This is a genomic window from Terribacillus saccharophilus (genome assembly GCF_002272075.1).
Classification (GTDB): Bacteria; Bacillota; Bacilli; order Bacillales; family Amphibacillaceae; genus Terribacillus; species Terribacillus saccharophilus_A.
In genome coordinates, this window is record NZ_NPBJ01000004.1 from 1 (window position 1) to 57,671 (window position 57,671).

The window sequence follows — 57,671 nt, forward strand, 5'->3', positions numbered from 1 at the left end:
TATTATAATCATTACAATTGAATAACTTTTATTAAATAACAAGTGTCTTAATTGAAGAATTAAAATTGGAATGTTAGTATTATTTTGAATAATCTAAGGAGGTACACCAATTTGGCTGAGAATAAAGATAAAAATGCTGAGAGAAAAACTTTAACCACTAGACAGGGGCATCCTGTAACGGATAATCAGAATATCCGTACGATTGGTGACCGTGGTCCGGCAACACTTGAGAATTATCATTTCATCGAAAAAATTTCCCATTTTGACAGGGAAGAGGTACCAGAGCGTGTGGTACACGCAAGAGGTGCTGGTGCATTTGGCTATTTTGAAACATACGGAAAAGTAGGGGACGAGCCTGTAGAGAAGTATACGCGGGCAAAAGTCTTTTCAGGCGCTGGTAAGAAAACACCTTTAATGGTTCGTTTCTCTACTGTAGCAGGCTCAAAAGATTCACCTGAAACAGAGCGGGATCCTCGTGGTTTTGCTGTAAAAATGTACACAGAAGATGGTAACTGGGACTTGGTTGGTAACAACCTTAAGATTTTCTTTATCCGTGATGCGATGAAATTCCCAGACATGATTCACGCATTTAAAGCTGATCCAGCATCAAATGTTCCGAACCCGCAGCGTATGTTTGATTTTGTTTCACGTTCTCCAGAAGCAACGCATATGATTACATTCTTGTTCTCTCCATATGGTATACCTGCAACATACCGACATATGCAAGGTTCAGGCGTTAATACCTATAAATGGGTTGACGAAAAGGGTGAGGCTGTCCTAGTGAAGTATCACTGGGAACCGAAGCAAGGCATCCGTAACTTGACCCAGGAGGAAGCCAATTATATCCAAGGGAAAAACACTGGTCATGCTACACAGGATCTATATGAGGCAATAGAGCAAGGAGATTATCCCGAATGGGAACTATTTGTTCAGATCATGGAGGATGACTACCATGAGGAACTGGACTTTGATCCTCTTGATGACACAAAACTATGGCCGGAAGATAAATTCCCATGGCTTCCAGTAGGAAAGATGGTCTTAGACCGTAATCCAGTTGATTATCATGCAGAGATTGAGCAAGCTGCATTCGGTACTGGCGTACTTGTCGATGGAATGGACTTTTCTGATGACAAAATGCTGCAAGGCCGTACTTTCTCGTATTCCGATACACAGCGCTACCGAGTAGGGGCGAACTATTTGAAGCTGCCGGTCAACGCACCTAAAACAACTATCCACACCAATCAGCATCGTGGACAAATGGATTTCCGTGATCCAAAAGAGTCCGGTGATAATCCACATATCAATTATGAACCATCTATGCTAGGCGGATTACAGGAAGCAGATAAAGGAGAGCGTCCGCAGCATCGCCCTACGTTTAATGCAGCAGCAATGAGCGCGCCAATCGATCGTCCGAATAACTATGGACAAGCAGGCGAAACCTATCGCAATTTTGAAGATTGGGAGCGAGATGAGTTAATCAATAACTTGTCCAATGCGTTAGCGGTGTGTGATGAATCAATTCAAAGCGCTATGATTGAACACTTCACACAAGCAGATGAAGAGTATGGCCGCCGCGTAAAGGAAGGCATTGAAGCGAAGTTGAAAGAAATCAAAGAAAATAACGAGGAAGATAAACTTCCAGGGCGTGAAGCAGGAAAAACTAAATTCGGACAAGGTTCACTAGCGGCCAATGAAGCAACCGATGAAGCAGTGGAAAATAGTCGCGAATCAGATGAGTATTAAGAAATAGAGTTTGTACAAAGGGTTGTCAATTAATTGTGACAGCCTTTTTGTATGTAAGAAATAACTTCATCTATTCGATGTCCCTAATCCCAGCTAAGCGTGCATGTAATGATTAAACTGATAAGCATCAGAAACAAGAAAAGGTCAACCCAAATTAGGTTGACCTTTTCTTGTTGTTAGTTAAGGAACTAAAATAGTTTGATATTTAAAATATCTTAACTTTAAACGAACGTCTTATTTTCAAGCTAATCTCATCTTAAAGTCTTGATAGCCAAACTCGCGTACAACTTGGCAATCGCCATCTTTATCGCGGACCGCAATGGCTGGTAACGGCATACCGTTGAATGTGTTCGTTTTCACCATTGAGTAAATAGCCATGTCTCCAAAAACCAATCTGTCGCCGCTTTTTAATGGCTGATCGAAAGAATAATCTCCTATTACATCGCCAGTAAGGCAGGTTTGTCCGCCAAGTCGATAAGTGAATGGCTTCTCGGCAGTTTCGCCTGAACCAAATAGGGGAGGGCGATATGGCATTTCCAATACATCAGGCATATGACAAGTTGCTGAGGTATCAAGAATGGCAATTTCAATTTCATTTTTATGAATATCGAGTACAGATGTAATCAAATAGCCTGCATCAAGCGCAATAGCTTCTCCGGGCTCAAGATATACTTCTAAACCATATCTATCCTGCATTCTTTTAATGCAAGCTTCTAGTGTAGGGATATTATAATCCTCTCTAGTGATATGGTGGCCGCCGCCGAAATTGATCCATTCCATTTGTGGCAGCCATTGACCAAATTTTTCTTCCACCGCATTTAGAGTTGTCTCTAAATCGTCCGAATTCTGCTGACAAAGGGTATGGAAGTGCAGTCCTGAGACACCATCAAGCAAATCTGAAGAAAAATCTTCCTGTTTCGCACCGAATCTGGAACCTGGCGCACATGGATCATAGATGTCATGTCCATCTTGCGTAGAGCATTCAGGATTAATTCGCAAGCCAACTTTCCTGCCGGCTTGAAGAGCTTTATCTTTGAATTTCTCCAACTGAGAGAAGGAATTGAAAATAATATGATCACAAATGGATATGATCTCGTCGATTTCATCTTCACGATAGGCAGGGGCAAAGACATGATTTTCTTTGCCCATTTCCTCATAACCTAGACGAGCTTCGAACAAGCCGCTCGCAGTTGTGCCGCTTAAATATTTTCCAATCAAAGGGTACATTGTTGTCATGGAAAAAGCTTTTTGCGCCAACACAATTTTTGCTCCTGTACGCTGCATGACGCCATTAAGGATTTCAAGATTTTTTTCAATAAGATCTTCATCAACTACGTAACAAGGGGTTGGTAATTCTTCAAACCGCATGTTAACGTACTGACTCCTGTTCTTTAACCACTGAATCATCAACTAGCACAGGATTGAAATCTTCTACCCATGGAAGTCCCCATTTGTTCAACTCTTCCATGAATGGATCTGGATCAAACTCTTCAATATTAAATACGCCCGGTTTGTTCCACTTTCCAGTCAGGATCATAGATGCGCCAATCATGGCAGGGACGCCAGTTGTGTAAGAGACGGCTTGAGAACCAACCTCTTTATAGCATGCCTGGTGGTCACAGACATTGTATACGTAGTATGTTTTATCTTGACCGTCTTTTTTACCTCTGAAGATACAGCCAATGTTTGTTTTTCCAACTGTACGTGGTCCAAGTGTTGCTGGATCTGGTAGTACAGCCTTTAGGAATTGAAGTGGAATAATTTCTTTTCCTTCGAACTCAATTGGTTCAATAGAAGTCATTCCTACATTTTCAAGAGCCTTAAGGTGTGTAAGATAGCTTTCGCCGAATGTCATGAAGAAACGTATACGCTTAATTCCTGGGATGTTTTCTGCAAGAGATTCAAGCTCTTCGTGGTAAAGCAAATACATGTCTTTCTCGCCAACTTCAGCGAAGTCATAAACACGCTTGATTTCCATCGGTTTCGTTTCAATCCATTCACCATTTTCCCAATACCTTCCGTTAGCAGAAACCTCGCGAATATTGATTTCAGGATTGAAGTTCGTTGCGAAAGGATAGCCGTGGTCTCCGCCATTACAATCAAGAATGTCGATATATTCGATCTCATCAAAGTAATGCTTTAGTGCATATGCAGAAAACACTCCTGTTACGCCTGGATCAAAACCGCTACCTAATAGAGCTGTAATTCCTGCTTTTTCAAAACGCTCGCGGTATTCCCACTGCCATTTATATTCAAATTTCGCTGTATCTTCTGGCTCATAGTTTGCCGTGTCCATATAGTGTGTTTTTGTTGCAAGACAAGCATCCATAATCGTTAAATCCTGATAAGGCAAAGCCAAGTTCATCACGATATCCGGTTTTACCTCTTCTATTAAAGCGATAAGCTCATCAACATTATCCGCATCCACCTGTGCAGTGGTGATTTTTGTTTTACCGCCATCTAATTTAGCTTTTAAATCATCACATTTAGATTTTGTACGGCTAGCGATACAAATCTCTTCAAATACCTCGCTGTTTTGAACGGCTTTGTGAACAGCTACTGATGCCACGCCGCCAGCGCCAATAATAAGTGCTTTACCCATTCTTTTGTCTCCTAACTAAGATAGATTTTTTCTAGTAAAGAAGAATACCGAAACAACCAAGCTTAGAGTAAATGCCACTTGCATGCTTACAGGAAAGGATACCTTGATCTATTTCCCTAAAAACAAAAAAGCAAGTGCCAAATACGCCTAATCGCGCATCACACTTGCTTTAGATATAATTATCAATATTAAAATAGCATAGGTACTCCAGAACAAAAGCAGTTTATTAAACTAAAACTTTTGCAAGAAAGCTCTTTAATATTCAAGAATATATCAAAAAGGATCAGAGTCTAATAGCAAATAATTACTTTTACCACTCTTATTGACCGTTTCACAAGTTGATGTGCAAATGCACTGGTTGTAAAGTAACCAACTTATAAAATTTGAGCTTCTAACTCAATCAATAGGGCAACTAAAGTTGCCAATCGGCATTTGACCCGGCTGTCCGTATGGCCCTTAAACTTCTCATTAAGAGAGAAGTGGTCAAAAATTATCTGCTTGGAAAGATCCAGATATATTGAATAGCAGCTTTCCAAATAATGCACCTATTATATTAACATACACAAATTATATAGCAATAGACAAAATTAATTATTTATAAATAAGGCTAACTCGGATGTACCATACATGAGATACTTCAAACTCATTAAGAAAATATAATTTAATATAAACCACCAAAGAATACCGCAAGATTCCTAGTATTGATACCCCTGCATAGACAAAGTGAAAGACAAAATAAGTTAAAGAAGCAGGGGAATATATAGCAAATAAACACTTTCCTAGTGTCGCATTGCAATTTTATTTTCTACAAAATGTGACAAAATTAGACCTTTTCTAGTGAAAAACTTCACTTTCTAGTACTTCTTACCGATATAAAGAAGAATCATGTGTAAAGGAGCTTGTAATATATGAATTCTACAATTCAGGCAGTAGTAAATATTGCCCCCATTATAAAAGATACACTAGGCCCGACAGCCGCGATAGGTGTAATGGATACAGAGAAGTTTGTATATTTTGCCCCATCAACGCTTTTGAAGCTGGACGTTGAAGCAGGAAAATCAAGACTTGATGAACACGAGGTTTATTTGCGAGCAATCAAAGGGGAACACATTATTTCTAAAACCGAAGATCCTGAAATATTCGGCGTACCGGTCGTAACTTCCATAACTCCTATTCGGGATATGGAAACAAACGAAATTGTTGGTCTTTTGTCTTTATCTCGGACTTTGGAGCATCAAGATAAGCTGGATAAGGAGCTTAGCAGACTGAATGAGGTCATCGATGCATTGCAAGGTAAGGTACAACATGTAGCTGCACAAGCAGAGGAACTTTCTGCTACTAGTAGTGACATTAACCAGCAAGCGAACAATGCAAACCAAAACTCCCGCCAAATAGGTGAAGTGGTTCAATTAATTGAACAAATTTCCACACAGACAAATCTTCTTGGATTAAATGCAGCCATCGAAGCAGCTCGTTCTGGGGAAGCAGGAAAAGGCTTCGGCGTAGTGGCAGATGAAATCCGTAAACTTTCCGACAATACGAAGGAAGCAGTGCAGACAATTGGTAGTTCCTTGACCGAGATACGATCCAGCATTGAAAACCTGACACTCAGCATTAATGAAGTCTCCACTTCATCAGAGGAGCAGTCTGTCGTCATGGTCGAATTCATGAGTGACATAGAAGCTTTGGACGAAAAGAGCAAACAAATCATCGAAACAATGAAGAAAGTAACTAACCAGGAATAGGAGATTAGAATATGAATCTAACATTACAAGCGTTGGTCCATCTAGCACCTGAAATCAAAAAAAACCTTGGTGAGAATTGCGCTGTTGTCGTTACCGACACAGAGAATTTTATCTTTTCTTCCCAGTCGAAAGACTTTGATTATAGCGTTAATGTCGGCGATTTTGCTTTTTCCGAGGATAACGATATACTGCGTCAAGCACTACATGGAGAAAAGGTACAAATACATATTCCAAAAGAGCGATATGGTGTCGGTATGCAATACTCCGCTAATCCTATTCGTGATGAAAACGGAGAGATTGTCGGTGTATTTCAAATCACCAAAACCTTAAAAGATGAAGAAATATTAGATGAAGAGCTGGATGAATTACGTGCTATTGTCAGCAGTCTGCAAGGAAAAGTACAGCAAGTTGCTGCGCAGGCTGAGGAGCTTTCCGCTACGAGTACGGATATCAATGGTCAAGCAGCCCATGCAAATGAGAATTCTCAGGAGATTAGTAAGGTTGTACAACTGATCGAAGATATTTCTACACAGACCAACTTGTTAGGCTTGAATGCAGCTATTGAAGCAGCCCGTTCTGGTGATGCTGGGAGAGGATTCGGAGTCGTGGCAGATGAAATACGTAAGCTTTCCATCGGAACGAAGGAAGCAGTCGGTACGATCGGTCAATCGCTTCAGGAAATACGGACAAACATGGAGAATTTGACTGTGAGTATCGGTGAAGTTTCCACTGCCTCCGAAGAACAATCCCGTGTAATGGTGGAGTTCATGGAAGACATACAAAATCTCGATGAACAAAGCAATGATATTGGACAATACATAAAAGACATTACAAACTAATAGAGACTAGGACATAACTAGTTAATTGAAAAAGGGGATAATACGATGAAATCTTTAGTATATTACGGATCGAAAAATGTAAAAGTTGAGAATATCACTGAACCGGAAGTATCCAAGGATACGGTTAAAATTAAAGTTAAATTCGCAGGTATATGCGGTACTGATTTACACGAATACCTACATAAGACCTTTGTAACAGAAGACAAGATGATTTTGGGTCATGAGTTTACAGGTGAAATTGTTGAAGTGGGCGACAATGTAACTAGATTTAAAACAGGCGATAGAGTAGCTGTTGAACCGATTTGGGGATGTGGAGAGTGTGATACTTGTAAAACGGGTAATTATAATATATGTCCTGACATGAAGTCATACGGAATTCATGAGAATGGCGGTTTTGCAGAATACGTTGTAGTAAAAGAAGCAAATGTATTTGCACTTCCGGATACACTCAGCTATGAGTTTGCAGCATTAATAGAACCTCTAGCTGTTGTATTACAAGCAATCAGAAAAAGCAAATTTAAAATTGGCGACAGCGTAGCGCTTTTTGGTGCAGGACCCATCGGACTGCTCTTATCAGAAAGTTTGAGAGCAGCAGGAGCTAGCAAGATCTTTGTGGCTGAAGTTAGTGAGGAACGCAGAAAATTAGCTTTAGAAATGGGTGCGGATATCGTTATAAACCCGATAGAGGAAGATGCAGTGCAAGTCATTAAGAATAATACGAATGGCGGAGTGGATGTTTCCTTTGATGTTGCTGGAGTGGAAGCTACATTCAACCAGTCTCTTGATTGCATCAAACCTAATGGAGAATTCATGATTGTCAGTGTTTTTGCGAATCCAGTTAACTACCACCCGACAATGCAAGTAGTCAGTGAGAAGAAAATAAATTCCTCTCTTGGTTACAATAATATCTTTGCTCAATCAATTGATTTGTTAGCGAAGGGATCATTGAATGTTGAGCCAGTTATTACAAGTGTTATAGCGTTAGATAACATTGTAGAAGATGGTTTTGAAAAACTAATAAGTGATAAAAATGAATGTAAGATCTTAGTTAAACCTAGTTAAGATAGGAAAGCGGAAGATCGGTTTGTATGCTCCCCATTCAAGTAGACAGTTGAAAATTAAACTGTTTACTGAAAGGGGAGTTTTTTTACCTAAAGAATCCAGAAAATATATTATTTTTTTTGAATGAGTTGTTCTTTCATCGATGTTTCTTTCACTTTCAAGCTATATTAAAGTTTAGATAGGCAATAAATAACTGTAGAGAGGTTAGTGAATCAAGGATATAGCTCCAAAAGAGCATTTTGTGTCATTGGCAGAAAGGTAAATGAATGGCAGTTGAAGTAATAGCTCTAATTCGGTTACAAGAGACTTTTTATTGAAGGAAGAACCTACAATGGTACAATGTGCACATAGAAAGTTAAGGAGTGATTTTTCTTTATAGGTTTATCATTAAGTTTATTTGATATATCATATGAAATATCCCACATTGTTCACTCATTTTCTGTATTAGATGGCCTATTGGTGAATTGTTTGCTATCAAACAATATAGAACAACGTGAGAAGATAGGTAGCAAGGAGCTTTTGTTATGGAAAGAAACAACCGATCGACTAATGATTTACAAAAAGGTTTAAAAAACCGTCATGTACAGATGATTGCACTGGGCGGAGCAATTGGAACGGGCCTATTTTATGGTTCTGCTTCTTCCATCGGATTAGCAGGACCGGCTATCCCACTTGCTTATCTGGTAGGCGGCTTGATGATTTTCTTTATCATGCGAGCACTGGGTGAACTTTCAGTTGATACGCCAAACTCAGGTTCAATCAGTTATTATGCGTATAAGAATTTAGGAGACTTTTTCGGATTTTTCTCTGGATGGAACTATTGGTTCAATTATGTAGCAGTAACGATGGCTGAGTTGACGGTCGTCGGCATATACGTTCAATATTGGTTTCCGGAAGTACCGACTTGGCTGACAGCATTTGGATTTCTTATCCTGATTACTTGCATTAACTTATTGAGCGTCAAGTTATTTGGCGAATTCGAGTTTTATTTTGCTCTAATCAAAGTGGTAGCTATTATAGGTATGATAATTCTGGGCTTATTAATCATCTTCACTGGTATTGGAAATAATGGTGTACCGACCGGTTTCTCCAACTTATTTAATGAAGGAGGATACCTGCCAAACGGGATGATAGGCATTCTTCTTTCGCTTGTACCTGTTATGTTTAGCTTCGGGGGTGTCGAACTAGTAGGTATAACAGCGGGTGAAGTTGAAACACCAAAAAAGACGATTCCCAAAGCAATCAATCAGGTTGTTTATCGCATCTTAATCTTCTATGTTGGTTCAATGATTGTAATTACGTCTATCTTCCCATGGAATCAAATAGACGGGGAAAGCAGTCCATTTGTCCAAATACTCGGCGGAGTCGGTATACCGGCAGCAGCTGGAATATTGAATCTTGTTGTCTTGACTGCAGCTGTGTCGGCGCACAATAGTAGTTTGTACAGTAATGGACGTATGCTGCATTCGTTAGCGAAACAAGGTAACGCACCAAAGTTTCTACAGCGTACTGAGAAAAAGACAGGTGCACCAGTACCAGCTATTTTACTTTCTTCTGGAGTGGCAGGAATTGCTGTTATTATCAACTTCTTAATGCCAGAAAAGGTATTTAGCTACGTCATGGCAACTGCAACAGTTGCAGGCATAATCAACTGGAGTATGATCATTATCATTCATTTAGCATTTCGAAAGCGCATAGGAAAGGAAGCAGCAAGCAAGTTATCCTTTAAGCTGCCATTGTATCCTATCTCCAATTATGTTGTGCTGCTATTCCTAGCAGCGGTGATTGTTATTATAGGCTTCATGCCAGATTATCGTTTGGCTCTTTATATATTGCCTATATGGGTACTGATACTTTTAATAGGGTATAAACTGAAGAAAAAATGAGTGATGCGTGTCCTTTGAAGGGACACGCATTTCTATTTTGCTCTTGCATATGATAGGCGCGATATACTAGGCCATATAAGGGCTATCCTTGCATTACTTCTATTCTATTTCCGAGTGAGGCTGATCCCGCTGCTAGTGTGTTAATAACAATTCTGATCTTAATTCGTGGCTGGTGCTTCACTAAAGATTTATATAGGAAAACTCCATCTAATGTTTCTCCACAATGTGTCTTAAAGATAGTAGAGCAGCCAACAGAGGCCGTAAAAGTACATAATCTTTATCAATGGGCTATTATGAGGTCCAAATGCTCTATCTTGTCACATTGTAATGAATGAAAATACATCACGTTACAATACAATTGGAATATACTTCGCAACATCATAACTCGGAAACAATGTGGAGTAAAGATGGAAAAGAGTGAAAGGACCGACATCAGTCGGTTTTTTTATTGGAACAAGTTTCTTCTTTTTTCATATAATGCTCAAATATATATTTGATTGTTCAAATTGTTTGTTTTACAATACATTCAAACATACTTTTTAATAAGAGAGGTTTTTATATGACTTCAGATAAAGCACTCTGCCAAGTTACTTGTATTCATGAAGATAAGGTCTATCGTGTGAAAGAGCAGATGACAGATCAAAATACGGTTGATGTCGCAAAAATACTGAAAGCGGTTGCGGATGAAACAAGACTGCAGATTGTATGTGCTTTAACAATTGAGGAAGAACTATGTGTTTGTGATATGGCAAATATCATTGACTGTAGTGTAGCTACTACCTCTCATCATCTTCGTACTTTAAAGAAAGCAGGAATTGCAAGTACAAGAAAGGAAGGAAAAACGGTTTACTACAAATTAGAGGACAATGTCATTGTCGAGCTAGCGACCAAAATGGTCCTTAATAGAGATAAAGTATTGTCTTAAAAAGGAGAATGCCTTATGCAAGAGCCTAAACAAAAGTCCTGCTGCCAAAACAGCAATAATGAAGTGCAAAGCTGCTGCAGCAATACGGAACAGACAACTGTATCACTAAACTCCAACACCTCAATGGCTGCATCTGCTCCAACTGCCACCCAAGTAGAGGAAAAAGCATCGTGTTGCAGCACTGAACCGGATGAACCTGACCCCTCAGCCTTATGCTGTTCTTCCAACTCTGCAGAAGAACCAGCATCTAATTGTTATAGCACTTCCACTGTAAAGAAAAGATCATCGTGCTGCTGCAGTGATTCAAATGAATCGGGAACCACAGACTCGTGCTGTTTTACCGTTACTTCTAAAGAACCAGTTGGTTCTTCATGCTGTAGCTCTTCAGCTAATGAGAGCTACAGTCAAGATACTTCCAATAGTGTTGGATCAGAAACAGCAGTCTTGTTTCCTCCTTCCAATCTGGTACAATACGCGGTTTCTGGAATGGATTGCGGCGCATGTGCAAAGACGATAGAGAAGTCAGTTTCTAAAATGCAAGGGGTACAGTCGGTAGAAGTACAATTCAGTACTGGCAAGATGAAGGTAGCCTCCAATGATGAAGACATATTGCGCGAAATACCTCGTACTGTTTCAAAACTTGGTTATGGAGCAGAGCAAATTCATTCCCGTAAGGATAAAGATGAAGTATTTCTGGTAGAGGGAATGGACTGTGGTGCATGTGCCAAAACCATTGAAAATCACTTGCGAACCATTCCTGAGGTAGAGCGTGTAGAAGTCAACTTCTCTACAGGTAAAATGAACATTACGCATTCTTCTAATCAGGAAACGATTATTCGCGAAGTCAAAAAAGCAGGCTATACAACGGCTTTAGCATCTAAAAGGAATCGTCAGGATGAAGAACCAGCCAAGAAATCCATTGATTTTGGTACACTTTCTGTTGTGCTTTCTGGACTTTTGCTTGCTGCTGGATACGGTATCTCATTCTTGAATGCTCCGTCGATTATCTCCACTTTCCTTTTTGCAGCAGGAATGCTTATCAGTGGATATAAACCTGTGAAGAGTGCTTATTATGCAGTGAAGAGCCGCTCGTTGGATATGAATGTGCTCATGTCTGTTGCTGCGATTGGCGCAGCCATTATTGGGGAATGGCTGGAAGGAGCACTTGTAGTTTGGCTCTTCTCGCTCGGGGCGGTACTTCAAATAAAATCAGTGAACCGCACGCGTAATTCCATTAAAGAATTGATGGATTTAGCGCCTCCGGAAGCATGGGTCAAGCGAGGGAACGACGTGATGCAAGTCCCCGTAGAAGATGTCACTCTAGCTGATATTATCGTAGTCAGGCCTGGTGATAGAATTCCGCTTGATGGAGAAATTGTCAAAGGGGAATCCAGTGTCAACCAAGCCAGCATAACTGGTGAATCGATTCCCGTTGATAAAATAGTGTCCGATTCGGTGTTTGCTGGTACGGTGAATGAACACGGTACATTAGAGATTCAAGTAACCAAATTAGTAGAAGATACAAAAATTGCACAAATTATTGAATTAGTGGAGGAAGCACAAGGTAAGCAAGCTCCAACACAAGCTTTTATCGATAAGTTTGCAGGTATCTATACACCAATTGTATTTGTTGTAGCATTGCTCATCATGGCAGCTCCGCCACTATTGAATCTTGGTACATGGGGCGAATGGTTTTATCGGGGCCTTGAACTCTTAGTTATTGCTTGTCCATGTGCACTGGTTATCTCAACTCCAATAGCAATTGTTTCAGCAATAGGGAATGCTGCTAAAAATGGTGTTTTGATCAAAGGAGGAACCTTCTTAGAGAAGGCAGGGAAAATTAAAGCAATTGCGTTCGACAAAACCGGTACAATAACAGAAGGTAAACCAAAAGTCACCGATATCGAAGTGTTTGTCGGCAATAAAATGTCGTTGCTGCATATAGCAAGAACATTGGAAGCTTATTCTAACCATCCAATTGCAAAATCTATTGTGAACTATGCCGAGGAAGAACAAATCAGTGTGTTGACAGGAGAGAACTTCCAAAGTATTGCTGGTAAAGGTGTCCGTGCCACAATAGACGGTATCAACTACTATGCCGGAAACCGAAAACTATTCGAGGAATTGAACGTAACAGATATTCCTGGAGTAATTGAACAGTTGCAAGAGCAGGCGAAAACAATCGTCATCATCGGAAACGAAACGGAAATTGTGGGTGTCATCTGCGTGGAAGATATCATCCGAACTACTACTGTAAAGGCCATCAAACAATTGGAAGCAGTAGGGATGAAAGAAATCGTCATGCTTACGGGTGATAATGAGAAAACTGCCGCTCTCATGGCAGAAAAATCCAAAGTCACACGCTATTTTGCCAACCTGCTTCCAGAGGACAAGGTAACGTCCATCAAGCAGTTACAGCAGGAGGGGCATCAAACAGCGATGGTCGGTGATGGTATCAATGATGCACCGGCACTTGCCACTGCAGACCTAGGTATTGCGATGGGTGGAGCTGGAACAGATACAGCTATTGAAACAGCCGATGTAGTCTTGATGGCTGATAATCTGGAAAAACTCCCGTTCACAATGAAGCTTAGTAAGGAAGCTTTGAACATCATCAAACAAAATATCTGGTTCTCCATCCTGATTAAGGTGGTAGCATTAGTGCTAATCCTTCCAGGCTGGTTGACATTATGGATAGCTGTACTTAGTGATACAGGCGCAGCACTGCTTGTAATCTTGAACAGTTTACGTCTTTTCAGACTAAAATAACAAATGCATGGCCCTGTTTGGTTATATTACACAAACAGGGCCTATTTTTGATGACTCGTAAAAGCTTGAAACCATTAGTGCTAAGGGCTTCGAGCTTTTTTGCGTTTTTAAGATAAATGGAGGTACAAGGGTGCGCACATTGACGTCTATTGCAACTGTATTGTCGGAAAATGCTAATTACTTCACTAGATATTATAATTAAAATAAAATAACTATCGCTTTAACTAATCATACTTAAGTGTCCACTACTTAATGTATAGATAGAAAGAGGTACAATTCATGACTGCACAAATTTATATAAAGATTCCAGACGGACTCTGGAAAGGTTTTTTTCAACTTGGAATTCCTGCTCAAGAAGTGGTTAGAAAAGCAAAGATGCCTCTCACCGTCATAACTGAATCAGAGGTTACTACAGAGCAATATATCAGAATATGGCAAGCTTTTTCTGACATTATTGATAACACAGGCGCTGGAATGCTTATGCTTCCAACAGCAATTGAAACTGCTCAATATCCACCACCTGTACTGGCAGCATACCATGCCCGTGACTATAGGGATGCTTTAAACAGAATGGCTCGTTACAAAAAAATGTGTCCTCCAGAAAATATTCAAATTGTAGAAAAAGGTACCCAATGCACGATTGAAGTCACTTGGAAGAATGCTGATCTGCCTGTACCGCCAGTGCTAATTGGAACGTTACTTGTGTTTTTACTAGAACTTGGACGCCGCGGCACTGGTTTGCCTATAAAAGCAACTTCAGTAGAACTTACACATTCAATGAATCAACTACAAGAACTTGAAGATTACTTTGGTTGTCCTATTAAAGTCAACGCTGAACGTAACCGATTGACATTGAACAGAGAGGATCTTGATCGTCCATTTATTTCTTACAATGATGAATTGCTGGAGATTTTAACTCCAGTATTGGATCAAACATTAGAAAGATACAGGAACAGTCCCTCTATAAAAGAGATAGTAAAGTGGATTTTAAAACGCAGTTTAACTAAGGAAAATCTAGACTTACAAGATATTGCAAGTGAACTTGGTATGAGCGGACGTACCTTGCAACGCCGGCTGACTGATGAACAAACTAGCTTTAAAACGCTTTTAATGGAAGTACGTCATGAACAGGCAAGAGAATACTTAGCGAACTCAACTTTAGATCTTAAAGAAGTAGCTTTCCTTCTAGGTTATAAAGATCAAAGCTCATTCTATCGTGCCTTTCGTTTCTGGGAAGGGAATACCCCATTGAATTGGCGGGCTGAAAATAACATTAATAAATAATATCAAAGGAGAAAACAAGATGGAAATGGCATTAAATAATAAAACTGCTTTAGTTACTGGTTCTACAAAGGGAATAGGGAAAGCAATTGCTTTAGAACTAGCTAAAGAAGGGGTTAACGTCCTTATAAATGGGCGGAATAATGAAGATGTAGAAGAAATTGTTAAGGAAATCAAGACAGCTTATCCAGCTACTACGCCGCTAAATGCTGCAGCTGACATTGTTGATATTCAACAAAGGAAAGCATTATTAGAGAAATTCCCGGATGTAGATATCTTAATTAACAACATGGGCATCTATGAAATAATGCAATATGAAGAAATCACCGATGACATATGGGAGAAATACTTCCGTACCAACGTCTTGGCGGCAAATGGCTTATCCAAATATTATTTACCGAGAATGTTAGAAAATAATGATGGCCGTATTATCTTTATTGCGAGTGAAGAAGCAGTAATGCCTTCTGGGCTAATGCCTCAATATGGTATGACAAAATCCATGCTCTTGTCTTTATCAAAGAGTTTATCCATTTTAACAAAAGGATCTGAAGTTACGGTTAATACAATTATGCCAGGACCCACTCTGTCTGAAAATGTTCAACAAATTATTGAGGGATTATACAATGATGAAGACATGACATTTGCAGAAAAAGAAGAACATTTTATGATCCATAATCAACCTCAATCTGACATACAGCGATTTATTAGACCGATTGAGATAGGAAGACTCGCTGTATTCTTATGTAGTCCATATGCTTCAGCGTTTAAAGGGTCCCCAATCCGAATGGATGGAGGGATGATTCCAACGATTTATTAAAGACTTTTCTCGCGCCTTTTTAATAATGTCAAACACTTCTTAAACGTTTTTATTGAAGTTTTGGACTGTTCAAGCTTATAAAGAGAAGCCACACATGAAGTAAAGTGTGACTTCTTTTATTATTTCTCTAATACCCTTAAATCCTTGAAATAAAATTCTTTGTCATAGTCATTAATTTCTCTGAGTACTCGACAAGGATTTCCTACAGCTACAACATTGGAAGGGATGTCCTTCGTAACTATACTACCAGCTCCAATGACTGTATTGTCTCCTACAGAAACACCTGGAAGAAGTATGGAACCAGCACCTATCCAACAGTTTCTTCCTATGGTTACAGGTACATTGAATTGATATGCTTTTTCACGTAGTTCGGGCAAGATAGGGTGCCCAGCTGTTGCTATCGTTACATTAGGACCTATCATTGTATAATCTCCAATGTAAATATGAGTGTCATCTACTAAAGTTAAATTAAAGTTTGCATAAACATTCTTTCCAAAGTGAACATGATTGCCGCCCCAATTTGCGTGAAGTGGAGGCTCGATATAGCAATCTTCCCCAATGTCAGCGAACATCTCTTTGAGTAAAGCTTCTCTTTTTTTCAATTCGCTTGGACGCGTTTGATTAAAGTCGTACAGTCGTTCTAGGCATAAGGTTTGGTGTTCTGCTAACTCTTTATCTCCTGGTAGATACATGCTGCTATTGTGCAGGCTATCTTTAATACTCTTAACCATATGTAAAAAACCTCATTCCTTAAATAGATAGATTATAATATCAGATAACATAATTAAATACGTTCTGCCATTTCAGGAAATTCAAGATGGTAGTCATTGACTCAGTCGTTTAGGCTCAACGCCAGTTTTGTTTGAGCGAATTAAAATCAATCGACAGAACATTATTCCGGCTACACAAGCTAACAGAAAATAAGGGAATATTAAAAAGGAAATAGTCGCTAGCGACTGTCCTAATAAGGGTGCAACAAGAGTAGCTCCTGTGTAAGCAAAGGCCATTTGAATCCCCATCGCTGCTTGAGAATTATGTTTACCAAAATAAACAGGAGTTTGGTGCAACATGGAAGGATAGATTGGTGCAAGGCCCATCCCTATAATTATAAATGATAATAGTGTAAAAATGATTGGTAATGGAAGTAACATAATCAATAAACCAGAAACAGTCAAAGTACAACCTATCTGAATCAAAGATTCATTGTTAATGCGGATGGAAAGAAATCCACTTAACATACGGCCAGCTGTCATACCAATAAAGTATAAGGAGATCCAGCCCGCAGCATTTTCGGGTGGAATATCTTCTATTCTAACTAAATAACTAGAACCCCAAAGCATCATGGAAGCTTCTGTTGATGCTATCAAGAAGAATGATACCATTCCAAAGGCAGAGCCTTTTCTCCTAAACGAGTTCAGCAATCCCATTTTGCTTTCTGAATTGATTTCTTTCGTATATTGAATTGTATTACTATCCGTATCTTCGTATTTTTTCCACTTTGAAAGTGAAAATAGTAGCAGCAGGACTAATGCAAACTGCAATATTGAAATGGTGAAATAACCACTTCTCCAAGAATTCCCCCAAAAAACCAATATGGATAAGATAACAGGACCGAGCAGGGCTCCAACTCCCCAGAAAGCATGTAACCAGTTCATATGTTTTGCTTCGTAGTGAGTAGCAACAAACCTGTTTAAAGCTGCATCCACTGCTCCGGCGCCTAGACCTAGTGGTATGGCACATAATAATAGCCATATAAAAGAAGGTGAAAATGAGAAACCAAGCAGTGCAATAGCAGTCATAGCTATACTTATTATAACGATTTTACCAGTACCCAGAACTCTAATTAATCTATATGAAAACAGACTGGATATTATTGTTCCTATAGATATGATAATAGAAGCAATACCTGCATTCCCAATCGGAACGCCAAGGTCAGTGTTCATAAGCGGCCACGCAGACCCCAGTATAGAATCAGGTAATCCTAAGCTGATAAATGATAAGTAAATTAAAAAAATGAAGAACATTATATCCTCCTATTCATATAAAGGGAGCTTACATTCAAATAAAGTTAGCAATTTGCAAGGCATATAAATCACGCTTCATAATTCATCGAAGCAATGCTGTGTTACATGACTTACAAAGCTAATCGCATAAACTTACTTAATTATATTTTTATTCAGCGATCTCCTGCTTCATTCATTTTAAACATTCATGAAATTAGAAACGAAAAGTTTTTAAGGATGAAATAATCTAGAATTAGAAGCCGCTACAGCCAACAATTTTGAAAGAGCGCAAAAGAGGGCTGTTCACGTGTAATTGTCTTTCTAATAAGGAGCTATAATGAAAGCATTATCGAGGATTTCTAAAACTATTGATAAAAGGTAAGGAGATGTGTATAATCCTACTTACTGTGAAAAAAATATTCTTTTCTTCTTATTTAGAGAGATGGAGGGACTGGCCCGAAGAAATCTCGGCAGCGGAGCTTATGTGATTAAGTTGCTGTGCCAAATCCAGCAAGCTGCGGCTTGATAGATAAGAAGAGTGTTTTATAGATATAAAGCCTCTTCTTATGGATTTAAGATGGGGCTTTATTTTTTGCCGTAAAACAAAATCAGAGGTGGAACAATGAAGAATGCAAATCCATGGGCTCTCATCCCATTTATTGTTTTTCTAGTTTTATTTATTGGATCAGGAATTATCACAGGAGATTTTTATAACTTTCCGGTCATAGTAGCAATCACAATAGCAGCGGGTGTAGCTTTGGCTATGAATCGAAGAGAATCTCTTACTAAAAAGGTTGATATTTTCTGCAAAGGTGCAGGTAATGCCAATGTCATGCTGATGGTGATTATTTTTATTTTAGCAGGAGCGTTTTCTGAAGTTGCCAAAGGCATGGGAGCAGTAGAGTCTGCTGTAAACCTCACTACATCAGTCGTTCCGCAAAACCTACTAGTTGTTGGCCTATTTGTCATTGCATGCTTTATTTCCTTGTCGATGGGGACATCGGTTGGATCAATTGTAGCACTAGCTCCAATTGGAGTTGGGATAAGTGATCAAACCAGTCTTTCGATGGCTTTGGTAATGGGAGCGATTGTTGGTGGTTCGATGTTCGGTGATAATCTATCCTTCATATCAGACACAACGATAACTGCCGTTCGTACGCAAGGCGCACAGATGAAAGATAAATTTAAAGTTAATTTTTGGATTGTGTTACCGGCAGCTATTGTTACGAGCATCATTTTAGGATTCCTTGCAATGGGTGAATCAGCTCAAGTAGATCATATAAGCTATAATTGGATAAAGATAGTTCCTTACGTTCTAGTTATAGTTTTTGCTTTAATCGGTATGAACGTCTTCCTCGTACTGGTTTTAGGAATTGTTCTCGCGGGAGCCGTTGGCTTGATAGATGGCAGCTACCATTTCATGAGCCTGATGCAACAGATTGGTGATGGAATGGCAGGTATGTATGAAATTGCCTTCCTTGCAATATTAATAGCTGGAATGGTAGAGATAATTAAGTTTAACGGAGGAATCGACTATATTTTGCACCTGGCAACGCGAAGAATTAAAACGAAAAAGGGTGCCGAATTTAGTATCGCCGGACTTGTGAGTCTAACTGATGTATCAACTGCTAATAACACGATTTCTATATTAATTACTGGTCCATTAGCTAAGAATATTGCAGATCAGTATGGGATAGAGCCGAGAAAATCAGCTAGTATATTAGATCTTTTCTCTTGCTCAATCCAAGGTCTTTTGCCATACGGAGCTCAATTATTGACTGCTGCAACCGTAGCAGGAATATCGCCAATCAGTATTATCCCATACAGCTTTTATCCAATCATGGTAGGAATTTGTGGTATTATCGCCATCTTAATTGGATATCCGAAGAAGAAAAATACTTCGGGAGAATGACTTTTCAGTTCTCCATCAGAGCATAATGTGTATTAATTAAACTTTCTTCTACTATGGAAATAGAAGCAATTTCGGAACAAGCGAAATTGGGATATCACATACTAGCTTGGTGGTTAAAAACTGGTTCTACCTAATATAAAAATATGCTAGGCAGACTTTACTGAGGGAAATAACAACAACAAAACTTCAATAGTATTCAGTAAGTATGAAAACAGCTGCCCTGGGACACCCGGGCAGCTGTTATTTTCATATTTATAAAGTTAACCTCTGCGGAATTTGGAGAAAATAATCAGATAAATATTCAAAACCCTTACCAATCCCCCCAGCCGCATGACTGTCTGAACCAGGTACGAGTGGAATTCCCATCTTTGCTGCGTACGCTATAAGTTCAGCTGGTGGATAGATTTCTTTACATAATGGTTTATAAAGACCAGCAGTATTCACATCGAGTTCGTAACCTTTTTCCTTCATTACTTCCAGAATGTTCTGCTGTTCCTTTGAAAATTCAGCTGGCTTCGGATAAGCAAGCTGAAATTTTTGAATTAACGTAATGTGACCAATTCTTTTTGGTTTAAAGAAGCCAAGATCAGCTTCAAGTGAAGCCCGCAGATTTTCATAATAAGTTTTATATAGTGGTGACAATCCGCCAAATACATCAGCAGCACGCCCGAATTCCTCTTCACTGTAATCAATACAGAAGAAAGACTTATCCGGTGCTTGCAGCATATGAACGGAAAGAATACCATCATCCATTTCTGGACCGTACGTATCAAGGAAGGTTTGTGTTTCTTGTTCGTAGCCTCTGATATAATCTACTTCAAAGCCTATATTAATCTGCAAATCATCTTTATATTGTTTTTGCAGCGCTTTTCCTTCCGTTACATAAGCTTCAACATTGTTCCGATCCATTGTGCTGTCACGATGTGGGGCAGGATCTGTAAAGCTTTCTGGGAGTGGAGCATGTTCTGTAAACGATAAATGAGTGAATCCCTTTTTTATTGCTTGCAGGACATAGGCTTCCATTTTATCGTCTGCGCCATGCTGGCAATACTGGGTATGTACGTGAAAATCTCCTTGCATATGCTTGCTCCTTTCGTTATGTGTTGACGTTAGTATCTCATTATGTTACATTCAAATCAACAGAAATCCTTTATCATAGTAAAGTGGTAGAATGATAAAGAAAGAATCGGAGGCTTATAGATGTTCTTACCAGCAGGAAGCCGTGATTTGACAGGTCGACAGCTTGTCAATCGTGTCAGTATATACGAAAAGTTCCAGTCTGTCGTGAATTTACGAAATTATCAAGCTATTGAAACACCTGTTATTGAGTATAGCACAACATTTACCAATCCTTATGCCGGTATGACGCTTAAAAAGATGCTCAAATGGTTTGATGAAGAAGGAGAAATCGAAGTATTGCGTCCGGATTGGACAATTGCTGTTGCCCGTGCTCTTGCAAATCAGCAATCGGATCAGCAGAAATGGGCTTATGCCGGATCTGTATTCAAAAAAGATCATACAGGTGTCGAAAGCCATCAGGCTGGCATCGAAATAATTCGGACTCCAGGTCTGTACGGAGAATATGAAAGTTTGTTCACAGCAGTCCGCTTCCTGCGGGAACTTGGATTGCAGCAGTATAGCATTGAGTTAGGGCATACGGAAATCTTCGAGACATTCATTTCTTCTCTAGAACTTGATGAAGCTGCTGCTTCTCAAATTAGACAAGCAATGCATGATAAGCGAAAAGATGAAGTATATCGTCTTGTGAAGGAAGCGGGAAATGAAGAAACAGCTGAAGCAGTAGCTGAATTAGCAGACGCATTCGGCGGAACAGCCACTTTAGATAAATTCGCAGCGGCGTGGGAAAATAACTCCAAATTATTACCTGTTATCCAAGAGCTTCAGCAGCTTGCAGCCGCACTTGAGGAGCTTGGGCAGGATGTCATCGTCGACCTGGGACGTGTAAAGCAGCTGCCATATTACAATGGCGCCATGTTCAGAGGTTTCCTGGCAGAAAGTGGAGCTGAATGCTTCTCAGGAGGCAGGTATGACGAGCTGTATGAACAGTTTGGCGGAAAGATGAGCGCTGTCGGCTTAGCATTTGATATGGATGTACTTGCGGCTGCGCTGCCGGCACCAGAAAAACAGGAACGTATTTGCTTGCTGACAGATGAGCAAGGTCTGATTGCAGCTGAAGCATTGCGCTATAAATACGCAGATGCGGTAGTAGACGTAAGGACAGAAGCAACAGCCGAAAATTATGATCGAGTTTATCACGTCATTCAGAGCCGAGAAGGATACGAGGTGGTCGAGATATGAAACCAGTTATTGCATTAACCAAGGGTCGTGTAGAAAAGCAATTTCTCGCATATTTGAAAGAACGAGGCATCGACAGTACACCATTAGTAGAAAAAGGACGTAAACTTAGTGTTGAAACAGATCAAGCAACCTACTTCTTCGCTAAGGGCGTTGATGTGACAACGTATGTACAGCATGGTATTGCGGACCTAGGAATCGTAGGGGAAGACATCATTTCTGAATTCCAGCCGGATGTATTCAATCTCTTTCCATTACCATTCGGAGCTTGTAAGATGGCGGTTGCTGCTGAGAAGAACAAAGTTTGGCCAGATCGGAAGAAGCGAATCGCCAGCAAGTACACAAATATCACAAAGCAATATTACTTAGAAAAAGGCGAGTCCGTCGATATCATCAAGTTGGAAGGCTCCGTGGAATTGGCGCCGCTGCTTGGATTGGCTGATGCAATCGTTGATATCGTTGAGACTGGCACAACCTTAAAAGAGAACGGTTTGGAAGTGATCGAAGATATCCAGCACTTCACGGCCAGAGTCATCGCTAACCGTTCATCTTTAAAAATGAAACGTAATATCCTCCAGCCCTACCTTTCTACCTTGCAGAAAGAGGTGGCGCAATCGTGAAAAAACTAACAAGCACGCAATTCCTGGAACAGTTTTGCACCAGGAAGGCAGATAGCGGTTTTGATCCTGAGGTGCTTCAGTCTGTATCGGCTATTTTAAAGGACGTCCAGCTGGAAGGTGATCAGGCTGTCCAGAAATACACTGAACGATTCGATGGTACAACAACAGATAACCTTATAGTGTCCGAAGTCGAGATACAGGAAGCAAAAAACAAAGTGGCACCCGAAACACTGACTGCTTTAAAGGAAGCTGCTGCAAATATTTGTGCCTTTCATGAAAAGCAAGTTACTCCATCTCGCATCATGGCTGCCGAAGAGAGAAAACAGCTCGGTCAGCTCGTCCTGCCGATGGAGCGAATTGGAATTTATGTACCTGGAGGTAAAGCGGTATATCCGTCGACAATTTTGATGAACGCTATTCCAGCACGTTTGGCAGGTGTGAAGGAAATCATTATGGTAACACCGGTGAAGGATAATGAAGCGATCGCTCCGGTATTAGTGGCTGCAGCTGAAATTGCCGGTGTGGATAAAATATATAAAATTGGCGGTGCCCAGGCGATTGGAGCTTTGGCATATGGAACAGAGACAATCACTCCAGTCGACAAAATTGTCGGTCCAGGTAATGCATTTGTAGCCGCTGCGAAGATGCTTGTCTTCGGGCAGGTAGGAATAGACATGATCGCCGGTCCATCGGAAGTGGCAATCATAGCGGATAACGCAGCAGATCCTGCATTTATCGCAGCAGATTTGCTGGCTCAGGCAGAACATGATGAAAATGCAAGAGTGATCCTTTTGACAGACAGTGAGGTTTTGATTCAATTAGTAGAAAAAGAGCTGGAAAGCCAGCTGGAAAAGCTGCCACGTAAAGCAATAGCAAGTGTTGCAATCAATGGAGACAGTGCGCTTGTTCTGACAGATTCTGTGGCCGAGAGCTTCGAGTTATCGAATGCCTTTGCTCCAGAACACTTGGAAATCCAGACAGCTGACCCGTTATCAACTTTAGGAAAGATAAAACATGCTGGATCCGTCTTCCTTGGTTCCTATGCTCCTACAGCACTCGGTGACTATTACGGGGGAACAAATCACGTATTGCCGACAAACGGCACAGCAAGATTCTCATCAGGACTCAGTGTGGATGATTTTATTAAGAAAACGACATACACGTATTACGATAAAGAAGCATTGCAGCAAGGCAGGATGGCCATCACACAGCTTACTGAGGAAGAACAGCTAACAGGTCATGGTGATTCAATCAATATCCGGTTCAAATGAGACAGGGGGATGCATTATTCATGCGTACAGCAGAAAAAGCTCGTAAAACATTCGAAACAGACATCAATATGCAGGTGAATCTGGATGATAACAGCAATATCTCAATCAATACAGGAGTAGGCTTCTTCGATCACATGCTGACTCTATTTGCAAGCCATGCCAGAATTGGTCTAGTGGTTGAAGCCAATGGAGATTTACATATCGATAGTCACCACACAGTGGAAGATACCGGTATCGTGCTTGGTCAGCTGGTGAAAGAAGCGCTTGGTTCGAAGGAAGGTATCAATCGCTATGGCAATGCCTTTGTACCGATGGATGAAACATTAGGCTTTGTAGCACTGGATATCAGCGGGCGTCCATTCCTTGTGTTTGATGCAGAATTTGAAAATCCTAAACTGGGGAACTTTGATACAGAGCTTGTACGCGAATTTTTCCAAGCGTTTTCTGTGCATGCAGGTATCACACTGCACGCTAAGGTTCATTATGGATTCAATACGCATCACAAAGCAGAATCTTTGTTCAAAGCGCTTGGCCAATCGCTCGCTGTTGCCATTAAAGTGAACCCAGATATCAAAGGCGTCAACAGTACGAAAGGGATGATCGAATGATCGCAATCGTCGATTATGGCGTCGGAAATGTCGCCAGTGTGGCCAATGCCTGCAAACAGCTTGGCTACGAAACGATACTGACGGATAAGAAAGAAGAATTCGAGCAAGCAACGCATATCATCTTGCCAGGTGTCGGATCATTTCGCGCTGCCATGGAGGAGATTGAGCAGCGGAACCTACGTGGACTGTTGTTAGAACTAGCTGCCCAAAAGCCATTTATCGGTATTTGTGTCGGCATGCAGCTTTTATTTGAAAAAGGGTTCGAACATGGCGAAACAGAGGGATTGGGACTCATTCCAGGAACGGTTGATAAGATAGAAACGACGCACTTGCTGCCCCATATTGGCTGGAATAGCTTAGAGGTAAGTAGCAGCTTCCCGACATATACAGAACATGACGGCAAGCATGTCTACTTTGTGCATAGCTACCAGGCGAACACACCCGAAGAATATATTATTGCCAGCACGGAATATGGCACCCAAATCCCTGCTATCGTACAAAAAGGGACAATTTGCGGTATACAATTCCATCCGGAGAAAAGTGAAAAAGTCGGTCAGCTCCTGCTGCAAAGCGTGTTTGAAAGCAGTCAGCAAGCCTTTAGCAAGGAGGAAAGCATATGATCGCAAAACGTATTATTCCATGTTTGGATGTGAAAGACGGAACAGTCGTAAAGGGAACGAATTTCGTCTCCTTGCGTGAACTAGGTGATCCTGTTGCCATGGCCGCGGCTTATTCGAAAAGCGGAGCCGATGAAATAGTGTTCCTCGACATCTCTGCAACACATGAAGGACGGGCGACGATGATGGACATCGTACGTCAGACTGCATTGCATGTGTTCGTGCCTTTCACAGTCGGAGGCGGTGTTCGCTCGCTTGATGATATGACGACCATGCTTCAGGCTGGAGCGGATAAAGTAGCTATTAACTCAGCTGCTGTTGCAGAGCCGGAACTTATTACTAAAGGAGCAGAAAAGTTCGGTTCACAATGTATCGTTGTTGCTATCGACGCTAAACGTTTTGATGATGGCTGGCATGTCGTAACACACGGCGGGCGTAAAGACACCGGTATAGATGCTATAGAATGGGCGAAGGAAGCAGAGGCAAGAGGAGCAGGGGAGATATTGCTGACAAGCATGGATGCTGATGGCGTGAAAACTGGTTATGACCTGTCGCTGACGAAAGCGATCGTGGAGGAAGTCCGCATCCCGGTCATTGCCTCAGGAGGCTGTGGCAGTCCGGAACATATAACAGAAGTATTCCAGAAAACAAATGTGTCTGCAGCACTTGCAGCGTCCATTTTCCATGATAAGACCTTCAGCATCGAAGAAGTAAAGCAAAGCTGCCACCAGGAAGGAGTGCGAATACGTGAAGCCTGATTTTACAAAAGGACTAGTCCCTGCAATTGTGCAGGACAGCCAGACCAAGCAAGTACTCATGCTTGCCTATATGAATGAAGTAGCATATGAGAAAACAGTGGAAACAAAAGAAACATGGTTTTATTCTCGCTCGCGAGAGGAGCTTTGGAATAAAGGTGCAACCTCTGGCAACACGCAGCAAGTTATTGATATGAAGCTGGATTGTGATAACGACACAATTCTGATCAGTGTCATGCCACAAGGACCAGCCTGTCATACAGGAGAAGTGAGCTGTTTCTTTAACGAAACGCCGATAACTGGTGATTCAGAGGAAGAAGTGAATATATTCAAGACAGTTATGGATGAAGCCGAAGACCGGAAAAAGCATCCTGTTGAGAATTCCTACACGAATTACCTATATAAAAAAGGTGTCGATAAAATCGGCAAGAAAGTGATTGAAGAAGCTGGTGAAGTCGTTATCGCAGCAAAGAATGATGATCCAGAGGAATTGGTTAATGAAGTGAGTGACCTGCTTTACCATAGCTTCGTTCTGCTCGCTAATCAAGGTGTCAGTCTGCAGGAAGTTGAAGCAGAGCTAGCACGCCGGTTCCAGAAAAAAGGCAATAATAAAGGAGAGCGTCCGCCGATTGAAGAGTGGTGACGCTCTTTTTTTTATTTCAAGTTCCCTTAAGCTTTATTTGCAAGAGGAAAAGATTTATGTTCTTCGACTTGTTCCATTTTCATTTCTTCTGCCTAAGGTATTAATACCAGCTATTAAAGTCATAGTACCTGGTATTAAATATAGTCCGGCAAGCGCATAAACTCCAGTGGCTGTAGCTAGGATCAGTAACCATCCGGCTAGTAATGGTCTTTTATTTAGGATTAACGAGCAAACGATAGCAGTGATTCCGCTAATCATACCCAAAAAACCTATATTACCAAAGGTGTAAGAATCGTCGATAACAGCAAATAATTGCGCAATTATTGAAAAGAGCAGTCCTATAATACCTCCAATAAGAGCTACATTCTTCATGTTTGTTCCCCTCTCAAATTAATGAAATTAATGGAAATGGAAAACCTGAAGTTACAGCTTGGCAATCGAGAAAAAAGAACGCATTGATTTATATACTATTATTCAACTTATCATAAAATCACTGTAGATTACATAGACAAGCGACTAAAAGCATTAACTAGCTATTCATTCCAAAGCTTGCTTTAAATCCTGTATCAACTCCTCCACATCGCCTTGCCCAACTGATATGCGGATCAGTCCTTGGCTAGTATGTTCCTTTTTAAGCTGCTCTGCATTGTTTCCGTAGTTTGGAGACATGATCAGGCTTTCAAAGGAACCCCATGATACGCCAATTTGAAACACCTTTGCTTTGTTGATCACTTTTTTTACCGTTTCATAAGTAGCATCCTTCAACGACCCTTAAATTTTCCTTCATTTTGTACCATTTGTTTTGCTCCTAGAGTTTGTCTAGTTCATTATGTAGATTTTATTATTTCTCATACTTTATAAGTTGAATACCTATCTTTTGGTATAATGGTTCTTTAACAAGAATACGGGCTTAAAGAAAGGCTTAAAGCATGGAAAATCAAAGTATTGAACCAAATGAATATTTATATGTATATACAAAGGGTCTGGAGGAAGGCTCGCTTTGCAGATTAGAGCAAAGAGTGCTTTTTGAACAAGAATCAGACAACCTTATCAAAAGTACAAAAATGATTGAACCAAATAGAAGTCCATTTATAAAAGGAAGACTTACCATTCTTTATTCTGGAGATTCTGTTGAAGAGATTGTGGAACAAGTAAATCATATTGAGCTTGATAACGACACCTTCAAGGTGCTTTTTATTAAGATAAATGACCTTCCAAAAAACCAAAAGGTTGAATTTGAAGAACAGCGAGCTATTGAGAAGAAATTAGGTTGGAATATCATAGGACAGGCAGAAATGCGTAACCCTGATGTTCTTTTTGGCATTGTTCCGTTTGAGGGACGCTGGTATTTTGGTAGCTATCTAGAGAGTGAATCCGTATGGCTGCATCATGCTAAAAAGCCACAGGAATACTCGACTGCTTTAAGTACACGTTTGGCAAGGACTGTTGTGAATATTGCAATTCCAGATCCAACAGCTGTACGTGTTATCGATCCTTGCTGCGGAATTGGCACGGTGCTGGTTGAAGCACTCTCTATGGGTATTCCAATTGTCGGGGCCGATCGAAATCCGCTAGTAGTTAAAGGTGCGCGAGAAAATATCGCACATTTTAATTACCATGGAGAAGTGGCTATTCAAGATATTTCCGAGCAAGAAGGTCACTATGATGTTGCGATTATTGATATGCCATATAATCTCTATTCCCGTGCGACAGCAGAAGAACAGTACACGATTATTCAGAATGCCAGAAGAATTGCCGATAGAGTGGTTATCCTTACCATTGAGGATATGGATGAGATGATTTTGAAGGCAGGCTTTACAATAATTGATCGCTGTGTTGCTAATAAGGGGTTGAAGGCGTTGTTTTCGAGGCAGGTAGTTGTTTGTAAATGAATCTTTTTTACGTTGAGAAACTTAATTAGTAGCCGTCTTCTATACATCATATGAAACTTCAGTAAAAATAACTTTTATTGGAGGAGCTCTGAATGAGAACGCATTCATCACGGGGAGAGATTCCAATTGTCACTGGAGCAGCATCTGGTACTGGCTATGCCACTTCTGAGCAATTATTGAAAAATGGGCAAAGAAAGCACTTTTTTAATACAATACATAATTGAATGTCAGGTTTAGTAAAGTGAATCGCTGCGGAATTTAATGGCTAGTGGACAAGGCATGTAATCATATAAGGAGCTGATTAAAATGAAAAGAATTTCACTCAGTATGGTGAGAGAGGATTTGTTGGATATTCCCCAATACCCGCTTCCTGCCGGATTTCGACTTAGATTATTTGAGAAAGGTGACGAACATCATTGGGCACGTGTGGAAGCAAGTGTTGATGAATTTGAAAACAAAGAATCTGCACTAGAGCACTTTCACAAAGAATTTGGACCATATATTGATGAAATGATAAATAGATGTGTATTCATCGAGAATGAACATGGAGAAGTGATTGGAACAACAACTGCATGGTATGGCAACTTAAAAGACGTTGGAGAAATAGTAGGGAGAATCCATTGGGTGGGAATTGTCCCTGCCTATCAAGGGAAAAAACTATCCAAACCTTTACTAAGTGCAGCAATGAATATATTGGCCAACTATCACTCAAAGGCCTATCTTACATCGCAAACAACAAGTTACCAAGCGATTAATATGTACCTAAACTACGGATTTAAACCGTTTATCACAGCTCCAAGCTGTCATGAAGCCTGGTCCTTGGTAGAGGATACTTTAGATAGAAAAATAGTAAAGTAAGTTAATCCACAGGGGAGATAACAATCTATTCCTGCCCAAAAGTCAGATGAGAATACGACGGGATATGGTATAGAGTCGCTAAGTCAATATGGAATTAACTGAAAGCGTGTATTGCCTCAATATAATCAGAATTTCATGCACTCAGTCCATTGAGAAAGTCGGCGTGGGTTTGTCATAAACTATTTATTCTTCCTTTAAAAGAACTTTTTGCGTTATTGAGCGAATACCTTGTATGCTTCCCACCACTTTCCTTACAATAAAAATTAGAAGAGCAGAGAAGAGGTGGGCGCATGAAGCTCAGCGTACTGGATCAGGCACCGATCAGAAGAGGCGCAACGATTGAAGAGGCATTGCAGGAAAGCGTGGAATTGGCTCAGCATGCAGAAAGATTAGGCTATGAGCGTTACTGGTTTGCGGAGCATCATAATACAAACGGTTTAGTGAGCGTCGCACCTGAAATCATGGCAACGCGGGTTGCGAGTGCGACGAATACTATAAAAGTTGGGACAGGCGGTGTGCTGCTGCCGCAGTACAGCCCGCTGAAAGTGGCGGAAACATTTCATACGATAGCCGGACTTTTTCCTGGTCGTGTCGACCTTGGTGTTGGGCGTTCGCCTGGCGGAACGGAACAGACAAGGAGTGCTTTATCAGACGGAGCAGATAGCGGAATGGGTGAGTTTCCGAGGAAGCTGGAGGAGCTGCAAGGCTTCCTATATAATTCCCTCCCGCGTGAGCATCCTTATCGTTCGGTAAAAGCATCCCCGCGTGTGAATGATCCGGCACCATTGTGGGTGCTCGGTTTGTCAGAAGGAAGTGCCAAGCGAGCAGCTGAATTAGGTATCGGCTACGTGTTCGGTCATTTCATCAGTCCTGCTAAGCCAAATGCAATGCCTATATATAAGGAAGAATTCCGTCCGTCTGTCACAAGGGAAAAGCCATATGGTATTGTTTGTATATTTGCCGTATGTGCTGAAACGGAAGAGAAGGCAGAAGAGCTAGCAAAGAGCCAGGATCACTGGCTTTTAAGTGTCGGGAAAGGACGCGATACACAGATTCCGTCACCTGAGTTGATACAAAAGCGTCAGCTGACGGAAGCAGATAAAGATACAATTCGCCAAAATCGCAAGCGCTGTGTTATTGGAACGCCGGAACAGGTTAGGAAAGAGCTGGAGAGGCTGCAGGTAGAATATCAAGCGGACGAGTTCATGCTGATTACCAATATCTACGATAAAGAAGCTAAATGGAAATCGTATGAATTGATCAAAAATGAAATTAACCATAATAATATTATGTAAACCGATAGATTGAAATGAGTTAATCCAAAAAAGGTGAACCACTTTGGATGTTTCAGTTATAACAACCAGTTGTTTTACAATCGCTTTGGCAGGCTATTTTTTTGTTGGAGTAGTGAAGTTTTACTTTGATAAGAAATTGAAAAGGGCTGATTGAAAGTAAGCGTTCATCATTTGATGAATTTAAAAAGCAGAAGGCATTCCAAGCTAATTTGGTATATGCCTTCTGCTTTACTTGTTACCTGTAATATTCAGACCTTATTTATTCCAGTGCTCTTCAATAAACTCATCACGGCCGGATTTGGCACGATCTTCTTCGTAAGCTTCTTTTTCCTTTTTATAGAAGTCCTGATGATACTCTTCGGCAGGATAGAAGACAGTTGCCGGCAGGATTTCTGTTACGATGGTCTGCTTGAACTTGCCGCTTTCCTCAAGTACTTTCTTAGAGAACTGAGCTAGTTCTTCCTGCACATCATCATGATAGAAGATGGCTGTACGGTATTGATCTCCGCGGTCTTGGAACTGACCGCCTGCATCGGTAGGGTCGATTTGCGGCCAATATAGGTCCACTATTTGCTTGTATGTTATTTTTGTTGGGTCATAAGTGATTTCGACAGCTTCATAATGTCCTGTCGTACCTGTTTTCACTTGTTCGTATGTCGGATTTTCGACATGTCCTCCTGTATAACCGGAGATGACTGATTCAACGCCGTCCCATTGATCAAACGGCTTCACCATACACCAGAAGCATCCTCCTGCGAATGTTGCCTTAGCAAAGTTTGTTGTCATAGCTTCCTAGCTCCTTTCTGGTGTCATATGACTTATTTTACCCTATATAAATGACATGTACTAGTATGTTAAACTAGAAGGATGAAAGAAAAGAAGGAGACAATGAGATCTTTATGAAAAATCATATATTACTAATAGATGGTATGGCAATTTTGTTCCGTGCATTTCATGCTACTGCTTACCGAAATTATTACATGATTAATTCTAAGGGAATGCCGACAAATGGTCTACATGGCTTCATCCGTCATTTGGCTGCTGCTGTCGATCATTTTGAACCTACTCATGTTGCTGCTTGCTGGGATATGGGTTCGAAGACATTTCGCAGTGAGATGCTGGATACGTACAAAGGGAATCGTGAAGCGCCGCCTGTTGAGCTGATTCCTCAATTCGAAGCAGTCAAGCAAGTTGCTGCCGGTTATGGTATTCCGAATATCGGTCTGAAAAACTACGAAGCTGACGATTGTATCGGTACGTTGGCTAGTCTTTATGCAGCCGAAGGACATCACGTAACCGTTCTTACAGGTGACCAGGATATGCTGCAGCTCGTCCGGCCCAATATAGATGTTGCGATTATGCGTAAAGGCGAGGGCAACTACGAAGTATTCCAGGAAACGAGCTTTTTCGAACAGAAGGGTCTTACGCCAGCACAAATCATCGATATGAAAGGTTTGATGGGTGACAGTTCTGATAACTATCCAGGAGTTAAGGGTATTGGTGAAAAGACTGCTATTAAGCTTCTGACTCAATATGAAAATATCGACAAGCTGCTGGAAAACCTTGCAGAGTTGCCGAACGGCGTACGAAACAAAATCGAATCCGATTTGGATAACCTGCATTTGAGCAGAAAGCTTGCTGCTATCCATTGCGAAGTTCCAATCAGCTGTGAACTGGAAGATGCTGTTTGGGCAGTAGATGAGAAGCAGAAACAGACAATGCTTGAGGAATTTGAACTGACAAAGCTGAGCCGTTTATTGCGTGCAGCTGATCAACTGGCAAACTAAAAAGCGATTGTGCATTATGCACAATCGCTTTTTTCATCTGAATTGCTGCAACCGGGAAAAGAAGTCCCGGACAAATTCGTAGAATAATCGTTCAGACGGTGCTACTTGTCTTTCTTTCGGTATGATGACACCGACCGATCTTCTGACTTCGGGAAACGTAATTGGTATTTTCGTAGTCATCCTGGGCGTAGCATCATAGAATGTACTTTCCGGCAAGATAGTAATACCGATGCCGGCTGCAACGAGTCCTTTTATAGCGTCCAGATCCTCACCTTCTGATGAGACAGTCGGTACAAATCCAGCTTTCTTACATCCATCCATCACAAGCTGGCGCAGTTTATATCCTTCTGGGAAAAGAACGAACTGCTCGCTCTGCAGATCCTTCAGATGCAGCTGCTCCCGTTCTGCAAATCGGTGCGCGACTGGAACGAGCGCAGAAAAACTCTCGGTGAAGAGGATTTCTCCTTCAATTCGGTCGTGGTCCCTTGGAACAGGGCCGATAAAGGCAATATCTATATCACCGCGAGACACTTGTTCGATTAGAAATTGATATGTTCCCTGGCGAAGCTGGAATTGGATATTCGGATAGGCTTCTTTGAAGGAATAAATGACAGTCGGCAAAAGTTGACCAGCCAAGCTGGTTGGAAAGCCGATTTTAATTGAGCCACGCTCCGGATCTAAATGTTCGTCGATTTGCTTTTTTGCATAATCGATTGCCTGCATGGCCGTTTCGATATGAGAGAGAAAAGTACGGCCGATTTTGGTCAGTTTGACATTTCTGCCTTCTCGTTCAAACAGATCCACTCCGAGTTCATCCTCTAAATTACTGATTTGACGGCTGATTGCGGACTGTGCGACATGCAAATATTCGGCTGCTTCCGACATATGCTCCCGCTTTGCAACCTCGATAAAATAGCGCAGTTGACGTAATTCCATGTGGTAATCCTCCGATCTATCTCAAAATGAGATTGATTCTATCTAAATTATATATTGTTTCGATCAATTAGAAAACCTACAATGTACTATAAGACAACATGTCGGTTCGAGACAGAGAGTGAGGGATTAATAATGGCATTTCATTTCCTACCAAAAGCGCAAGGCTTATACCGACCGGAATTTGAGCACGATGCGTGCGGAATCGGTTTATACGCACATATGAAAGGTAAAGCCGCCCATTATATTGTCCAAAAAGGATTGCAGCTGCTTTGTCAGCTTGATCACCGTGGAGGACAAGGGAGCGATCCTGCATCAGGAGACGGAGCAGGGATCATGGTGCAGCTGCCACACCGTTATTTTTCCGAAAAGACTGAATTTTCGTTACCTGAACCTGGAGAATACGGGGTTGCCATGATCTTCTTCAACACGCAAGACACCCAGCAGGAAGAACTGGAAAGCAAAATCAGTGCTCTTGTAGAAGCAGAAGGTCAGCATGTTATCGGCTGGCGCACGGCACCTGTCGATGACACGCACATCGGCACAATGGCAAAGGATGTAAAACCATTCGTCCGTCAGCTTTTCGTCGGCAAAGGGGAGGAAACAGAAAAAGGACTCCCATTCGAGCGTAAGCTGTATGTTATCCGCAAACAGGCGGAAAATGAAGCAAAAGAAATGCACCAGCATTTGTATTTTGCCAGCTTCTCCAGCGAGACAATCGTTTACAAAGGGATGCTGACATCTGTCCAAGTGGATCAGTTCTATCTGGATTTACAGGATCCTCTATTCGAAAGTGCGTTTGCACTTGTGCATTCTCGTTTCAGTACGAATACATTTCCAAGCTGGGAACGCGCCCATCCAAACCGTTATCTCATCCATAATGGGGAGATCAATACGTTGCAAGGAAACGTCAACTGGATGCGTGCTCGTCAGAAGCAGCTTGTATCAAAAGCTTTCGGCAAAGATACGGCGAAGATCCTGCCGATTCTTGATACAGACGGAAGTGACTCTTCCATCATGGATAATGCTTTTGAATTCTTCGTGCTTGCTGGCCGTAAACCGGCTCATGCTGCCATGATGATGATTCCAGAACCATGGGATAAAAACCCATACATGAATAAGGAAAAACGTGCTTTTTACGCTTATCATAGCACATTGATGGAACCATGGGACGGCCCGACGGCCATTTCATTCACAAACGGCAAACAAATCGGTGCGGTCCTTGACCGTAATGGTCTGCGTCCAGGACGTTATTACGTAACAAAGGATGACCATTTGATCCTGTCCTCAGAAGTAGGCGTTCTTGATGTGGAAGAAGAGAATGTTCTATTGAAAGACCGTTTAAGCCCGGGCAAGATGCTTCTATTGGATATGGAGCAAGGCCGATTAATTCCTGACGAGGAAATCAAACAGGAAATGGCTGCTGCTGCACCTTACCAGCAATGGCTGGATGAGAATATTGTGGAACTCGATGATCAAACAGTGTCTGATGATAGTGCTATCGAGGACCTTGTAACGAAACAGAAAGCTTTTGGCTACACGTATGAGGATGTGCAGAAGTATATCGTTCCGCTTGTATCAGAAGGCAAGGACCCAATCGGGGCTATGGGAAATGACACACCGCTTGCTGTGCTGTCTGACCGACCGCAGTCATTGTTCTTTTATTTCAAGCAGTTGTTCGCACAGGTAACGAACCCGCCGATCGATGCATATCGGGAGCAAATCGTTACAAGTACACTTTCTTATCTTGGAAAAGAAGGGAATCTTCTTCATCCGGATGAAACGAATTGCAGACGGATTAAATTAGCATCACCTGTTATAACAAACAATCAGCTGGAACAGTTGGTTTCTGAGCAGAGCGGCGACTTCAAGCTTCAGGAGATCCACACTTTGTTCGGAGAAAATCTGAAGAAGAGTATGGAACGCGTTTTCCAAGAAGCAGAAGATGCAATCAGCAAAGGTGTCAGCGTACTCGTTTTAACAGATCGTCTTATGTCGGATATATATGTGCCGATTCCTACTTTACTTGCTGTAAGTGGCTTGCATCAGCATCTTGTCCGGAAAGGTCTTCGGACGAAGGTTAGTCTGATTGCTTCTGCTGGGGAAGTACGGGAAGTGCATCATGTGGCTACACTTCTCGGATATGGTGCAGATGCCATCCATCCTTATTTGGCGTATGCGACGCTCAAGGAAAGCATTGATAACGGAGATATCGCACTGTCTTATCCGGAGGCTGTCAGACAATATGCTGCCGCTATGACAGAGGGTGTCGTCAAGGTTATGTCCAAAATGGGCATCAGTACGGTGCAAAGCTACCGCGGTGCACAAATTTTTGAAGCAGTCGGTATCAGTCATGGAGTTATTTCTAAGTATTTCACTGGAACAACATCCCAGCTTGATGGAATTAACTTAAAGACGATTGCAGAAGAAGCAAGAAAACGTCATCATGCAGGTTATAAATCCACAACAGCAGCCTTGGAAACAGGCAGTGAATACCAATGGCGTAAAAACGGCGAGCATCACGCGTTCAATCCGAAAACGATCCATACGCTTCAATGGGCATGCCGTCGGGATAACTATGAGTTGTTCAAGGAATATACCGAAGCTGCTGATCAAGAACGACTTGGTTTCCTTCGTAACTTATTCGACTTCAAAAAGTCCAATGCAATACCACTTGAAGAAGTTGAATCGGTTGAAAGCATCGTGACGCGCTTCAAAACAGGTGCCATGTCATTCGGATCGATCAGTGAAGAAGCACATGAAGCACTAGCCATTGCAATGAACCGTTTAGGCGGTAAAAGCAACAGTGGAGAAGGCGGCGAAAATGCTAAACGCTATACGCCGGATGAAAACGGTGATTACCGTCGTAGTGCCATTAAGCAGATTGCATCTGGCCGTTTCGGTGTCATGAGCTCTTATCTTGTGCAAGCAAATGAGCTGCAAATCAAAGTGGCGCAAGGTGCAAAACCTGGTGAAGGCGGACAGCTTCCAGGAAAGAAAGTGTATCCATGGGTAGCGGACGTTCGGAAATCGACTCCAGGTGTTGGTTTGATTTCACCGCCGCCGCATCATGATATTTACAGCATCGAGGATTTGGCTCAGTTGATCCACGACTTGAAAAATGCAAATAGCGATGCCAGAATCAGTGTTAAATTAGTTGCTAAAGGCGGCGTTGGCACGATTGCTGCTGGTGTTGCAAAGGGCGCTGCAGATGTAATCGTCATTAGTGGTTATGACGGCGGAACAGGAGCATCACCAAAAACTAGTATCAAACACGCTGGCCTTCCATGGGAGATCGGATTAGCGGAAGCGCACCAGACGCTTATGCTGAATGGTTTACGTGACCGCGTCCGTTTGGAAACCGACGGGAAATTGATGACTGGTCGTGATGTTGTTATGGCAGCATTGCTTGGCGCAGAGGAGTATGGTTTTGCAACAGCACCACTGGTAGTCTTAGGCTGCGTGATGATGCGTGTTTGTCATATTGATACGTGTCCAGTAGGTATTGCGACGCAAAACCCTGAGCTTCGCAAGAAATTCATGGGTGATCCGGATCATGTCGTCAACTTTATGACATTCATCGCACAGGAAGTAAGAGAAATCATGGCTGAACTTGGTTTCCGCACAATGGAAGAAATGGTCGGCCGTACAGATGTACTTGAAGTATCGGAACGAGCACAATCCCATTGGAAAGCTGGCCAGCTAGATTTAAGCAGACTGCTACATCAAATTGACGGAGCTCGTACTTACAGCACGCCGCAAAACCATAAGATTGATATCGCGTTGGATACGACAGATATCCTGCCATATTTGGAAAAAGCGTTATCTGGCAAAGAACAAGTAATCCTGGAACTTCCTATCCGCAACATCAACCGTGTTGCCGGAACCCTTGCAGGCAGCGAAATCAGCAAAAAGTTTGCTGAAGCAGGACTTCCGGAAGACTCAGTGAATCTGCATTTCCATGGTTCTGCGGGACAAAGCTTTGGTGCTTTCACACCGAAGGGAATGACCTTGAAAGTAACGGGAGATAGCAATGACTATGTTGGTAAAGGTTTGTCCGGTGCAAAATTGATCGTTAAGAAACCGGCTGGATTCCAAGCTTCTGCTGCGAAGCACGTCATTGCTGGTAACGTGGCACTTTATGGAGCGACTTCCGGTGAAGCATATATCAATGGTATGGCTGGTGAACGTTTTGCTGTCCGTAACAGTGGTGCAACAGCTGTTGTAGAAGGAATCGGGGAGCATGGCTGTGAATATATGACCGGCGGTAAAGTTGTCATACTCGGTGAAGTAGGCAAGAACTTTGCTGCAGGAATGTCTGGCGGAATTGCCTACATTCATACAGCTGACCGGGAAGCATTCAAACAGCTTTGCAATACGGAAATGATCGACTTTGAACAATTGTCTGATGAGAGAGAGATCGCTGAGCTACGCAGTATCATTGAGAACCATGCTGCTTACACAGATAGTGAGAACGCATCCTTCATCCTGGAAAATTGGAAAGCGGAGCTAGCTTATTTTGTCAAAGTGATTCCAATCGATTACCGCAGCATGATGCATCAAATCGATGCACAGCGTGAGCTTGGGCTATCGCAGGAAGAAGCTGTTATGGAAGCATTCGTATTAAAAAACCAGCAGCCAAAACCAGTGAAAGAATCCGAGAAACCTGCAGCAGTACATTAAGAAAGAGGTGGAAGTATGGGGAAAGCAACCGGATTTATCGACTACAAAAGAGAAGAAGCAAATGAACGCGATCCAAAGACGCGGACCCGGGACTGGAACGAATACGCCGCTCCTTTCTCTGATGCTACGCTGAAGACACAAGGAGCCCGCTGTATGGACTGCGGTACACCGTTTTGTCATATCGGCATGGAGATTGGCGGAGCCACTTCCGGCTGTCCGATTTACAATTTGATTCCAGAATGGAACGACCTTGTGTATAAGGGTAAATGGAAGGAAGCATTGGAAAGACTGATGCTGACGAATAATTTCCCGGAATTCACTGGCCGTGTCTGCCCGGCACCTTGTGAAGGTTCCTGCACCGTAGCAATAAGTGATCCGGCAGTTGCCATTAAGAATATCGAACGTGCAATCATCGATAAAGGTTTCGAAAATGGCTGGATCACACCGCGTATTCCGCAAAAACGTACTGGCAAAAAGGTCGCAATCATCGGATCTGGTCCTGCAGGTATGGCTAGTGCTGATCAGTTGAACCAAGCTGGTCACACAGTCACTGTATACGAGCGAGCTGACCGCGCTGGCGGATTGCTTATGTATGGAATTCCGAACATGAAGCTGGAAAAAGAAGTGGTAGAACGCCGCATCAACCTACTGCGTCAGGAAGGTATCGACTTTATCCTGAACACAGAAATCGGTAAGGATATCCTTGCTGAAGAGCTTCGTGAACAATATGATGCGGTGATACTTTGTACAGGAGCTCAACAGCAGCGTGATCTTGTAATCAAAGGAAGAGAATCAAAAGGTGTTCATATCGCAATGGATTATCTAACAGTCTCAACAAAAATGCTGCTTGATGACAAACTAGCAATTCAGCCGGAGTTTGATGCGGCTGGTAAAGACGTTATTGTCATCGGTGGCGGGGATACTGGTGCAGACTGTATCGCAACGGCTGTTCGTCAAGGTGCAAAAAGCGTTACGCAATTCGGGAAACACCCACAGCTGCCGCTTGCTCGCAGTGCTGATAACCAATGGCCAGAATATCCCCATGTATTCGGTTTGGAATATGCGCATAAAGAAGCAAAAGCAGTTTACGGGGAAGATCCGCGCCAATACTCTATCCAGACAACGAAATTCGTCAAGGATGAGCAAGGCAATCTAAAAGAATTGCATACTATTGATATGCAGAAAGTACGTAATGAGAAAGGTATGTTCGTCTACCAGGAAGTCGAAGGATCTGAGAAAGTTTGGCCTGCTGAGCTTGTATTGATCGCCATCGGCTTTGAAGGCACTGAAACACCGTTGCTAACAGAATTTGGTGTTAATGTAACACCAAATAAACGTGTGGAAGCAGCCTATGGAGATTATCGTACAAATGTAGATAAAGTTTTCGCTGCTGGCGATGCCCGCCGCGGACAAAGTCTAATTGTCTGGGCTATTAACGAAGGCAGAGACGTTGCCAAACAGGTTGATCTTCAACTTATGGGTGAGACTGTATTACCTTGATGAAAAAGCAGAATTTCCGTTAAACGGAGGTTCTGCTTTTATTATGCCGTCAGAAGGAAATGCAAGCCAGTAACTTGTCAGAATAACTGCCAGCATTTTGGCAGAACACCTTCAAATTGCTGATATTCAACCGATATACAAGGAATGGGGGATTCAACGAGGAGGATCATCATGTTATTGAAACGCAAAAAAGAGAGACAAGCAGAAACAGTGGGACAAACTAATTTATCCAAAGAAGCTAATGTAATATTGAAAATTGAAGGCGAACTGAAAAAACAGCTTGATATGATTCACCTGACAGAAGACGATCTGCGCGTGTTAGTAGGATTGCAGCCACTAGTCTGTGCGGAGATTGAAAGTATCGTAAGCCGCTTTTATCAGAACATCACCAATCAGAATAATCTGCTCGCTATCATTGAAAGTAATAGTTCTGTTGAAAAATTGAAGCAGACACTTAAGCGGCATATACAGGAAATGTTTGATGGAAAAGTAGATATTGATTATGTAGAGAAACGCAAACGTATCGCGTTGATTCATGCGAAAATCGGACTGGAGCCGAAATGGTATATGGGAGCTTTCCAGGATCTATTGCAGCAGATGTTATCCATATTCGAACAGCATATAACTGATTTCACAGCTTACCGCACAGCTGTACTTGCCACGACGAAGATTTTTAACATCGAACAGCAAATTGTGTTGGATGCTTATAATACCGAACATGAAAGCGTGCATATTGAGCACATTGAAAAACAGGATAAACTGTATGAAAGTATACAAGTAACTTCCGAGAGTCTTACAAGCATATTCCTGAAGGTGAACCTAGCCGTAGATGAGCTGGTTGCATTCTCTTCAAAGCTGACAGAACAAAGTAATGAAACGAAACAGACAGCAAAAGAAGTAGTGAATCATTCCGAAGAAGGTCAAGCAGGACTAGTGTCCCAGCAGCAACGGATGCAGCATATCGGAGACCAAATGGGTATGGTGCAAAAAGAGCTGACAGCGCTCGAGGCAGCGGCTGCTAAAATCGGCAGTATTGTAGGATTAGTGGAAGGTATTGCTGAACAGACGAATCTGCTTTCACTAAATGCTTCGATTGAATCAGCACGGGCAGGCGAACAAGGGAAAGGGTTTGCCGTCGTAGCAAGTGAGGTTCGGAAATTAGCGGAAGAAACAAAATCATCTGTTTCCGATGTTACAGCGTTGATTCAAGATACGCATTCCCAGATTAGTAATGTGAGCAAATTCATGGAGACAGCAGAGGATTTGATTGCCAATGGAACTGTACAGCTAGGAGATGTAACCTCGAAATTTGAGAACATCATGACGCATTCTCAAAGTAATGAACAAATAAGCAGTCGTACAGAGGAAAGTATCAAACAATTCACAGGAGAGCTCATGGATGTAAAAGGAGCTATGCAGCAAGCAGAAAGCGTACTCCGGCAATTAAATGAGCTTACATAAATAAAAGAAAACCCAGCAGTCAGTTGACTGCTGGTTATTTGCTTTCAAACTGTGTTTTTTTGAATTGCTCTTTCAATGCGGAAGGTGCTTGTTTAATGGAAGAAATAACAGTCTTCGAGCCTTCTGAAATAGACTGGACATTAGACTGGATATCTTTCTGATGCTGCTGCAAAACTGTCTGCTCTTGCTTGATTGTCTGCATATCAGCTTGCATTGGAGCCATTGTCTTATCGATTTTTTTCTTTGTTGCAAGCATCGATTTTACAGCTTTCATGATCATAACAGCGGCAATTACAAGTGCACCAATGATGATAACACCGCAGATAATCCACATTATTGTACCCGTTTCCATACCCCGTACCTCCTTCGTTTGTCTGCTTCTCTTTTCCCTGATCTTTGTTTATCGTAACATACAGAATGAAATTTTGTTAAAATTTTAGGTTGAAACTCTTTGAAATCTCCTATATAATCTTTGGATAAGATATTGTTGTCGCAATATTCTATCATTAGGAACAATTTAACCAAAAAAGAGAATGAAAATCTTAAATGACAGGGAGTCCTAGCTTTGAAACAACAAACTTTTGCTTTTACACGCAGTGAGAATCTCAAACAGAAACCGGACGCAAGTACGCTTCAATTCGGAAAGGTATTCACTGACCATATGTTCACAATGGATTATACAGCTGAAACAGGCTGGCATGATCCTCAGATCGTGCCATATGCACCGCTGGAACTTGATCCTGCAGCCATGTGTTTCCACTATGGCCAGACAGTATTTGAAGGCTTGAAAGCCTATGTGACCAAAGAAGGAAAAGTTTTGCTATTCCGTCCAGATAAAAACTTCGAGCGCCTTAACCGTTCGAATGACAGACTATGTATTCCGCGTTTGGATGAGGAAGTGGCATTAGAAGCATTGCGACAGCTCATTTCGGTCGAGAAAGATTGGATCCCGACTGCAGAAGGAACTTCACTTTATATCCGTCCGTTCATCATTTCGACGGAGCCGTTCCTTGGCGTAGCTGCATCTATCAGCTACAAGTTCATCATCATTCTTTCTCCTGTAGGGGCTTACTACAAAGAAGGTATTAACCCGGTAAGCATTGCAGTGGAGAATGACTATGTACGTGCAGTCAAAGGCGGTACAGGCGATGCGAAAACAGGCGGAAACTATGCTGCAAGCCTTAAAGCACAAGAAGTAGCAGCAGCATCTGGATTCTCCCAGGTTCTGTGGCTGGATGGTGTGGAGAAGAAATACATTGAAGAAGTTGGCAGTATGAATGTATTCTTCAAAATCGACGGAGAAATCGTTACACCGCAGCTAAACGGCAGCATCCTGCAAGGTGTTACCCGCGACAGTGTCCTTCAATTGCTGAAGCACTGGGGCTATCCGGTAACAGAACGCCGTGTTTCTATCGCAGAAGTGGTTCAAGCGCAGAAAGAAGGTAAACTGGAAGAGGCGTTTGGTACTGGGACAGCTGCAGTTATCTCACCAGTCGGCAAGCTATTCTATGAAGGTGAAACATACGAGATCAATAATGGCGTCACTGGTGAAGTTGCTAAGCGCGTCTATGATACAATTGTCGGCATCCAAAAGGGCGAACTAGAAGATACATTCGGCTGGACAATCGAAGTCAACTAATTAAATGGACCTCCACACATAGCGGTGGAGGTTTTTTGTTTATAGACTAGGAGCTTGTGCTATTTTGCTATATAATCGTTACTAAAATGAGTTGTTAGACGAAAAGGTGAATGGAAAATGAAAAGAATAATCGTAAAAATAGGTTCAAGCATGCTTTCGGAATCTGGCGGGGGGATGAGTGAAACGAAAATCCGCCAGCATACGGATCAAATAGCTGCACTAATAAACGAAGGACATGAAGTAATACTTGTATCATCCGGTGCTGTAGCAGCTGGATTCCGTCAGCTCGGCTATCCATCAAGACCAGTGACTATTGAAGGGAAACAGGCAGCGGCTGCAATTGGACAGGGTTTGCTCGTCCAAGCTTATACGGAAGCTTTCGGCAAACATGATATGAAATGTGCACAGCTCCTCTTGACTCGTGATGTCTTCACAAATGCCGATCAGTACCATAACAGCTACAATACGCTGCAGGAACTGCTGAAGCGTAATATCATTCCGATCATCAATGAAAATGACTCAGTCTCTATCCGAGAACTGACATTTGGTGATAATGATATGCTGTCTGCTTATGTGAGCGGGCTCGTAAAGGCTGATTTGCTGATTTTGATCACGGATGTGGACGGTATTTATGACAAAAACCCCAATACCTATCCTGATGCGAAGCGGTACCAGCGTTTGGAAGTAATTCCTCCGGAAATGCAAGCATCTATTGAACAGACATCCGGTTCTAACGTCGGTACAGGAGGTATGTATTCCAAGGTGCTGGCAGCTCAGACTGCGCTTGAGTTAGGTGTGCCGGTTTTCATCGGTACGACTAATGAAAGATCAACGCTTCTTGAGATTGCACAAGGTAATGGAGCGGGTACGTATATCGGAGACGAAGTGACAGTTGTGCAACGCAAAACAAAGCAATGGCTCACACATCATGCCAGAGCGACAGGCAGCCTTACGATCGATGCAGGTGCAGCAGAAGCTTTGCTGCAGCATGGAAAAAGTTTGCTGCCGATAGGTATTACAGATATACAAGGTACTTTTACTGCGTCAGCAGTCGTTGAAATCAAAACAACTGATGGGGATACAATTGCCCGCGGGATCAGTGATATTTCATCTGCTGATTTACGCGAAATGCTAACAAACAGGGCGACTAATCCGTCCTCGGTTTGGCATAAAGCCATTGTCCATCGAAATTATATTGTATTTTTATGAAAAAGCCGCCGAGCCTGCCAGCTAGGCGGCTTCGGTGTATAATGAAATCAGAAAGGAGTTGCACTGATGAAAGTAATCATGCTCGTCCAAACGATGTATAAAAATCAACTGCTTCGCGAAGGTGGTACATACGAGATCCCGGAGGAAACAGCAGCTCGCTGGATCAGAAGTAAAATCGCAAAAGCAGCAGAGTAAGGAGTAATTATATGGATTTAGGATTAAAGGGCAAGACGGCATTGGTCGTTGCAGCCAGCAAAGGACTTGGTAAGGCGACAGCTTTGCAGTTAGCCAAAGAAGGTGCCTCTGTTCATATCGTCAGTCGTGATGAACAAGCACTCAAACAAACGAGAGATGTAATAATAAAAGAATCCGGTAATGATCAGGTTGCATATTCGGTTTGTGATATCACCGATGCACAAGCAATCAATCAAGCCATCGAGGCAGCTAAGCAACATACTGGATCAATCGATATTCTTGTTAACAATGCAGGTGGACCGCCTGCAGGTAAACTAATGGATTTTGCCGACGAACAATGGCAACAAGCTTTCGAACTGAATTTATTGAGTTTTGTCCGTTTTATTCGGGCAGTTGCTCCGATCATGAAGGTAAATGGAGGGGGCCATATTCTTAATATCGCTTCATCTTCCATTAAGCAGTCAATCGATAACTTGCTGTTATCCAATACTTTCCGTGCTGGAATTGTCGGCTTGGCAAAATCTCTGTCTCAGGAACTTGCACCAGACAATATCCTGATCAACACGCTTGGCCCTGGAAAAATACATACTGACCGGGTCGATCAGCTGGATCAGAAGACTGCTGATCACCTAGGCAAAAGCTTGGATGACGTGCAGCAGCAGAGCCAAGCATCTATCCCGATGGGCAGATATGGTACACCTGAAGAATTTGCTAACATGGCTGTTTTCCTTTGTTCTTCTGCCAATTCGTATGTTACTGGTCAAGCTTTCGTCGTAGATGGCGGAATGGTCAAAAGTATTGGTTAAGACTTCGCTTTGATTCGGTAATGACTTAAAGCAAGCAGCGGAAATATATGCGGATAGCTATCATACCGGATATAAAACTGGCCAGGCAGGCCAATACCGGTCGGATAGTCGATCGAGGTTTGCAGCAAAGGCTCCGACAACAAAAAGCTGATGCCTTGCTGTACCTCCTTGCTATCCTGTTCACCGCTGGCAATAAGGGCATCAACAGCCCAGGCGGTCTGAACTACTGTACTGATCGGTAAATCTACGTACGTTCCTACTTCTGCACTTCGGCACGATTCTCCCCAGCCACCATCATCATGCTGAACAGCTTTCAGCCAATTTACCGCACGCTTGACATGTTTTTCTGTCGTATTTACACCAACTGCTGCAAGTCCTGTCAAAGCAGCCCACGTCCCATACAAATAACAAACTCCCCATCTCCCATACCATGATCCATTTAATTGCTGATGCTTAAAAAGCCAGCGGACAGCCTTTTTTATACTGGAATGGTCTTTTTTCAAACTAGCATATGTTCCGAGAAATTCCATGACCCTGCCAGTTAAGTCTGCGGTAGAAGGATCAATCGCTGCATCTTCTGCATTTTCAATCGGAAGCTTTCCTAATACCCACCAGTCTGTATCCTTCTCGAAAGCTGCCCAGCCGCCGTCTTTATTTTGCATCGCCAGCAAATAATCCGATCCTTTTTTCCAAGCGCGCTTAACAGTAAAATCATGACGAGCCTGTCTTGTGAGGGCTCGAAGTGCTGCAGCTGTGTCGTCATTATCTGGATGATTGGTGTTAGTATCAGAAAACCCCCAGCCGCCAGGCTCCACGGTAGATTGATGGATTTGCCAATCTGCTTTTTGAACATGCTGCCGCTGCAGCAGATAATGATTGGCTGATTGAATCATATTTTGTTTAACAGGGGCACCTGCCTGCTGAAGTGCATAACTGAGCAATGCTGTGTCCCAAACAGTTGATGTGGAATTTTCGACATGAATGCCGTTGCAGTTTTCATTGACAAGACCATGTATGCCTTTTAATGCCCGTTGTATTTTTGGATTGTTTTCTTCATACCCGAGTGCCATATAGGCGTAAATCATGAAGAAAGTGGCACTTGCATAGCTGTAGAGTGTTCCATCAGATTCGGTTCGTTCCTGCATATATTGTTCAGCATATCTATAGCCGGCACGGTGCAGACGGGCTGGCAGGCGAGCCAGACGGCTCCATTCATTCGTGATGGTACGAAAAGGAGAGCGAGCATCCGTTAAATCATCCCATTCATCCTCAAACAATAAATGCTCTAGCTGCACGCTGTGTATGCTGATTCGTTTGAATTTTTTATTCAGCAATAGAAGCATCGGGACAAAATGTATTCTGGCATAGGAACTGAATTGAAAGAAATTTATCGGGAAGGTTGTCGGAACAAGCAGCGCGGTCATCGGGAACTTCAAAAAGTGAGGCCAAGGTATCATACCGTGGACTGCCAGCATAAAGCGTATCATAAAGTGTGCTTTGTTGATGCCGCCGTTAGTGCTGATATAGCGTTCTGCAGTCCGTAGCTCTTTAGCAGAGACTCCTGAAAAACGAAGTGCAGCATATGCCAAGACAGTCGCTGATAAGTTGCCGTTTCTTTCACCAGGGTATGCTGCCCAGCTGCCATCGTCCCGTTGTTTTTTTAATAATTGGAGTTTTAATTTCTCTACGGTATCTGTTTCCTTGCCGAAGGAAGTGAAGGTGATGATATAGAAGCAATCTGTCAAAATCGCACCCTCAAAGCACATACGCCAAGATCCATCTTTCTGCTGCAGCTCTTCTAGCTTATTTGTACGCTTCTCAATTGCCATCTTCACATCTTCTATGTTGACCTGGCTCATGATACAGCTCCTTTTTTCCGAGAGTTATGGAACGGAAAATATACTGCAATATGATAAAATATGCGTAGAATAGCTTATTATGACTCGTCATCATGTCCCGTTCAGGTAGGAGGCTTATTATGCGAGCAATTGTAGTGGCAAGTACAGGTGGTCCGGAGGTATTGGAATATAAAGATATAACAGTACCCGAACCATCAACAGGAGAAGTAAGGATAAGGGTGTTAAAAGCGAGTGTCCATTTTGCTGATATAAAAAAGCGGAAAGGCGCCAAGGGTTCTGGAATTCCGGGCATACTTGGACTCGATGCTGTCGGAATCATTGATAAGGTTGGACAAGACGTCAACGGGCTACGTATTGGAGATCGAGTTATCGCATTCGTAAAGACAGGTTCATATGCGGAGTTTGCTATAGCGAATGCGTTGCTTGTCTATCCGATTGCAGATTATGTAGATACAGCTGTCGCTGCTGCGTGTCCTGTTCCTGCCTTTCTATCTTTCATGCTTCTCGAGCGCGTTGGAAGACTTAGTAAGGGAGAAACTGTGCTTGTTCATGCAGCATCGGGAGGGACAGGCCTTACATTGATTCAGCTTGCAAGAAAGCTAGGTGCAGGCAAGATACCGATGGCGCTGGTGTTGACCTTATATTAGACTCGCTTGCCGGCTCTATAATGGAGGAGAGTTTTACTTGTCTTGCTCCCTATGGTAGATTAGTAAACTACGGGAATGCGAGCGGTGCTACTGGTTCTATTAAAACATCTGATGTGCACGCAAGCTGCCGGGCGCTGCTCGGATTTAGCTTGGGAACGACACGTGAAAAACGACCAGTAGATTTGAAACGTATTGCTGAACAAGTTATCAGTTTAATTGAATTGGGAGACATCACTTTCCCCAGCATACAAGAATTCAAGCTCGAGGATGCAAATAAGGCACATCAGCTTATGGAAAGCAGGACACATGCAGGAAAGATACTTCTGCACATCACAGATTAGAGACAGATAACGGGGGAAATAGAGTAAATGAAGTTCGTATCATGGAATGTAAATGGAATCAGAGCTTGTGTAAAGAAAGGCTTTCTCGAGTATTTTGAGGAGCAAGATGCAGATTTCTTCTGCTTGCAGGAAACAAAGCTCCAAGCTGGTCAAATTGAATTAGATCTGCCTGGATACTATCAGTATTGGAATTACGCCGAGCGTAAAGGGTACTCAGGTACAGCTGTGTTCACAAAACATAAACCGCTACACATCACATACGGATTGGATGAAGGTGTGATTGAGCCTGAGGGCAGAATCATCACATTGGAATATGACCATTTCTTTTTGGTTACTGTATATACACCGAATTCTAAACGAGATTTGGCGCGGTTGGCTGAGCGTTTGGAGTGGGAAGATAAGATATTATCTTATGTACAGGAGCTGGATAACCGGAAACCTGTCATCCTGTGCGGCGATTTGAATGTAGCCCATCAGGAAATTGATTTGAAAAACCATAAGACAAATCACGGCAATTCCGGCTTTACGAAAGAAGAACGAGAGAAGATGACTGCTTTCCTTGCTTCCGGTTTCGTAGATAGTTTCCGATACCTTTATCCGGATCGTGACGACGCCTACAGCTGGTGGTCATATATGAATAAAGTAAGAGAACGGAACATCGGCTGGCGTATCGATTATTTCATCGTCTCCGAACGTTGGAAAAACAAAATACAAGATGCGGAAATACATGCAGATACAATGGGTAGCGACCATTGTCCGGTATGCTTGTATATCAAGGACGAAGACACCATTTAATGGTGTCTTTTCTTTATGTCCCGAACAATATTTTAAATAATCTGATAGTTTGTTAAACTAAGGAAGAATACATACATATACATTATAACGTGCAGGTTAAGTTGGATATGCAAAAGGAGGAGTACTGATGCTTCGTAAAGTGATGTGGATTTTATCCGCAGGACTGTTGCTTTTTGCTTGTATGATACCTCATACACATGTCCACGTAGCCGGAAAAGAGGATAGGATGATAGATAGGTTAACAGAATATCTGGCAAATGAAGAACAGTTGCAAGGAGCAGCCTTTGCAATACATATTACGGAAGAGCAATCAGGTAAGACAATTTTTGAAAAACATGCTGACCAGCGTATGCGCCCTGCATCCAATATGAAGCTTTTGACTGCTGCCGCAGTGCTGGATGAATTGGGACAAGAGCATCGCTTCGAAACGATAGTTGCAACAGATGGGCCAGTAAAAAACGGGCAACTCAATGGGAACTTATATTTGATCGGTAAAGGAGATACGTCTCTTACATATGAAGATATAGAGCGGTTGGCAAATCAGCTCCATGAATTAGGAATACGGAAGATCAACGGCGATATCGTCGCAGATGATACGTATTTTGATCAGGAACGCTACAGTGAGGATACAACTTGGAAGGACGAATCAGCTTATTATGGAGCTGCTATCAGTGCCCTGACAGTAGCACCTGACAATGATTATGATACAGGGACAGTAAAAGTCATGGTGAAGGCGAGTGCCTCATCAGGTAAACCGGAGGTAAGGGTAGTTCCGGAAACGGATTACATTACGATTCAAAACAATGCTGCTATAGTATCTGATAACGAAGAAGCTGAGCTAAAAGTGACGCGAACTCATGGAAGTAATGACATTGTAATATCGGGTTCTATTGCAAGGGGTGAAAACGAGCAGGAATGGGTAGCGGTCTGGGAACCAACAGAGTATGTATTGCAACTTTTTGAGGATTATGTGAAGGCATCCGGTATCCAGATAAAAGGCACTACCAAAACAGCTAAAGCTCCAGCGAAACGAACCGAGCTTTTGCGGAAGGAATCTGCTCCGCTCAAGGAACTGCTTATTCCTTTTATGAAACTAAGCAATAACGGACATGCTGAGATGTTTCTAAAGCATATTGGCAGCAGAGAAAAAGCTGGAAACTGGGAAGATGGCATCAACCAGTTAGAACACTATCTCGATGGGATGCAGTTTCCGAAAGGAAAAATGGTCATAAGAGATGGGTCTGGTTTGTCACATGTGAATGGAATAACTGCCAGGCAGCTGACGACATTGCTTATACAAGCACAACAGGAGTCTTGGTTCCCTGCATTCAAAACATCCCTGCCTGTTGCAGGAAAGGCGGAACGCATGGTTGGCGGAACACTCCGTAATCGCTTTGTTGGCACAGATCTTGCTGGAAAGATCGAAGCAAAGACGGGCACACTTACCGGCGTTAGTTCGTTATCGGGTTATATGGAAACAAAATCTGGTGATCGTGTTGTTTTTTCCATCCTGTTAAACGGAATGCTGGATGAAGAAGAAGGACCGGGCATTGAAGACAATATATTGAAAATTGTTTATGAAGAGTTGAAAAGTATGCATACAAATTGAGCGATATAGACAGGATATCAGCAAGCGGATAGCGAAATGTTCTAATTAGGAACGGCAATAAAAGCAGAAGAAACCGTGTAGGAACGGAGAAGTTAGTGGAGGTGTAAGCAGCTTTATCCTGCTCTGGGATTTATCGTTTGCGGCTCAGTTTCTGGTTTCTTGGCTAGATATTAGGAAAGAAGGAGATAACAGTGAAACAAAGCCGCATGGAAGCAGAGTTATATTGTATCCATTGTCGCAAGGAGTCTCCATTTACGATTACGTACATCAACGATAAGCTCAAAACGATTTGTTGTACGCAGTGCCATCATGCTATTGATGTCAGACTGGATTTACAAAAGGAATTCAAGGAGGAATGGCAAAATCGCATTCTTTCAAAACCTTCTCGAATGACGACGGAGTACAAAGATGACTTAAGCCAATTTCTCTTTACGCTGCCGATCCGGCTGGCGAGCAAACCATATCGATTATATCAGGACATTAAAGAATCACGCATTATCATGCGGGATTTCAAGGATGTCAAGCATTGGTAAAGCGCCTGGACAACTGTTCAGGTGCTTGTTTTTTGTGTCTTATAGAAGCGGTCGGCACTTCTAATTGATAACCAGTGAACACAAAGCTAATTAAGATAAAAACGATGTCGATTAGGTATAGAAAAAATCGATAACCATAATTGTAAATATTATGTTACTATATCGAGGTACGATATATATCGCGCCACGATATAAGGGGGATGAAAATGCTGTCGAAAAAAGTGAAGGACTTGCTGCCTCTGACACATACTACCTATTATATTTTAATGGTTCTCCAGCAGCCGTTACACGGCTACGGGATCATGAAAGAAGTAGAGAGAATTAGTGAAGGTTCCGTCAAACTAGGGCCCGGTACGTTATATGGCGTCCTTAGAAAACTTGAAAAACTGCAGCTGATATGTCAAGTGGATCAGCAGGATACAAAAAAGACATACAAGCTGACGGATGTCGGGGGAGGATTATTGATAGCAGAATACGAGCGACTTAGGAAGCTTGTTGAAATAAGTGAAAAGCAGTTAGGGGGAGAACTATGATAGAGAGAAAGAAGATAAGGAAATGGTTCTGGGCTTGGGATGACCAGAAAGAAGAAGTCTGGCTCCAGCAAATGGCACAGAAAGGCTGGGCGCTTGAAAAATACAAATGGTTCAAGTATACCTTTAAAGCGGCAGCGCCTTCTAAAATGGTGTACCGTCTGGATTATAAGTTGGGCTATCCTGAAAGAAGCTATTTCGATTTATTTGAAATGGATGGATGGCATCTGGTCAGTTCATTTGGAGGCTGGTACTATTTCTGCAAAGAAGATGATGGTACAGATAAATTAGAGATTTTTACAGATGCCCATTCAAGAGCTGCTAAATACATTCATCTATCGAATTATCTTTTATTCATTTTGGCGATGCATGTGCTATCTTTCTGGCTGCCGGCAATTATAAATTTCAGTCAAATGCCTTTTTGGATAGAGGGAACTGTTGCTCCATTAGCCATAATAGGTAGTTTCGCTGTATATATGTTGAGAAGAAAAGCAAAGAAGCTGAAAGAGGTTATAGTATAGAAATAGAGGTTATTCTGTTCGAGCAGAATAACCTCTATTGTTTTGGGTAGAAATTGAAAGAAAGCAACGGTACCGAAGCTGCTGGCACTCCGCGGGAGGTAGGTCAAAAAATAAAAAAGAAAATTTGAAACAAAAGCGCGGAGTTCATTTCAATTAATTATAAAATTGATATGCATTGATGCAATTGAAATAAAATAAGGTGTTTCTTTGATTTCTATCCATTTGACATCGGGGAGAGAGTACGTCATAATATATTTATCTCGAATTCGAGGTAATTCCATCAGCAGGCTGGAGTGATAAAGATGAACCATTTAAAAGGTATTCACCATGTAACAGCAATTACGAGTAGTGCAGAAAAAAACTATGAATTCTTCACTTATGTACTTGGCATGCGTCTTGTTAAGAAAACAGTCAATCAAGATGATATCCAAACATATCATTTGTTTTTCGCGGATGACAAAGGCAGCGCAGGAACAGATATGACGTTCTTCGATTTCCCTGGGATTCCGAAGGGAACACACGGCACGAATGAAATCTATAAAACTTCATTCCGAGTGCCTTCCGACGCAGCTCTAGATTATTGGGTAAAACGATTTGATCGTTTAGAAGTAAAACATCACGGCATAAAAGAGCAATTCGGCATCCAGACATTATCCTTCGAGGATTTTGATGAGCAGCAATACCAATTAATCAGTGACGAAAACGATAAAGGTGTGGCTTCCGGAACACCATGGCAAGACGGCCCTGTACCTTTAGAGTTTGCTATCACAGGTCTTGGTCCGATTTTTGTACGGACGGCACATATTGATTATTTCAAGGAAATGCTTGAAAAAGTACTCGTTTTCCGTTCCGTTGCACAGGAAGGTTCCTACTATTTGTATGAAGTAGGCGAAGGCGGAAATGGTGCTAGCATCGTTCTTGAGCACAATACAATTCTGCCAGACGGAAGACAAGGATTCGGTACCGTACACCATGCTGCTTTCCGTGTCGAGGATCGAGCAGTATTAGAGGAATGGATTGAACGGATGCACAGCTTCCAATTCCAGACTTCGGGATATGTGGATCGACACTTCTTCGAATCCCTATACTCCCGGGTAGCACCAGGGATTCTTTTTGAATTTGCAACTGATGGTCCTGGATTCATGGGTGATGAACCATATGAAACGCTTGGAGAGAAACTTTCCTTGCCGCCATTTTTGGAGCCAAAGCGCGAACAAATCGAAAAACTTGTCCGTCCGATCGATACTGTACGCAGCACAAAGCAATTCGAAAAAGAATAATAAACTGACATCTGCTTATTGCGGATGTCTTTTTTTTAGCAGTTTTCGTCATGGAAGCGTATAATAAAGATGTAGCATTCATCCCATACAGAAGGAAGGCTTTTTTATGAAAGCAAAAGACTTCATGATAACAGATGTAATAGCAGCGAGCGAAAACGCGACAGTAAAGCAGGTTTTGAAGACGTTTGTTGATCGGAGGATCAGCGGAATGCCTATACTGGATAAGGATCGGCGTATTGTAGGCGTCGTCAGTGACGGAGATATTCTGCGAGGGATCCAGCCCAAGGATACAGTCGTCTTCAACTATTTGCTGACTGTAAGCTTTAAAGCTGAGAAAATAGACAAAATCGTCGATGAACTAAAAGATCATCCTATATTGAATCTAGCTAAAAAACGAGGAATCGTCACAGTCCATGAAGAGGATGAAATGGAAGAGGTGGTGAACATTCTGGCAAAACATCGCTTCAAAAAAATACCTGTCCTGAATGATCAAAAACAGGTGGTTGGAGTTATCAGCCGTGGGGATGTCCTCCGTACAATTCATTCCAATCTATTGAATGCGCTTTGAGAAATACCGCACTGACTCTTCTGAAAGAGTCAGTGCTTTTTTATGGTAGAATAGGAGTTATGAGCTTGTTAGATTAAAGGAGTTTTATCTATATATGAGTATGACAGTCATATTGGCGGAGAAGCCTTCGGTTGCGAAGAATATCGCCGATGCATTGAAAATAAAAACAAAACAGGATGGGTTTTACGAGGGTCCTGATTATATCATTACTTGGGCATTCGGACATCTGCTGCAGTTGTTTGATGCGAAAGACTATGATACTGCAATGGCAAGATGGAAGCTGGATAATTTTCCGTTCGTACCGGATGCTTTTCAATACAAAATCAAATCGAGCCCGCGCAATCGTGATGCTGCCGATCCTGGTGCAAAGAAGCAGATTGCAATTGTAAAGCGACTCATGCAAAGAAGAGATGTCGGAAGAATCGTGTCAGCCTGTGACTATGACCGGGAAGGACAGCTGATCGGAGACAGCATCATCAACTATATAAAGCCAAACAAGCCAGTATACCGACTGCTGTTAAATGAATGGACTGAACAAGAAGTGCTTCGCGGTCTTCAATCACTGCGGCCGAACACAGAACTGCAGCCTCTTTATGATGCTGGAATTGGCCGTCAGTGGGCAGATTGGGTTATCGGGATTAACCTTACTTCTGTAGCGACACTCCGTTATCAGAGCGGTCGCGGACAAGTCCTGAACATCGGGCGTGTACTGCTTCCGACATTAAAAATCATTTATGACCGCGATAAGGAGATCAGCGAATTCAAGCCAGAGCCTTATTTCAAGCTGCTCGCAACCTTCCGCACACCTGAAAAGAAATTCTACGAAGGTGTGTATAAGGAAGGAAAAACAGATAAATTCAAGGATAGAGATCCGCTGCAGGATATCCTCCAGCGCGTCCAAGGCAGACAAGGACAAATTAAGAACAAACAGACGGAAGAGAAGAAGGAATTCTGTCCGCCTTTGTTCAATCTTTCCGGTTTGCAAGGGTATATGACAGCAAGGTACAGCGGGTGGACATCTGATAAAGTGCTGAAAGTGGCGCAAACGCTTTATGAGAAGAAGTATATTACCTATCCACGGACATCCAGTACGGCATTGGAAGAAAGCCTTGTATCCAAGGCAGCTGGCGTATTGAAGAAAGTGGCGGCGGGATTGCCATATGAAGCTGAAATCAAATTCAGCCGGTCAAAACGGGTGTTCAATAACAGTAAGGTATCCAGCCATAGTGCTATCATTCCAACCTATGTTCTGCCGAAAAGACTTACGCCTGATCAAGAGCTGGTATACACTGCTATTAAAAACCGTTTTATCATGCAATTCATGCCTGTCGCAGTGTATGAAGAGACAACTTTAGAAACCATTATTCCTGATGTCTCGCTCTCTGGCAGCTTTATCTCTAAAGGCCGGATTCAGCTTATAGATGGCTGGAAGAAAGTCGAAAAGCAGCAGACAAAGGAAACATTGCTGCCGGATGTACAAGAAGGGATGATGGTGGATACATGGGAAACAAGCGTCACATCGCATATGACGCAGCCTCCGAAGCCACATACGGAAAGAACGTTATTGCGAGTTATGGAAACATGCGGTAAAGGCAAGCAGGATGAAGAGGATGTCGTCGAAGTGCTGCGCGGTTTCAGTATCGGGACAGCGGCAACAAGGGCCGAAACGATCAAGAAGCTGAAAGACATCCACTACATTAGTAATAAAGGGAAAGAACTGCACGTAACGGATACCGGCAAGAAGCTTGTGGAAACTTTCCCAGTCAAGCCTTTATTTGATTTGAACTTTACCGGACGACTTGAGAAGACACTTGCAGACATTGAGGATGCGAAAGTTGGCCGGGAAGATTTCCTGGAGATGATCTTTTCCTTTACGAAGGATGCGGTGCAGACGATGAAACAAGACGAAGCTGCACCAATCCGAACTATTGAAAAGCAAACAATCACCCATGAAGTGCTGGGCAAGTGCCCGGCTTGCGGTGGAGAAGTTGTAGAAGGCTATAAAGGGTTTGGTTGTAAAAACTACAAAAAAACATGCAGCTATATCATTTGGAAGAATGATAAATTCCTTGCAGCAGTGCGGAAGAAACCAACAAAGACGATGGTGAAAGCCCTGCTGAAAAGCGGTACAGCTCATGTAAAAGGCATGACAAGTAAACGAGGTAAAAAATTCTCGGCTTATCTTTCCTATGAAAAGAATGAAGACAATGATTACTACAGCTGGAAGATGGAATTTGAGAAGAAATGATGGGAGCGACGTGTGGATTCCACACATCGCTCTATTTTTTACGTCAGATCTCAACCACTATTAACAAATAGAGAGGGATACGTTAAATTAGCACTTATTTAAAGGAATCATGAGCTTATTATTAGAATAAACATATGTAAGTAAACAAATGAAGCAAAATTGCAGGCTATCTTCAAAAAATACAAAAGAAATGGGTGTGAAAATGGCTAGAAAGAAAAAAGACAGGATATTTAGAGTTGGAGTGATAAATGGTGAAAAGGAACCTAAAGTAAAGGAAATAACGAAGGAGTTGGAAGGGATTTTTAATAATTTCGAGGAATCGATATTAAATTCTTTTGACACAACCAAAAAAGAAAATAATATAAAGAAATAAACAACATCTATCTCTATAAACCAAAAGATGTTGTTTTTCTTTATATCTCTTATTAATAAAGTTTTAGCTGGATAATAAAATTCGTCAAAATAAGAAGTTCTGAGAATCCACACATCTTTCTTTTAGAATTCTTCGTAAACTGCCGGGTCCTGATCGGCAATACGTCCGTCTGAAACGGTCAAGCTGTTGATTTTCTCCATATCTACATGATTCAGTTCAAAATCAAAGATTGCGAGATTTTCTACCTGGCGGCTCGGGGTAGCAGATTTAGGTATGGCAATGCTCCCTAGCTGATAATGCCAGCGCAGTACGATTTGTGAGACAGTTCTGCCATGACTCTCGGCAATTTCAGCAAGCAATGGATGTTCCAGCAGATTCGTTTTTCTGCCAAGAGGACTCCATGACTCCGTTACGATCCCATTTTCTTCATGATACTGTCTTTGTTTCTCTTGGTTGAAGAAAGGATGCAGCTCAATTTGATTGATGACAGGCAGTTCACCTGTTTCTGCCTTCAGTCTCTCTAAATGCTCCGGCAGGAAGTTGCAAACACCAATAGAACGGATTAAGCCCCATTTACGAGCTTCAAGCAAAGCCTGCCATGCTTCTACATAATGATCTTGTTTCGGATTCGGCCAATGAATCAAATATAAGTCATAATAATCGAGACCAGCGCGGTAAAGTGATTCCTGGATCGTCGTGATTGCATTTCCATGCTGATGATAGCGGCCAGGAAGCTTGGACGTGACGAGAATCTCTTCGCGCGATATCCCATGCTGCTTAATGGCCTGTCCGACTGTTGCCTCATTTTCATAATTATATGCTGTGTCTAGCAGACGATAGCCCGCATCGATAGCGCTGCGGATAGCCTGAAAACCTTGACTGCCTTTCAAGCTGTATGTACCGAAGCCTACAGCAGGAATAATCGTGCCGTCGTGCAGTTTTTTGGTAGGGATATCGTTATACATTATAATTTCTCCTTTCCAATTCTAGTTTCAGCGTAGCACAAATGGAAAAGATTGTCCTAAGTCAGCATTTAAATGAACTTTTTATATATAGATATTATCAATCGCCCTAAAATCCCCAGTTTAATAGCAATACGTCTTCTATTTTACTTAGTGTTCGCTTATACTTAAAAACAAGGAATATCAGGAAGAACGTACCATGACAGAAGTATGATTTCAGGGAAATGAGGAAGCGTTTTGACAACCATTACAAAGCTTGAGTCAAAAGTGAAAGAATTATCAAAACTGCTAGAAGCCCTGAAGGAATTGAATGCCGCAATTGATCTGCAAGATATTTTCCAGGGAATCCTCAATCAAATGGTAATGATTGCGGAAGCAAAAGAGGCTACATTATGGGTGCTGGAAAAAGAGAAGAACCGAATAGTAGCCAAAGCGTCCTGTGGGGTTTCAGCTGAGTCACTTCCTTTACCAACATTAACAGTTGGAGAAGGCATAATTGGAAACGTGATCAATACCGGTAAGACAGATGTAGTTGAAAATGCAGAGCAGGGAATGGGTGAATACAAAGCCATGCTTACGGTACCATTAAAGGCAAAGGGACAAACGCTAGGTGCCATTCAGCTCGTGAATAAAAAGGATCGCAGCGCCTTCGATGACAGGGATGTTAAGCTCGCTGTCACTTTGGCGGAACAATCCGGCCTTGCTCTACATAATAGCCAAATGTACGATGAGC

Annotated in this window: 50 protein-coding genes, 2 pseudogenes and 1 riboswitch (1 of these 53 running past the window's edge); of the genes and pseudogenes, 40 read left to right on the forward strand and 12 right to left on the reverse strand. The window is 42.1% G+C overall.

Features of this window, described 5'->3' with window-relative positions; all coding sequences use genetic code 11:
* Positions 1-111: 111 nt before the first annotated feature.
* The gene (locus CHH48_RS02720; RefSeq protein WP_095217792.1) at positions 112-1,743 is read left to right on the forward strand and encodes a catalase; all 1,632 of its coding nucleotides are present in this window, start codon (positions 112-114) and stop codon (positions 1,741-1,743) included.
* 240 nt (positions 1,744-1,983) lie between these two features.
* On the opposite strand, the gene nspC is transcribed toward CHH48_RS02720, so the two are convergent.
* Together nspC and CHH48_RS02730 are read right to left on the reverse strand one after the other, a co-directional pair.
* Complete coding sequence (gene nspC, locus CHH48_RS02725; RefSeq protein WP_095217793.1) at positions 1,984-3,111, reverse strand: carboxynorspermidine decarboxylase; 1,128 nt, start codon at positions 3,109-3,111, stop codon at positions 1,984-1,986.
* 1 nt (position 3,112) lies between these two features.
* The gene (locus CHH48_RS02730; RefSeq protein WP_095217794.1) at positions 3,113-4,345 is read right to left on the reverse strand and encodes a saccharopine dehydrogenase family protein; all 1,233 of its coding nucleotides are present in this window, start codon (positions 4,343-4,345) and stop codon (positions 3,113-3,115) included.
* A gap of 1,412 nt (positions 4,346-5,757) precedes the next feature.
* Here CHH48_RS02730 and CHH48_RS20005 point away from each other — a divergent pair.
* The 8 genes and pseudogenes from CHH48_RS20005 to CHH48_RS02770 all read left to right on the forward strand — a co-directional run.
* A pseudogene (locus CHH48_RS20005) lies at positions 5,758-6,090 on the forward strand (methyl-accepting chemotaxis protein); the annotation flags it as partial.
* Between the two features lie 11 nt (positions 6,091-6,101).
* Complete coding sequence (locus tag CHH48_RS19880) at positions 6,102-6,929, forward strand: methyl-accepting chemotaxis protein (protein ID WP_095217796.1); 828 nt, start codon at positions 6,102-6,104, stop codon at positions 6,927-6,929.
* A gap of 45 nt (positions 6,930-6,974) precedes the next feature.
* Positions 6,975-7,991 carry a 2,3-butanediol dehydrogenase gene (locus tag CHH48_RS02745; protein WP_095217797.1) on the forward strand — a complete coding sequence of 339 codons (1,017 nt, stop codon included), beginning with the start codon at positions 6,975-6,977 and terminating at the stop codon, positions 7,989-7,991.
* 524 nt (positions 7,992-8,515) lie between these two features.
* Entirely contained in the window at positions 8,516-9,877 is a 1,362-nt protein-coding gene (locus CHH48_RS02750) for an amino acid permease (RefSeq protein WP_095217798.1), read from the forward strand.
* Positions 9,878-10,436: 559 nt separating this feature from the next.
* Positions 10,437-10,802, forward strand: coding sequence for an ArsR/SmtB family transcription factor (locus CHH48_RS02755; RefSeq protein ID WP_095217799.1), 366 nt, complete (start codon positions 10,437-10,439; stop codon positions 10,800-10,802).
* A 15-nt stretch (positions 10,803-10,817) separates the two neighbouring features.
* Positions 10,818-13,571, forward strand: a complete 2,754-nt coding sequence (locus tag CHH48_RS02760) for a heavy metal translocating P-type ATPase (RefSeq protein WP_245840289.1) — start codon at positions 10,818-10,820, stop codon at positions 13,569-13,571.
* Positions 13,572-13,850: 279 nt separating this feature from the next.
* Positions 13,851-14,855 (forward strand): AraC family transcriptional regulator, encoded by a 1,005-nt coding sequence (locus CHH48_RS02765; protein WP_095217800.1) that lies wholly within the window; start codon positions 13,851-13,853, stop codon positions 14,853-14,855.
* 19 nt (positions 14,856-14,874) lie between these two features.
* On the forward strand, positions 14,875-15,669 hold the full coding sequence (locus CHH48_RS02770) for an SDR family NAD(P)-dependent oxidoreductase (RefSeq protein ID WP_095217801.1): 795 nt from the start codon (positions 14,875-14,877) through the stop codon (positions 15,667-15,669).
* 119 nt (positions 15,670-15,788) lie between these two features.
* Here the strand turns inward: CHH48_RS02770 and CHH48_RS02775 are convergent, their stop codons facing one another.
* Both CHH48_RS02775 and CHH48_RS02780 read right to left on the reverse strand, forming a co-directional pair.
* Positions 15,789-16,400 carry a sugar O-acetyltransferase gene (locus CHH48_RS02775; RefSeq protein ID WP_095217802.1) on the reverse strand — a complete coding sequence of 204 codons (612 nt, stop codon included), beginning with the start codon at positions 16,398-16,400 and terminating at the stop codon, positions 15,789-15,791.
* Positions 16,401-16,493: 93 nt separating this feature from the next.
* Positions 16,494-17,693, reverse strand: a complete 1,200-nt coding sequence (locus CHH48_RS02780) for an MFS transporter (RefSeq protein ID WP_095217803.1) — start codon at positions 17,691-17,693, stop codon at positions 16,494-16,496.
* 406 nt (positions 17,694-18,099) lie between these two features.
* A riboswitch (SAM riboswitch) is annotated at positions 18,100-18,208 on the forward strand.
* Positions 18,209-18,294: 86 nt separating this feature from the next.
* On the opposite strand from CHH48_RS02780, the gene CHH48_RS02785 reads away from it, so the two are divergent.
* Positions 18,295-19,584 (forward strand): Na+/H+ antiporter NhaC family protein, encoded by a 1,290-nt coding sequence (locus tag CHH48_RS02785; RefSeq protein WP_095217804.1) that lies wholly within the window; start codon positions 18,295-18,297, stop codon positions 19,582-19,584.
* Between the two features lie 252 nt (positions 19,585-19,836).
* On the opposite strand, the gene hisJ is transcribed toward CHH48_RS02785, so the two are convergent.
* Complete coding sequence (gene hisJ, locus CHH48_RS02790) at positions 19,837-20,664, reverse strand: histidinol-phosphatase HisJ (RefSeq protein ID WP_095217805.1); 828 nt, start codon at positions 20,662-20,664, stop codon at positions 19,837-19,839.
* 120 nt (positions 20,665-20,784) lie between these two features.
* Here hisJ and CHH48_RS02795 point away from each other — a divergent pair, with 120 nt between their 5' ends.
* From CHH48_RS02795 to hisIE, 7 genes are read left to right on the forward strand one after another with little or no spacing between them, the layout of a single operon-like run.
* Positions 20,785-21,903, forward strand: a complete 1,119-nt coding sequence (locus CHH48_RS02795; protein WP_095217806.1) for an ATP phosphoribosyltransferase regulatory subunit — start codon at positions 20,785-20,787, stop codon at positions 21,901-21,903.
* A complete protein-coding gene (gene hisG, locus CHH48_RS02800) occupies positions 21,900-22,520 on the forward strand; it encodes an ATP phosphoribosyltransferase (RefSeq protein WP_095217807.1) in 621 nt (206 codons plus the stop codon). The genes CHH48_RS02795 and hisG overlap by 4 nt, the downstream gene beginning before the upstream one ends.
* Positions 22,514-23,791, forward strand: a complete 1,278-nt coding sequence (hisD, locus tag CHH48_RS02805) for a histidinol dehydrogenase (RefSeq protein WP_095217808.1) — start codon at positions 22,514-22,516, stop codon at positions 23,789-23,791. The genes hisG and hisD overlap by 7 nt, the downstream gene beginning before the upstream one ends.
* Positions 23,792-23,811: 20 nt before the next feature.
* Positions 23,812-24,399 (forward strand): imidazoleglycerol-phosphate dehydratase HisB, encoded by a 588-nt coding sequence (gene hisB, locus CHH48_RS02810; protein ID WP_095217809.1) that lies wholly within the window; start codon positions 23,812-23,814, stop codon positions 24,397-24,399.
* Positions 24,396-25,019: an imidazole glycerol phosphate synthase subunit HisH gene (gene hisH, locus CHH48_RS02815; RefSeq protein ID WP_095217810.1), complete on the forward strand. Its 624-nt coding sequence runs from the start codon at positions 24,396-24,398 to the stop codon at positions 25,017-25,019. Before hisB ends, hisH begins: the two co-directional genes overlap by 4 nt.
* A complete protein-coding gene (gene hisF, locus CHH48_RS02820; RefSeq protein WP_095217811.1) occupies positions 25,016-25,774 on the forward strand; it encodes an imidazole glycerol phosphate synthase subunit HisF in 759 nt (252 codons plus the stop codon). Before hisH ends, hisF begins: the two co-directional genes overlap by 4 nt.
* The gene (gene hisIE, locus CHH48_RS02825) at positions 25,764-26,414 is read left to right on the forward strand and encodes a bifunctional phosphoribosyl-AMP cyclohydrolase/phosphoribosyl-ATP diphosphatase HisIE (protein ID WP_095217812.1); all 651 of its coding nucleotides are present in this window, start codon (positions 25,764-25,766) and stop codon (positions 26,412-26,414) included. The genes hisF and hisIE overlap by 11 nt, the downstream gene beginning before the upstream one ends.
* 54 nt (positions 26,415-26,468) lie before the next feature.
* Here the strand turns inward: hisIE and CHH48_RS02830 are convergent, their stop codons facing one another.
* Positions 26,469-26,786 carry a hypothetical protein gene (locus tag CHH48_RS02830; RefSeq protein ID WP_095217813.1) on the reverse strand — a complete coding sequence of 106 codons (318 nt, stop codon included), beginning with the start codon at positions 26,784-26,786 and terminating at the stop codon, positions 26,469-26,471.
* Positions 26,787-26,951: 165 nt separating this feature from the next.
* Positions 26,952-27,179, reverse strand: a complete 228-nt coding sequence (locus tag CHH48_RS02835) for a PLP-dependent transferase (RefSeq protein WP_095217814.1) — start codon at positions 27,177-27,179, stop codon at positions 26,952-26,954.
* 164 nt (positions 27,180-27,343) lie between these two features.
* On the opposite strand from CHH48_RS02835, the gene CHH48_RS02840 reads away from it, so the two are divergent.
* The 4 genes from CHH48_RS02840 to CHH48_RS02850 all read left to right on the forward strand — a co-directional run bounded on the left by CHH48_RS02840 (position 27,344) and on the right by CHH48_RS02850 (position 30,459).
* Entirely contained in the window at positions 27,344-28,306 is a 963-nt protein-coding gene (locus CHH48_RS02840; protein WP_095217815.1) for a TRM11 family SAM-dependent methyltransferase, read from the forward strand.
* Between the two features lie 92 nt (positions 28,307-28,398).
* The gene (locus CHH48_RS19735) at positions 28,399-28,530 is read left to right on the forward strand and encodes a hypothetical protein (RefSeq protein ID WP_255212159.1); all 132 of its coding nucleotides are present in this window, start codon (positions 28,399-28,401) and stop codon (positions 28,528-28,530) included.
* A gap of 82 nt (positions 28,531-28,612) precedes the next feature.
* A complete protein-coding gene (locus tag CHH48_RS02845; RefSeq protein ID WP_095217816.1) occupies positions 28,613-29,164 on the forward strand; it encodes a GNAT family N-acetyltransferase in 552 nt (183 codons plus the stop codon).
* A gap of 290 nt (positions 29,165-29,454) precedes the next feature.
* Complete coding sequence (locus tag CHH48_RS02850) at positions 29,455-30,459, forward strand: LLM class flavin-dependent oxidoreductase (RefSeq protein ID WP_095217817.1); 1,005 nt, start codon at positions 29,455-29,457, stop codon at positions 30,457-30,459.
* 255 nt (positions 30,460-30,714) lie between these two features.
* Here the strand turns inward: CHH48_RS02850 and msrA are convergent, their stop codons facing one another.
* Entirely contained in the window at positions 30,715-31,245 is a 531-nt protein-coding gene (gene msrA / locus CHH48_RS02855) for a peptide-methionine (S)-S-oxide reductase MsrA (protein ID WP_095217818.1), read from the reverse strand.
* A gap of 113 nt (positions 31,246-31,358) precedes the next feature.
* Here msrA and CHH48_RS02860 point away from each other — a divergent pair, with 113 nt between their 5' ends.
* Positions 31,359-32,246, forward strand: a complete 888-nt coding sequence (locus CHH48_RS02860; RefSeq protein WP_095217819.1) for a 5'-3' exonuclease — start codon at positions 31,359-31,361, stop codon at positions 32,244-32,246.
* A 33-nt stretch (positions 32,247-32,279) separates the two neighbouring features.
* On the opposite strand, the gene CHH48_RS02865 is transcribed toward CHH48_RS02860, so the two are convergent.
* Complete coding sequence (locus CHH48_RS02865) at positions 32,280-33,182, reverse strand: LysR family transcriptional regulator (protein WP_095217820.1); 903 nt, start codon at positions 33,180-33,182, stop codon at positions 32,280-32,282.
* Between the two features lie 132 nt (positions 33,183-33,314).
* Between CHH48_RS02865 and gltB the strand changes: the two genes are divergently transcribed.
* The 3 genes from gltB (at position 33,315) to CHH48_RS02880 (ending at position 40,823) form a co-directional block, all read left to right on the forward strand.
* Positions 33,315-37,862 (forward strand): glutamate synthase large subunit, encoded by a 4,548-nt coding sequence (gene gltB / locus CHH48_RS02870; protein ID WP_095217821.1) that lies wholly within the window; start codon positions 33,315-33,317, stop codon positions 37,860-37,862.
* 15 nt (positions 37,863-37,877) lie between these two features.
* Positions 37,878-39,362, forward strand: a complete 1,485-nt coding sequence (gene gltD / locus CHH48_RS02875) for a glutamate synthase small subunit (RefSeq protein WP_095217822.1) — start codon at positions 37,878-37,880, stop codon at positions 39,360-39,362.
* A 171-nt stretch (positions 39,363-39,533) separates the two neighbouring features.
* Positions 39,534-40,823, forward strand: coding sequence for a globin-coupled sensor protein (locus CHH48_RS02880; protein WP_176466351.1), 1,290 nt, complete (start codon positions 39,534-39,536; stop codon positions 40,821-40,823).
* Between the two features lie 34 nt (positions 40,824-40,857).
* Here CHH48_RS02880 and CHH48_RS02885 read toward each other — a convergent pair whose 3' ends face one another.
* Positions 40,858-41,175: a hypothetical protein gene (locus CHH48_RS02885; RefSeq protein ID WP_095217824.1), complete on the reverse strand. Its 318-nt coding sequence runs from the start codon at positions 41,173-41,175 to the stop codon at positions 40,858-40,860.
* Positions 41,176-41,388: 213 nt separating this feature from the next.
* Here CHH48_RS02885 and CHH48_RS02890 point away from each other — a divergent pair, with 213 nt between their 5' ends.
* The 4 genes from CHH48_RS02890 (at position 41,389) to CHH48_RS02900 (ending at position 44,672) form a co-directional block, all read left to right on the forward strand.
* On the forward strand, positions 41,389-42,462 hold the full coding sequence (locus CHH48_RS02890) for a branched-chain amino acid aminotransferase (protein WP_095217825.1): 1,074 nt from the start codon (positions 41,389-41,391) through the stop codon (positions 42,460-42,462).
* A 117-nt stretch (positions 42,463-42,579) separates the two neighbouring features.
* Positions 42,580-43,671: a glutamate 5-kinase gene (proB, locus tag CHH48_RS02895; RefSeq protein WP_095217826.1), complete on the forward strand. Its 1,092-nt coding sequence runs from the start codon at positions 42,580-42,582 to the stop codon at positions 43,669-43,671.
* Between the two features lie 66 nt (positions 43,672-43,737).
* Positions 43,738-43,866, forward strand: coding sequence for a hypothetical protein (locus CHH48_RS19740; RefSeq protein ID WP_255212160.1), 129 nt, complete (start codon positions 43,738-43,740; stop codon positions 43,864-43,866).
* 11 nt (positions 43,867-43,877) lie between these two features.
* On the forward strand, positions 43,878-44,672 hold the full coding sequence (locus tag CHH48_RS02900) for an SDR family oxidoreductase (protein WP_095217827.1): 795 nt from the start codon (positions 43,878-43,880) through the stop codon (positions 44,670-44,672).
* On the opposite strand, the gene shc is transcribed toward CHH48_RS02900, so the two are convergent.
* Positions 44,669-46,531: a squalene--hopene cyclase gene (gene shc / locus CHH48_RS02905; protein ID WP_095217828.1), complete on the reverse strand. Its 1,863-nt coding sequence runs from the start codon at positions 46,529-46,531 to the stop codon at positions 44,669-44,671. The genes CHH48_RS02900 and shc overlap by 4 nt on opposite strands.
* Positions 46,532-46,650: 119 nt before the next feature.
* Between shc and CHH48_RS02910 the strand changes: the two are divergent.
* The 10 genes and pseudogenes from CHH48_RS02910 to CHH48_RS19400 all read left to right on the forward strand — a co-directional run bounded on the left by CHH48_RS02910 (position 46,651) and on the right by CHH48_RS19400 (position 55,976).
* Positions 46,651-47,519, forward strand: a pseudogene (locus CHH48_RS02910) (quinone oxidoreductase family protein).
* Positions 47,520-47,546: 27 nt separating this feature from the next.
* Positions 47,547-48,314, forward strand: coding sequence for an exodeoxyribonuclease III (locus CHH48_RS02915; protein WP_095217829.1), 768 nt, complete (start codon positions 47,547-47,549; stop codon positions 48,312-48,314).
* 127 nt (positions 48,315-48,441) lie between these two features.
* The gene (gene dacB / locus CHH48_RS02920; RefSeq protein ID WP_095217830.1) at positions 48,442-49,923 is read left to right on the forward strand and encodes a D-alanyl-D-alanine carboxypeptidase/D-alanyl-D-alanine endopeptidase; all 1,482 of its coding nucleotides are present in this window, start codon (positions 48,442-48,444) and stop codon (positions 49,921-49,923) included.
* Between the two features lie 191 nt (positions 49,924-50,114).
* Entirely contained in the window at positions 50,115-50,456 is a 342-nt protein-coding gene (locus CHH48_RS02925; protein WP_095217831.1) for a bh protein, read from the forward strand.
* A 209-nt stretch (positions 50,457-50,665) separates the two neighbouring features.
* Positions 50,666-50,989, forward strand: coding sequence for a PadR family transcriptional regulator (locus CHH48_RS02930; protein WP_095218081.1), 324 nt, complete (start codon positions 50,666-50,668; stop codon positions 50,987-50,989).
* Positions 50,986-51,507: a DUF2812 domain-containing protein gene (locus CHH48_RS02935; RefSeq protein WP_095217832.1), complete on the forward strand. Its 522-nt coding sequence runs from the start codon at positions 50,986-50,988 to the stop codon at positions 51,505-51,507. The genes CHH48_RS02930 and CHH48_RS02935 overlap by 4 nt, the downstream gene beginning before the upstream one ends.
* Before the next feature lie 302 nt (positions 51,508-51,809).
* On the forward strand, positions 51,810-52,787 hold the full coding sequence (locus CHH48_RS02940; protein ID WP_095217833.1) for a ring-cleaving dioxygenase: 978 nt from the start codon (positions 51,810-51,812) through the stop codon (positions 52,785-52,787).
* A 106-nt stretch (positions 52,788-52,893) separates the two neighbouring features.
* Entirely contained in the window at positions 52,894-53,355 is a 462-nt protein-coding gene (locus CHH48_RS02945; RefSeq protein WP_095217834.1) for a CBS domain-containing protein, read from the forward strand.
* 100 nt (positions 53,356-53,455) lie between these two features.
* Positions 53,456-55,603 carry a type IA DNA topoisomerase gene (locus tag CHH48_RS02950; protein ID WP_095218082.1) on the forward strand — a complete coding sequence of 716 codons (2,148 nt, stop codon included), beginning with the start codon at positions 53,456-53,458 and terminating at the stop codon, positions 55,601-55,603.
* 202 nt (positions 55,604-55,805) lie between these two features.
* Positions 55,806-55,976 carry a hypothetical protein gene (locus CHH48_RS19400; RefSeq protein WP_176466352.1) on the forward strand — a complete coding sequence of 57 codons (171 nt, stop codon included), beginning with the start codon at positions 55,806-55,808 and terminating at the stop codon, positions 55,974-55,976.
* 122 nt (positions 55,977-56,098) lie between these two features.
* Here the strand turns inward: CHH48_RS19400 and CHH48_RS02955 are convergent, their stop codons facing one another.
* Entirely contained in the window at positions 56,099-56,941 is an 843-nt protein-coding gene (locus tag CHH48_RS02955) for an aldo/keto reductase (RefSeq protein WP_095217835.1), read from the reverse strand.
* A 234-nt stretch (positions 56,942-57,175) separates the two neighbouring features.
* On the opposite strand from CHH48_RS02955, the gene CHH48_RS02960 reads away from it, so the two are divergent.
* Positions 57,176-57,671 carry the 5' end (the start) of a GAF and HD-GYP domain-containing protein gene (locus tag CHH48_RS02960; protein ID WP_095217836.1) on the forward strand. 611 nt of this gene lie beyond the right edge of the window, so only the first 496 of its 1,107 coding nucleotides appear in the window; the start codon lies at positions 57,176-57,178; the stop codon falls past the right edge of the window.

Bases quoted from the DNA above. Each gene is read 5' to 3' on its own strand.
- CHH48_RS02865 (WP_095217820.1), bottom strand. From the start codon at position 33,182: ATGGAATTACGTCAACTGCGCTATTTTATCGAGGTTGCAAAGCGGGAG.
- hisG (WP_095217807.1), top strand. From the start codon at position 21,900: ATGAAACCAGTTATTGCATTAACCAAGGGTCGTGTAGAAAAGCAATTT.
- CHH48_RS02760 (WP_245840289.1), top strand. From the start codon at position 10,818: ATGCAAGAGCCTAAACAAAAGTCCTGCTGCCAAAACAGCAATAATGAA.
- nspC (WP_095217793.1), bottom strand. From the start codon at position 3,111: ATGCGGTTTGAAGAATTACCAACCCCTTGTTACGTAGTTGATGAAGAT.
- CHH48_RS02955 (WP_095217835.1), bottom strand. From the start codon at position 56,941: ATGTATAACGATATCCCTACCAAAAAACTGCACGACGGCACGATTATT.
- CHH48_RS02935 (WP_095217832.1), top strand. From the start codon at position 50,986: ATGATAGAGAGAAAGAAGATAAGGAAATGGTTCTGGGCTTGGGATGAC.
- CHH48_RS02755 (WP_095217799.1), top strand. From the start codon at position 10,437: ATGACTTCAGATAAAGCACTCTGCCAAGTTACTTGTATTCATGAAGAT.
- CHH48_RS02950 (WP_095218082.1), top strand. From the start codon at position 53,456: ATGACAGTCATATTGGCGGAGAAGCCTTCGGTTGCGAAGAATATCGCC.
- CHH48_RS02780 (WP_095217803.1), bottom strand. From the start codon at position 17,693: ATGTTCTTCATTTTTTTAATTTACTTATCATTTATCAGCTTAGGATTA.
- CHH48_RS19400 (WP_176466352.1), top strand. From the start codon at position 55,806: ATGGCTAGAAAGAAAAAAGACAGGATATTTAGAGTTGGAGTGATAAAT.
- hisF (WP_095217811.1), top strand. From the start codon at position 25,016: ATGATCGCAAAACGTATTATTCCATGTTTGGATGTGAAAGACGGAACA.
- CHH48_RS02885 (WP_095217824.1), bottom strand. From the start codon at position 41,175: ATGGAAACGGGTACAATAATGTGGATTATCTGCGGTGTTATCATCATT.
- CHH48_RS02940 (WP_095217833.1), top strand. From the start codon at position 51,810: ATGAACCATTTAAAAGGTATTCACCATGTAACAGCAATTACGAGTAGT.
- msrA (WP_095217818.1), bottom strand. From the start codon at position 31,245: ATGACAACAAACTTTGCTAAGGCAACATTCGCAGGAGGATGCTTCTGG.
- gltB (WP_095217821.1), top strand. From the start codon at position 33,315: ATGGCATTTCATTTCCTACCAAAAGCGCAAGGCTTATACCGACCGGAA.
- hisH (WP_095217810.1), top strand. From the start codon at position 24,396: ATGATCGCAATCGTCGATTATGGCGTCGGAAATGTCGCCAGTGTGGCC.
- hisB (WP_095217809.1), top strand. From the start codon at position 23,812: ATGCGTACAGCAGAAAAAGCTCGTAAAACATTCGAAACAGACATCAAT.
- CHH48_RS02730 (WP_095217794.1), bottom strand. From the start codon at position 4,345: ATGGGTAAAGCACTTATTATTGGCGCTGGCGGCGTGGCATCAGTAGCT.
- CHH48_RS02945 (WP_095217834.1), top strand. From the start codon at position 52,894: ATGAAAGCAAAAGACTTCATGATAACAGATGTAATAGCAGCGAGCGAA.
- CHH48_RS02785 (WP_095217804.1), top strand. From the start codon at position 18,295: ATGAAGAATGCAAATCCATGGGCTCTCATCCCATTTATTGTTTTTCTA.
- gltD (WP_095217822.1), top strand. From the start codon at position 37,878: ATGGGGAAAGCAACCGGATTTATCGACTACAAAAGAGAAGAAGCAAAT.
- CHH48_RS02900 (WP_095217827.1), top strand. From the start codon at position 43,878: ATGGATTTAGGATTAAAGGGCAAGACGGCATTGGTCGTTGCAGCCAGC.
- CHH48_RS02915 (WP_095217829.1), top strand. From the start codon at position 47,547: ATGAAGTTCGTATCATGGAATGTAAATGGAATCAGAGCTTGTGTAAAG.
- CHH48_RS02850 (WP_095217817.1), top strand. From the start codon at position 29,455: ATGAAGCTCAGCGTACTGGATCAGGCACCGATCAGAAGAGGCGCAACG.
- CHH48_RS02845 (WP_095217816.1), top strand. From the start codon at position 28,613: ATGAAAAGAATTTCACTCAGTATGGTGAGAGAGGATTTGTTGGATATT.
- CHH48_RS19740 (WP_255212160.1), top strand. From the start codon at position 43,738: ATGAAAGTAATCATGCTCGTCCAAACGATGTATAAAAATCAACTGCTT.
- CHH48_RS02775 (WP_095217802.1), bottom strand. From the start codon at position 16,400: ATGGTTAAGAGTATTAAAGATAGCCTGCACAATAGCAGCATGTATCTA.
- dacB (WP_095217830.1), top strand. From the start codon at position 48,442: ATGCTTCGTAAAGTGATGTGGATTTTATCCGCAGGACTGTTGCTTTTT.
- CHH48_RS02770 (WP_095217801.1), top strand. From the start codon at position 14,875: ATGGAAATGGCATTAAATAATAAAACTGCTTTAGTTACTGGTTCTACA.
- CHH48_RS19735 (WP_255212159.1), top strand. From the start codon at position 28,399: ATGAGAACGCATTCATCACGGGGAGAGATTCCAATTGTCACTGGAGCA.
- CHH48_RS02795 (WP_095217806.1), top strand. From the start codon at position 20,785: ATGTTCTTACCAGCAGGAAGCCGTGATTTGACAGGTCGACAGCTTGTC.
- CHH48_RS02860 (WP_095217819.1), top strand. From the start codon at position 31,359: ATGAAAAATCATATATTACTAATAGATGGTATGGCAATTTTGTTCCGT.
- CHH48_RS02880 (WP_176466351.1), top strand. From the start codon at position 39,534: ATGTTATTGAAACGCAAAAAAGAGAGACAAGCAGAAACAGTGGGACAA.
- hisJ (WP_095217805.1), bottom strand. From the start codon at position 20,664: ATGCAAGGAGATTTTCACGTACATACCCAGTATTGCCAGCATGGCGCA.
- CHH48_RS02745 (WP_095217797.1), top strand. From the start codon at position 6,975: ATGAAATCTTTAGTATATTACGGATCGAAAAATGTAAAAGTTGAGAAT.
- CHH48_RS02750 (WP_095217798.1), top strand. From the start codon at position 8,516: ATGGAAAGAAACAACCGATCGACTAATGATTTACAAAAAGGTTTAAAA.
- shc (WP_095217828.1), bottom strand. From the start codon at position 46,531: ATGAGCCAGGTCAACATAGAAGATGTGAAGATGGCAATTGAGAAGCGT.
- proB (WP_095217826.1), top strand. From the start codon at position 42,580: ATGAAAAGAATAATCGTAAAAATAGGTTCAAGCATGCTTTCGGAATCT.
- CHH48_RS19880 (WP_095217796.1), top strand. From the start codon at position 6,102: ATGAATCTAACATTACAAGCGTTGGTCCATCTAGCACCTGAAATCAAA.
- CHH48_RS02765 (WP_095217800.1), top strand. From the start codon at position 13,851: ATGACTGCACAAATTTATATAAAGATTCCAGACGGACTCTGGAAAGGT.
- CHH48_RS02830 (WP_095217813.1), bottom strand. From the start codon at position 26,786: ATGAAGAATGTAGCTCTTATTGGAGGTATTATAGGACTGCTCTTTTCA.
- CHH48_RS02840 (WP_095217815.1), top strand. From the start codon at position 27,344: ATGGAAAATCAAAGTATTGAACCAAATGAATATTTATATGTATATACA.